At 65.7% G+C, this 57,671-nt stretch carries 45 protein-coding genes (1 of these 45 running past the window's edge); 28 read left to right on the forward strand and 17 right to left on the reverse strand.

The genetic code is table 11. From position 1 onward, the window contains the following. Positions 1 to 550 precede the first annotated feature (550 nt). From E3O22_RS09370 to E3O22_RS09400, 7 genes are all read left to right on the forward strand, one after another. Entirely contained in the window at positions 551 to 2,347 is a 1,797-nt protein-coding gene (locus E3O22_RS09370; protein ID WP_134397094.1) for a cell wall-binding repeat-containing protein, read from the forward strand. A gap of 136 nt (positions 2,348 to 2,483) precedes the next feature. Further along, on the forward strand, positions 2,484 to 3,986 hold the full coding sequence (locus E3O22_RS09375; RefSeq protein ID WP_241976596.1) for an IS1182 family transposase: 1,503 nt from the start codon (positions 2,484 to 2,486) through the stop codon (positions 3,984 to 3,986). Positions 3,987 to 4,204: 218 nt separating this feature from the next. After that, positions 4,205 to 4,813 carry a dTDP-4-dehydrorhamnose 3,5-epimerase family protein gene (locus E3O22_RS09380; protein WP_134394095.1) on the forward strand — a complete coding sequence of 203 codons (609 nt, stop codon included), beginning with the start codon at positions 4,205 to 4,207 and terminating at the stop codon, positions 4,811 to 4,813. Between the two features lie 3 nt (positions 4,814 to 4,816). Beyond that, the gene (gene rfbA, locus E3O22_RS09385) at positions 4,817 to 5,692 is read left to right on the forward strand and encodes a glucose-1-phosphate thymidylyltransferase RfbA (protein ID WP_134394094.1); all 876 of its coding nucleotides are present in this window, start codon (positions 4,817 to 4,819) and stop codon (positions 5,690 to 5,692) included. A 32-nt stretch (positions 5,693 to 5,724) separates the two neighbouring features. Beyond that, positions 5,725 to 7,104 carry a polysaccharide biosynthesis protein gene (locus tag E3O22_RS09390; RefSeq protein WP_166784608.1) on the forward strand — a complete coding sequence of 460 codons (1,380 nt, stop codon included), beginning with the start codon at positions 5,725 to 5,727 and terminating at the stop codon, positions 7,102 to 7,104. Positions 7,105 to 7,106: 2 nt separating this feature from the next. Then, a complete protein-coding gene (locus E3O22_RS09395; protein ID WP_255570049.1) occupies positions 7,107 to 7,937 on the forward strand; it encodes an NAD(P)-dependent oxidoreductase in 831 nt (276 codons plus the stop codon). A gap of 38 nt (positions 7,938 to 7,975) precedes the next feature. Further along, the gene (locus E3O22_RS09400) at positions 7,976 to 8,728 is read left to right on the forward strand and encodes a glycosyltransferase family 2 protein (protein WP_134394091.1); all 753 of its coding nucleotides are present in this window, start codon (positions 7,976 to 7,978) and stop codon (positions 8,726 to 8,728) included. A gap of 12 nt (positions 8,729 to 8,740) precedes the next feature. Here E3O22_RS09400 and E3O22_RS09405 read toward each other — a convergent pair whose 3' ends face one another. From E3O22_RS09405 to E3O22_RS09435, 7 genes are all read right to left on the reverse strand, one after another. Next, positions 8,741 to 10,075 (reverse strand): glycosyltransferase family 4 protein, encoded by a 1,335-nt coding sequence (locus E3O22_RS09405; RefSeq protein WP_134394090.1) that lies wholly within the window; start codon positions 10,073 to 10,075, stop codon positions 8,741 to 8,743. A 26-nt stretch (positions 10,076 to 10,101) separates the two neighbouring features. Then, the gene (locus E3O22_RS09410) at positions 10,102 to 10,959 is read right to left on the reverse strand and encodes a glycosyltransferase family 2 protein (protein ID WP_134394089.1); all 858 of its coding nucleotides are present in this window, start codon (positions 10,957 to 10,959) and stop codon (positions 10,102 to 10,104) included. A 36-nt stretch (positions 10,960 to 10,995) separates the two neighbouring features. After that, positions 10,996 to 12,225: an ABC transporter ATP-binding protein gene (locus E3O22_RS09415; protein WP_134372249.1), complete on the reverse strand. Its 1,230-nt coding sequence runs from the start codon at positions 12,223 to 12,225 to the stop codon at positions 10,996 to 10,998. A 20-nt stretch (positions 12,226 to 12,245) separates the two neighbouring features. After that, positions 12,246 to 13,148 carry an ABC transporter permease gene (locus E3O22_RS09420; protein ID WP_134372247.1) on the reverse strand — a complete coding sequence of 301 codons (903 nt, stop codon included), beginning with the start codon at positions 13,146 to 13,148 and terminating at the stop codon, positions 12,246 to 12,248. A 102-nt stretch (positions 13,149 to 13,250) separates the two neighbouring features. Then, positions 13,251 to 14,381, reverse strand: coding sequence for a glycosyltransferase family 2 protein (locus E3O22_RS09425; RefSeq protein ID WP_241976598.1), 1,131 nt, complete (start codon positions 14,379 to 14,381; stop codon positions 13,251 to 13,253). Between the two features lie 79 nt (positions 14,382 to 14,460). Next, positions 14,461 to 16,497 (reverse strand): glycoside hydrolase family 99-like domain-containing protein, encoded by a 2,037-nt coding sequence (locus E3O22_RS09430; protein ID WP_134394088.1) that lies wholly within the window; start codon positions 16,495 to 16,497, stop codon positions 14,461 to 14,463. Positions 16,498 to 16,521: 24 nt separating this feature from the next. Beyond that, on the reverse strand, positions 16,522 to 17,199 hold the full coding sequence (locus E3O22_RS09435; protein ID WP_166784610.1) for a rhamnan synthesis F family protein: 678 nt from the start codon (positions 17,197 to 17,199) through the stop codon (positions 16,522 to 16,524). 807 nt (positions 17,200 to 18,006) lie between these two features. Between E3O22_RS09435 and E3O22_RS09445 the strand changes: the two genes are divergently transcribed. From E3O22_RS09445 to E3O22_RS09455, 3 genes are read left to right on the forward strand one after another with little or no spacing between them, the layout of a single operon-like run. Next, on the forward strand, positions 18,007 to 19,815 hold the full coding sequence (locus E3O22_RS09445; RefSeq protein WP_241976599.1) for a hypothetical protein: 1,809 nt from the start codon (positions 18,007 to 18,009) through the stop codon (positions 19,813 to 19,815). 51 nt (positions 19,816 to 19,866) lie between these two features. Next, on the forward strand, positions 19,867 to 22,350 hold the full coding sequence (locus E3O22_RS09450; protein ID WP_134394084.1) for a glycosyltransferase: 2,484 nt from the start codon (positions 19,867 to 19,869) through the stop codon (positions 22,348 to 22,350). Further along, complete coding sequence (locus E3O22_RS09455) at positions 22,347 to 23,747, forward strand: hypothetical protein (protein ID WP_134394083.1); 1,401 nt, start codon at positions 22,347 to 22,349, stop codon at positions 23,745 to 23,747. The genes E3O22_RS09450 and E3O22_RS09455 overlap by 4 nt, the downstream gene beginning before the upstream one ends. Here E3O22_RS09455 and E3O22_RS09460 read toward each other — a convergent pair. Beyond that, entirely contained in the window at positions 23,667 to 25,259 is a 1,593-nt protein-coding gene (locus E3O22_RS09460) for a DUF2142 domain-containing protein (protein ID WP_166784611.1), read from the reverse strand. The two genes, E3O22_RS09455 and E3O22_RS09460, sit on opposite strands and share 81 nt — an antisense overlap. Positions 25,260 to 25,543: 284 nt before the next feature. Between E3O22_RS09460 and E3O22_RS09465 the strand changes: the two genes are divergently transcribed. Beyond that, positions 25,544 to 27,250 (forward strand): hypothetical protein, encoded by a 1,707-nt coding sequence (locus E3O22_RS09465; RefSeq protein WP_134394081.1) that lies wholly within the window; start codon positions 25,544 to 25,546, stop codon positions 27,248 to 27,250. Here E3O22_RS09465 and E3O22_RS09470 read toward each other — a convergent pair. From E3O22_RS09470 to E3O22_RS09480, 3 genes are read right to left on the reverse strand one after another with little or no spacing between them, the layout of a single operon-like run. Beyond that, the gene (locus E3O22_RS09470) at positions 27,247 to 27,642 is read right to left on the reverse strand and encodes a DUF2304 domain-containing protein (protein WP_134394080.1); all 396 of its coding nucleotides are present in this window, start codon (positions 27,640 to 27,642) and stop codon (positions 27,247 to 27,249) included. The two genes, E3O22_RS09465 and E3O22_RS09470, sit on opposite strands and share 4 nt — an antisense overlap. Before the next feature lie 6 nt (positions 27,643 to 27,648). Next, complete coding sequence (locus E3O22_RS09475; protein ID WP_134372227.1) at positions 27,649 to 28,377, reverse strand: glycosyltransferase family 2 protein; 729 nt, start codon at positions 28,375 to 28,377, stop codon at positions 27,649 to 27,651. A 10-nt stretch (positions 28,378 to 28,387) separates the two neighbouring features. Then, positions 28,388 to 29,356 (reverse strand): glycosyltransferase, encoded by a 969-nt coding sequence (locus E3O22_RS09480; RefSeq protein ID WP_198410592.1) that lies wholly within the window; start codon positions 29,354 to 29,356, stop codon positions 28,388 to 28,390. Positions 29,357 to 29,552: 196 nt separating this feature from the next. Here E3O22_RS09480 and E3O22_RS09485 point away from each other — a divergent pair, with 196 nt between their 5' ends. The 3 genes from E3O22_RS09485 to E3O22_RS09495 all read left to right on the forward strand — a co-directional run bounded on the left by E3O22_RS09485 (position 29,553) and on the right by E3O22_RS09495 (position 34,029). Further along, positions 29,553 to 30,893 (forward strand): lipopolysaccharide biosynthesis protein, encoded by a 1,341-nt coding sequence (locus E3O22_RS09485; protein WP_174722055.1) that lies wholly within the window; start codon positions 29,553 to 29,555, stop codon positions 30,891 to 30,893. Further along, positions 30,890 to 31,897 (forward strand): glycosyltransferase family 2 protein, encoded by a 1,008-nt coding sequence (locus E3O22_RS09490; protein ID WP_241976600.1) that lies wholly within the window; start codon positions 30,890 to 30,892, stop codon positions 31,895 to 31,897. The genes E3O22_RS09485 and E3O22_RS09490 overlap by 4 nt, the downstream gene beginning before the upstream one ends. 98 nt (positions 31,898 to 31,995) lie before the next feature. Next, positions 31,996 to 34,029 carry a hypothetical protein gene (locus E3O22_RS09495; RefSeq protein ID WP_134394079.1) on the forward strand — a complete coding sequence of 678 codons (2,034 nt, stop codon included), beginning with the start codon at positions 31,996 to 31,998 and terminating at the stop codon, positions 34,027 to 34,029. On the opposite strand, the gene E3O22_RS09500 is transcribed toward E3O22_RS09495, so the two are convergent. Beyond that, entirely contained in the window at positions 34,026 to 34,934 is a 909-nt protein-coding gene (locus tag E3O22_RS09500; protein ID WP_134394078.1) for a glycosyltransferase, read from the reverse strand. The two genes, E3O22_RS09495 and E3O22_RS09500, sit on opposite strands and share 4 nt — an antisense overlap. 70 nt (positions 34,935 to 35,004) lie before the next feature. On the opposite strand from E3O22_RS09500, the gene E3O22_RS09505 reads away from it, so the two are divergent. Together E3O22_RS09505 and E3O22_RS09510 are read left to right on the forward strand one after the other, a co-directional pair. Then, positions 35,005 to 36,267 (forward strand): lipopolysaccharide biosynthesis protein, encoded by a 1,263-nt coding sequence (locus E3O22_RS09505; RefSeq protein ID WP_134394077.1) that lies wholly within the window; start codon positions 35,005 to 35,007, stop codon positions 36,265 to 36,267. Positions 36,268 to 36,327: 60 nt separating this feature from the next. Next, positions 36,328 to 37,530 carry a glycosyltransferase family 2 protein gene (locus E3O22_RS09510; RefSeq protein WP_198410593.1) on the forward strand — a complete coding sequence of 401 codons (1,203 nt, stop codon included), beginning with the start codon at positions 36,328 to 36,330 and terminating at the stop codon, positions 37,528 to 37,530. Between the two features lie 53 nt (positions 37,531 to 37,583). Here the strand turns inward: E3O22_RS09510 and E3O22_RS09515 are convergent, their stop codons facing one another. Both E3O22_RS09515 and E3O22_RS09520 read right to left on the reverse strand, forming a co-directional pair. Beyond that, on the reverse strand, positions 37,584 to 38,885 hold the full coding sequence (locus tag E3O22_RS09515) for an O-antigen ligase (protein ID WP_134394076.1): 1,302 nt from the start codon (positions 38,883 to 38,885) through the stop codon (positions 37,584 to 37,586). Positions 38,886 to 38,904: 19 nt separating this feature from the next. Next, complete coding sequence (locus E3O22_RS09520; protein ID WP_134394075.1) at positions 38,905 to 40,209, reverse strand: O-antigen ligase; 1,305 nt, start codon at positions 40,207 to 40,209, stop codon at positions 38,905 to 38,907. 80 nt (positions 40,210 to 40,289) lie between these two features. Here E3O22_RS09520 and E3O22_RS09525 point away from each other — a divergent pair, with 80 nt between their 5' ends. Both E3O22_RS09525 and E3O22_RS09530 read left to right on the forward strand, forming a co-directional pair. Next, positions 40,290 to 41,966: an FAD-dependent oxidoreductase gene (locus E3O22_RS09525; protein WP_134394074.1), complete on the forward strand. Its 1,677-nt coding sequence runs from the start codon at positions 40,290 to 40,292 to the stop codon at positions 41,964 to 41,966. Continuing rightward, positions 41,963 to 42,268: a metal-sensitive transcriptional regulator gene (locus E3O22_RS09530; RefSeq protein WP_104100304.1), complete on the forward strand. Its 306-nt coding sequence runs from the start codon at positions 41,963 to 41,965 to the stop codon at positions 42,266 to 42,268. The genes E3O22_RS09525 and E3O22_RS09530 overlap by 4 nt, the downstream gene beginning before the upstream one ends. Positions 42,269 to 42,277: 9 nt before the next feature. Here E3O22_RS09530 and E3O22_RS09535 read toward each other — a convergent pair whose 3' ends face one another. Beyond that, positions 42,278 to 43,456, reverse strand: coding sequence for an acyl-CoA dehydrogenase family protein (locus E3O22_RS09535; protein WP_134394073.1), 1,179 nt, complete (start codon positions 43,454 to 43,456; stop codon positions 42,278 to 42,280). Positions 43,457 to 43,590: 134 nt separating this feature from the next. Here E3O22_RS09535 and manA point away from each other — a divergent pair, with 134 nt between their 5' ends. The 8 genes from manA (at position 43,591) to E3O22_RS09575 (ending at position 54,727) form a co-directional block, all read left to right on the forward strand. Continuing rightward, positions 43,591 to 44,877: a mannose-6-phosphate isomerase, class I gene (gene manA, locus E3O22_RS09540; protein ID WP_134394072.1), complete on the forward strand. Its 1,287-nt coding sequence runs from the start codon at positions 43,591 to 43,593 to the stop codon at positions 44,875 to 44,877. Between the two features lie 257 nt (positions 44,878 to 45,134). Then, positions 45,135 to 46,091: a hypothetical protein gene (locus tag E3O22_RS09545; protein ID WP_134394071.1), complete on the forward strand. Its 957-nt coding sequence runs from the start codon at positions 45,135 to 45,137 to the stop codon at positions 46,089 to 46,091. 407 nt (positions 46,092 to 46,498) lie between these two features. Continuing rightward, entirely contained in the window at positions 46,499 to 47,473 is a 975-nt protein-coding gene (gene galE, locus E3O22_RS09550; RefSeq protein ID WP_134394070.1) for a UDP-glucose 4-epimerase GalE, read from the forward strand. 158 nt (positions 47,474 to 47,631) lie between these two features. Beyond that, positions 47,632 to 47,952 carry a WhiB family transcriptional regulator gene (locus tag E3O22_RS09555; RefSeq protein WP_104100299.1) on the forward strand — a complete coding sequence of 107 codons (321 nt, stop codon included), beginning with the start codon at positions 47,632 to 47,634 and terminating at the stop codon, positions 47,950 to 47,952. Between the two features lie 144 nt (positions 47,953 to 48,096). Further along, a complete protein-coding gene (locus tag E3O22_RS09560; protein WP_134394069.1) occupies positions 48,097 to 51,210 on the forward strand; it encodes a glycosyltransferase in 3,114 nt (1,037 codons plus the stop codon). After that, the gene (locus E3O22_RS09565; RefSeq protein WP_134394068.1) at positions 51,200 to 52,657 is read left to right on the forward strand and encodes a DUF5719 family protein; all 1,458 of its coding nucleotides are present in this window, start codon (positions 51,200 to 51,202) and stop codon (positions 52,655 to 52,657) included. Before E3O22_RS09560 ends, E3O22_RS09565 begins: the two co-directional genes overlap by 11 nt. A gap of 25 nt (positions 52,658 to 52,682) precedes the next feature. Next, positions 52,683 to 53,666 carry an MTAP family purine nucleoside phosphorylase gene (locus E3O22_RS09570; protein ID WP_241976601.1) on the forward strand — a complete coding sequence of 328 codons (984 nt, stop codon included), beginning with the start codon at positions 52,683 to 52,685 and terminating at the stop codon, positions 53,664 to 53,666. Continuing rightward, the gene (locus E3O22_RS09575) at positions 53,663 to 54,727 is read left to right on the forward strand and encodes an NAD(P)-dependent oxidoreductase (RefSeq protein ID WP_134394067.1); all 1,065 of its coding nucleotides are present in this window, start codon (positions 53,663 to 53,665) and stop codon (positions 54,725 to 54,727) included. The genes E3O22_RS09570 and E3O22_RS09575 overlap by 4 nt, the downstream gene beginning before the upstream one ends. A gap of 113 nt (positions 54,728 to 54,840) precedes the next feature. Here the strand turns inward: E3O22_RS09575 and E3O22_RS09580 are convergent, their stop codons facing one another. After that, complete coding sequence (locus tag E3O22_RS09580; RefSeq protein ID WP_134394066.1) at positions 54,841 to 56,007, reverse strand: cell wall metabolism sensor histidine kinase WalK; 1,167 nt, start codon at positions 56,005 to 56,007, stop codon at positions 54,841 to 54,843. Next, a complete protein-coding gene (locus tag E3O22_RS09585; RefSeq protein ID WP_241973349.1) occupies positions 56,004 to 56,756 on the reverse strand; it encodes a response regulator transcription factor in 753 nt (250 codons plus the stop codon). The genes E3O22_RS09580 and E3O22_RS09585 overlap by 4 nt, the downstream gene beginning before the upstream one ends. Positions 56,757 to 56,876: 120 nt before the next feature. Between E3O22_RS09585 and E3O22_RS09590 the strand changes: the two genes are divergently transcribed. Beyond that, entirely contained in the window at positions 56,877 to 57,545 is a 669-nt protein-coding gene (locus tag E3O22_RS09590) for a glycosyltransferase family 2 protein (RefSeq protein ID WP_134394065.1), read from the forward strand. Further along, on the forward strand, positions 57,542 to 57,671 hold the beginning of the coding sequence (locus tag E3O22_RS09595) for a DUF2064 domain-containing protein (protein ID WP_134394064.1). 512 nt of this gene lie beyond the right edge of the window; the window shows 130 of its 642 coding nt (coding positions 1-130); it begins with the start codon at positions 57,542 to 57,544; its stop codon lies off the right edge, out of view. Before E3O22_RS09590 ends, E3O22_RS09595 begins: the two co-directional genes overlap by 4 nt.

Raw genomic sequence — 57,671 nt, forward strand, 5'->3', positions numbered from 1 at the left:
TTTGTGAGTTCTTTGATCGGTACTCACTGACCATCCCACGGTGGCTCTTCACGTTGACGAAGCAACACTCAAGAGCGGGAAACCACACCACTCACAGGGACGTAACCCGGCGCCCCGCCACCGGCGGCGCCCCGCCACCGGCGGCGCCCCGCCACCGGCGGCGCCCCGCCCCCTCGTCGTAGCGCGGGCAGCGCTTCTGGCAGCTCCCGCACCGGTTCCGCATCGATTTGGTCAGCCGCACCGACGCAACAAAAACGCCCGCTACGAGGTCGAGATCAACGTCCTCGACCACTGTCTTGTCGACACCGAGCAAAGTCCGCCATATTGTTAGAGACCGCACGCCGTTTTCCCGCCTATAAAGTTTCTTTCCTTTGACAGTCAGAAACCTAGACAGGAAGCGGCGTGCGGCCGTTAAGGCGCTCCGAAACACCCACGGATAGAGCAGGGGAGCTAAAATCTCCGTCGAATTCGTTCGACGCTAGACGGCCTCCCGGGGGTCGCAACGGGAGTAGGGTCAGGTGACATTGGTCGTCTAACCGGGGGAACATCCATGAGCTGTTGTGTGCGGAGGCGCCGGAGCGGCGCAGGCGGGCTCGGCGGACGCCTGGTCGGCATGGTGCTGGCAGTCGTGATCATTGCGTCCGGGCTCGCGTCACTCCAGCCGGCGGCCCCCGCGCAGGCTGCGCCGGATGCCGATCAGCCTTATATGAGCAACCTGCTGGCCGCCGAGACGCTCGCCATCTCCCGTGCCGATTTCAGGGCAGGCAATCTGATCAGCGACGGGAACTTTTACAACGGATCGGCGCTATCCGAGTCCGAGGTCCAGAAATTCCTGAGCACTCAGGTGCCCGCCTGCCGTGCCGGGTACACCTGCCTTAAATTGTTCCGGCAGACCACGTCGAACAAGGCTGCGGACGCCGTGTGCGGGGCATACGCGGGAGCCGACGGGGAGTCCGCGGCGCGCATCATCACCAAGGTCGGGCTCGCCTGCGGGATCAGCCAGCAGGTACTTCTCGTTTTACTGCAGAAGGAGCAGGGGCTCGTCACCGACACGTGGCCGCTGCAGAATCAGTACGACCGCGCGGTCGGCTACAACTGTCCCGGCACCACGTCGTGCGATCCGGAATACCTCGGCTTCTTCAAGCAGCTCTTCAGTGCAGCCCGTCAGTTCAAGTTCTACAGCAGTCCGGCCAACACCACCCTCACCTACTTCCCGGTCGGGGCAGCCAGCAAAATCAAGTACTCGTCCCACCCCGAGCGGGAGTGTGCCAGCCCGGCCGTGACGATCCAGAACAAGGCGACCGCCGCGCTGTACTACTACACGCCCTTTCAACCCAACGCCGCCGCCCTGACGAACTTCTTCGGGGACGGGGACGAGTGCTCGGAGTACGGCAACCGCAACTTCTGGGGCATCTACAACGGTTGGTTCGGATCCTCCATGATCGACCGCCGCTCCGGGCCCGACCGGTTCGACGCGTCGGCGGCCATCTCACGCGCCAGCTTCGGCCGGGATGTGGCCACGGTCTACGTGGCCAACGGGTTCAACTTCCCCGACGCCCTGTCGGGAGCACCGGTCGCGGCGAAGGACGGTTCCCCGATCCTGCTCGTGACGCCCGGCGGCATCCCAACGTCGATCGCGGCCGAGCTGGGCCGTCTGGATCCACAGCGGATCGTGGTTCTGGGAGGCCCGGCGTCGGTGAGTGCGGCCGTGGAGACGGCATTGCGCCCCTTCACCACCGGCACCGTGGAGCGGTGGGACGGAGCCGACCGCTTCGAGGCGTCGGCGGCGATCTCCCGGACGAGCTTCGGCCCGAACGTTCCGGTGGTCTACGTGGCCAACGGGTTTAACTTCCCCGATGCCCTGTCGGGAGCACCGGTCGCGGCGAAGGACGGTTCCCCGATCCTGCTCGTGACGCCCGGCGGCATCCCTACGTCGATCGCGGCCGAGCTGGGCCGTCTGCATCCACAGCGGATCGTGGTTCTGGGAGGCCCGGCGTCGGTGAGTGCGGCCGTGGAGACGGCATTGCGCCCCTTCACCACCGGCACCGTGGAGCGGTGGGACGGAGCCGACCGCTTCGAGGCGTCGGCGGCGATCTCCCGGACGAGCTTCGGCCCGAACGTTCCGGTAGTGTATCTCGCGAACGGACTGACGTTCCCGGACGCCCTGTCGGGTGCGCCCGTCGCCGGCAAGGACCGCAGCCCGGTGTTGCTGGTCACGGCTGACAGCATCCCCACGTCGATTGCCACCGAACTGAAGCGGCTGCAGCCGGCGAAGATCGTGGTCCTGGGCGGCACCTCGTCCGTGTCAGCCGAGCTGACCGGCAAACTGAACGCCTACCTTCGTTAGCCGCACGTGATTCGCCGGCCCCGGGCAGACCGGAGGCCACTGCGGAGGGGTTGCTAGGAGCGTGGGTCAGTAACGGCAAAGTTTAAAACGCCGCCGGATTTCCCGTCTTTGGCCGTGGGGTCTGGGAAAATTGCTTATGAGCGATTCTGATGGCCTGTTCCCCGCGACGGAACTTGAGCACGTTGACTTGGTCGTGGATGACGGGGTCGAAGCTGGCGCGGGCGTGAACAAGCGATTCCGGGCGTTCGAGCCGGCGGCGGTGATGTTGGTACCGCCGTCGTTGGATGAGTGGCTGCCGCAGAATCACCTCTCCCGTTTCATCGCGGACATCGTCGAAACCCAGCTGGATCTGAAGAAGTTCTACGCGTCCTACGCGAAGACGAAGGGCCAGCCGCCTTACGACCCTCGGCTGATGGTCCGTGTCCTGCTTTACGGGTACTGCGTGGGTGTTCGGTCGTCACGGGAGTTGGAACGTGTCTGCGTGGATGTGGTCGCGTTCCGCTGGCTGGCCGCGCAGCAGGCACCGGATTTTCGCTCCATCGCCCGGTTCCGCAAACGGCACCTTTCCAGCTTGGGGAACGTGTTCTTGCAGGCTTTGGAGCTCTGCCGCGCCGCCGGAATGGTGTCATTAGGGCAGGTCGTGTTGGACGGCACCAAAGTGCGCGCGAACGCGTCCCGGCGCAAGGCCATGAGTTACGCCCGCCTGACGGAGAAACAGAAGGTCCTCGCCGACGAGGTCTCCGCTCTGCTGGCTGACGCCGACGCGATTGATGACGCTGAGGATGCCCGTTTCGGGAAAGACAAACGCGGCGATGAGTTGCCGTCGGAGCTCGCGCGGCGGGAGTCACGCCTGGTGAAACTGGCTGAGGCGCGCGCCGCGTTGGAGGCAGACGCGGCCGCGCGGGCTCGAAAAGACGCGGAGAAGAAGGCCCGGGACAAGGGCGATGATGACGACGTGGTCTCGAAGAAGGGTGATGACGCGGCAAAGAACGCGGTCGTCGCTCCGAAGGCTCAGCGCAACTTCACCGACCCGGACGCTCGGATCATGAAGACCGCCGACGGGTCCTTCCACTACACCTACAACGCGCAGGCCATCGTTGATGCGGACCATCAAGTGATCGTCGCGACGACGCTGACGAATATTGCCGTGGACGTTGAACAGGTCGTGCCGATGATCGAGAAACTCCACGCCACGATGGGTACTCTCCCCGCCGAAGTGCTGGTGGATGCCGGGTATTGTTCAGCAGCAAACTTGGACTTCGCTAAGACCGTGGAAGCCGCGAGCGACGGGCGGAGTGAGTTCTTCATCGCGACCGGCCGGGTGAAGCACGGTGAACGTGTTCCGGATGTTCCTCGGGGCCGGATCCCCGCTGACGCGACGTTGCGCGAACGCATGGCACGGAAGCTGACGACGAAGAAGGGCCGCGCGGCCTATGCGCGGCGGAAGGCAATCGTGGAGCTCGTGTTCGGTCAGATCCACACCCGACAAGGAAAATTCGTTCTGCTACGCGGGTTGGAGCAAGCAGCCCACGAGTGGGACCTGATCGCTGCCTGCCACAACCTGATGAAGCTGCACACCGTGCACACCAAGGCTCTCCTCGCCACGCAAGCCGCACTGACAGCCCGCCCGGCAACCTAAGGACCAGGGCAGAACCGCCCTGCCGGGCGCCAGCGGCCTCGACCTACTGCCGCCAACGCGGCACTGGCCCTATTTTCAGTCGGCACGAGAACAAGGCAGACCCCGAAGTCCACGACGACCGCCACAGCAACGCCAAGCCCGCTGCGGCCAAATTGGCCCGAATCTCGTCGCATCAACTGCGAATAGGCGTTACTGACACACGCTCCTAGACTGCACATGTGCAAATTCGTGAGCTTTCGATCCCCGATTCCTATGAGATTACGCCGAAACAGCACGGTGATGATCGCGGTGTTTTCTTCGAGTGGTACCGTTTTGACCGGCTGGAGGAGACGATCGGCCATTCGCTGAACCTCCGCCAGGCCAACACTTCGGTGTCGAAGCGGGGCGTCGTGCGCGGTATCCACTTCGCTGACATTCCGCCGGGGCAGGCCAAATACGTCACGGCACCATCTGGTGCCGTTCTCGACTACGTCATCGACATCCGCGTCGGTTCGCCGACCTTCGGTCAGTGGGACTCCGTGCTGCTCGACGACGTCGACCGCAAGGCAATCTACCTCTCCGAGGGGCTCGGCCACTGCTTCGTGGCCCTAACTGAGAACGCCACCGTCAGCTACCTGGTGACGGATGTCTTCAACGCCTCCCGTGAACACGGAATCAATCCCCTCGACAGTGACGTCGGACTTGTCTTCCCTCCCGAAGCCGGTGAGCTTCTCCTCTCGCCGAAGGACACCGGGGCACCGGGCCTCGCCGAAGCGGCCGCGAGCGGACTGCTCCCGGCCTGGGCCGACATGCGTGCGTTCTACGCGTCTCTGAACGAGGGGAGATAACCGATGCGCGGCATCATCCTGGCCGGCGGCTCGGGTTCACGCCTCTGGCCGATCACCAGGGGCATCTCCAAGCAGCTCATGCCCATCTACGACAAGCCGATGATTTACTATCCCTTGTCGACCCTGTTGATGGCCGACATCAACGAGATTCTCATCATCACGACGCCGGAGTACAACGACCAGTTCCGGGCGCTACTCGGAGATGGCTCTGAGCTCGGCATCCGGATCGAATATGCGGTGCAGGAGTCGCCCGACGGTCTGGCGCAGGCGTTCATCATCGGCGAGGAGTTCATCGGCGACGAGAGCGTGGCTCTGGTGCTCGGCGACAACATCTTCCACGGTGCAGGCCTGGGCGCCTCGCTTCGCGGCAATGCCGATCTCGAGGGCGCACGCATCTTCGCTTACCACGTCAGCAACCCCACGGCGTACGGCGTCGTCGAATTCGACGACAGCATGACGGCGCTCTCGATCGAAGAGAAGCCCGCCAAGCCCAAGAGCAACTACGCCGTGCCCGGTCTCTACTTCTATGACAACTCCGTCGTCGCGATCGCGAAGACCATCGAGCCCAGTGCCCGTGGCGAACTCGAGATCAGCACGATCAACGAGCGCTACCTCGAGCAGGGCACCCTGCACGTGCAGGTACTGGACCGCGGCACAGCCTGGCTGGATACCGGCACTTTTGAGTCAATGATGCAGGCATCCGAATACGTGCGCGTGATCGAAGACCGCCAGGGCTTCAAAATCGGCTGCATCGAGGAAGTGGCTTGGCGTGCCGGCTGGATTTCTGACGAGCGGCTCGCAGCGATCGCGGCCCCCCTTGTCAAGAGTGGCTATGGTTTGTATCTCGAGAACCTCCTTCTCTCCGCTCGGGCTGAGTAGTTAGCACGCGTCGGGTCACCTGAGTGAATGCTGTGGAACGGATCGACAAGCCCATCCTCATCGTCGGGCATGGCACCGCGGGGAAGGCCTTGGCGCGAAACATCGCCAAACGCGGAGGCAGCGTTGCGGGGTACCTCGACGACGCTTCCAGCGCGCCCGAGGTGCTCGGGCGGCTGAGTGACATCAATTCCGTGATCGCCGAGCGGCAGATTGCGATCGTCTACTTCGCCATACCGTCGGTCGGTTCCAAGACCGTCCGAGACTTCGTCAACAGCATCGAGACCGACGACGTCGAGATCGCGATCGTCCCACGGACGTACAGCATCCTGACGCGAGAGACGGTCGACATCGAGGACCTCACCGACATCGACGTGCTCGACCTGGTGGGGCGCGAACCGGTGAAGCAGGACCTCGTATCGTCCGCCCGATTCCTGGAGGGCAAGCGCGTGCTCATCACGGGCGCGGCCGGGTCGATCGGATCGCAGCTGGTGCGGCAGATTGCAGGGATGAACTCCGAAGCGATCGCGTGTGTCGACTGGTGGGAAAACGGCATCTTCTTCCTGGGGCAGGGCCTGCAGGGAAACGAGAAGGTCAGCTACCACATCGCCGATATCAAGAATGAACGTCTTCTCGAGCGGATCATCCGGGAATTTCGACCCGACATCATCTTTCACGCGGCGGCGTATAAGCACGTTCCTCTTATGCAAGCGAACCCGCTCGAGGCTATCAACAACAACGTAGGGGGCACTCTCACCCTCATGCGTCTCGCCATCGAACACGCTGTGCCCAATTTCGTCTACGTGTCCACTGACAAGGCGGTCAACCCCGTCAACGTGATGGGGGCGACGAAACGGCTGGGCGAAATGATCATGGAGACCCTCGCCGGCGGATCACACTCGACCACCTTCAACGCCGTCCGCTTCGGAAATGTGATTCAGAGCAACGGCTCGGTGATGCAGACGTTCCGGAGCCAGATATCGAAGAAGGCTCCCCTGACGGTCACCCATCCCGATGTGACGCGGTTCTTCATGACCATCGACGAAGCCAGCCAGCTCATCATCCAGTCAGCGATGATCGGCAGGGACAGCGATATCTTCGTTCTCGACATGGGGGAGCCGGTCAAGATTCTTGATTTGGCACAGAGCCTGGTCAAGGCCGTCGATCCCACCCTCACCATTGAGATCACCGGGCTCCGTCCTGGCGAGAAGATGTTCGAGGAACTCAGTTACGAGCCGTCCAATGTCGGCACGACTCGGAACCCCAAGATCTTCGTCGTCCGGGACGCGCGGGACTTCGACGAATCCGCCTTCATGGAGTCCGTCGAGGCGCTCCTGGAGCAAACCAGCGCGTACTCGGTGACGCCACCGCAGGCTGTGGCCATGCTGAAACAGCTTGGATTCGCGCTCCAGTGAAAGTGCTCCTGTCAGGCGCGCAAGGTGTCATCGGGCGCAGGGTCGCCCAGTCGTTGCAAAACCGGTCTGACCTCGACCTGATCTCTCTGGTTTCGGTCCGCACCGAGCCGACCGGGGGAGGTCTGGCCGTGGATATCGGCGACAGTGAAGCCTTTCGGGCTTCCCTCGAAATGATCCGGCCGGATGTGGTTGTGCACCTGGCGGCGCTGACCGGTCAGGCGTGCGATCTGGATCGGCAGCGGACCCAGCACATCAATGTGGACTCCGTCGACGCCCTGACCTCTGTGGCACGCGAGCTCGGTATCAGCCGAATCGTGTTCGCGTCGACGTCAGCACTGTACGGGGATCAATACGACGAACCGGTCACGGAGTCGGCACCCATTGTGCTGGGGTCTCAGTACGCTCGCACCAAGTATGCCGCGGAGCGCATTCTCGGTGACGCAGATGGCATCGAAACCGTCAGCCTGCGCATTTTCAACGTGTTCGGCCCCGGAATGCTAAATTCGCTGGTCACCCAGCTCGCCGAGTCGGGCCCGGATCGGCCGGTGGGCCTCCGAGGCCTCGACACCTTCGTGAGGGACTACGTCCACGTCGACGACGTCTCGGATGCCATCGGCACGGGTCTGACCGCGCCGCTCCCACACCACCACGCCACCTTCAACATCGGGTCGGGCGTCCCGACGAGTAATCGCCGGCTGTTAGCGGATTTGGACATCGACCTGTCTCGGTACACCGTGTTCAGCGCACCGTCCAGCTACAGCTGTGCACAAATCGACTCCGCGCGACGCTGGTTGGACTTCCAGCCCTCTCGTGGGTTTGGAGACCTCGGATGATCTTCCTCAACAAGATCAAGTTGCGGGTGATGCCCCGCGTGAAGCGGGCCGTCAAACGCCGTCTCCTGGGCGGGAAGTTCCGCTCGAAGGCTTTCCGATTCGGCGTGGTGTCAGGCCGGGAGATTCCCGTGCTGATGTGCCTGTGGAACCGGCCGGAGCGGATCAACGATGTCCTGCGGCTGCTCGACGAACAGGATTTTGCGGACGGTATCGAACTGTTCCTGTGGAACAACAACCGCACTGACCACGCCACGTATCTCGAGGCCCTGGCGTCGTTCACGGCCACGCATTCGCTTAAACGGGTCACCATCGCCAAGACACCGTTCAACCTGGGATCGATCGGGCGTTTCTATTGGGCACGCAAGCTCGCCCTCGCCGGCCAGACCGGCCCGCTCGTGGTCATCGATGATGATGAGAACTTCACCGCCGACTTCATTTCAACCTGCGTGGCAAGCTACCATCCCCGGGTCGCCAGCGGTTGGTGGGCCTTCGCCGTCGGTGAGTCCTACTACGATCGAGCGCCATCAGAAATCGGCGGGCGAGTGGATCATGTTGGCCCAGGTGGAATGGTGTGCAACGCGGAATTCTTCCGTGACCCGAAATTCTTCACGACCCTGCCCGAGCAGTTCTGGATGCTGGACGACCTGTGGTTCAGCTATTTCGTGAAGCAGCGTGGATACAGTCTCGCCAAGCTGCCTGTGGAGATCGAATTCGTTCTTGCAGAGTCCAACCAGCACCACACTCAGGCTGACCTCAAACGCGAGTTCTTCGACTTCCTCTATCCGCGCTAGCTACCAGGCAGATCACTGCTTCGTGCGCCGGGCCGTGAGCCGTCTGAGAGGTGCGGTGATCCTCCAGGACGAACTGGCTTCGATGCCGCTGATGCGCTTCCGCAGGTCAGCCACGATTTGATTGCGCTGGGAGATAACGCCGCGCTCGCGGTCGGCCGCCTGGTAGGGATTCCGGCAGAACTCGATGAGTGGCTGCAGCATCAACGTCCAGGTCATGCTCACGGCGTGAGCTCTCACGTTCGCTTTCGTCGTGGCGAGGACGGCATCGTCGAAGAGCAGGGTCTCGATGGCCTCGACCAGCGCATCGACGTCCTCGGCAGGTACGACAGTGCCGAGCGCATTGCCGCGGATTATCGGGGCAAACGTGTCACCGTCGGTGGCAATAATCGGCAGGGACGCCCACAGGTAGTCCAGGATGCGGGTTCGGAAGCTGTAGGCGGTCTCCACATGATCCAGGTGGGTGCTGATACCGAGATCCGCGTCCAAAAGAAAATTGGCGCGCTCTCGGTAGGGCACCCAGGTTTCGTTGAAGAAGACGACTCGGTTGGTGAGCTGCAGGCTTTCGGCGAGTTCTCGCGCCCGGCGTTCCATCTCCATTTCCGGAACGTCCGGATTGGGATGTTTGACCCCCAGGAAAAAGAGCCGCACGTTCGGATGAGTCGTGGAGACTCGGGCGACAGCCTTGATGAGGGTAATGGGGTCAAACCAGTTGTAGATCCCACCGCCCCAGATAATGACCTTGTCGTCCGGGCCGATGCCCTCGACGATTCCACGGATGCCGTGAGCAGTCTGTACAGGGGGCAGATCCTCCACGCCGAAGGGAGCCACATCCAGCAGCGCGCGCAAGCTGGGATCCTGATCGTAGGTCGCCGGGTTGATTCGGGCGAGTCCGGCGAGTTGCCCGAGCCAGAAGTCTCGCTGTTTCTCGGACGCGCACAGCATGTAGTCGGCGCGTTCCATCTGGTCGTTCATGACTTCCACCGAATCGAGGGCAACCGCGTATCGGTCTGCCTCGCACAGGTCTTTGCCCTGCTCGAGCTGTTCGAGGTGAAGCGGGTCGTAGATATCGGCCACGATGATGGTCGGGAGGGACTTGAGCCATGGATGGCTGCGCAGAATATGACCCTGGATGATGATGATGTCTGCCCAGGCCGCGTGGGGCTTCAAATGATCCTGGGCGGCGAACGCGACCGTGAAGTCCGAGTGTGTCACGGTGGCGCCGATCGTGGAAACGAGGCGCACCTCGGCCAGAGACGACAGTGCCTTGGCGATTTCCCAGGCACGGATGGCCGGGCCAGCCATGCGTTCACCGACAGTGTCGGGGGTGATAATCAGGATCGACGGCATGCGTCCGTTACCGTTGGCGACAGATATCACCGGACCACCCACCACTGTCGTGCCGCTAGGGCGACTCTGAGGATGCCGCGCACGGGGAGGAGATACCAGGCCGAGTACTTGCGGGACAGGTACAGGTAAGCGCTGTCGTGGTGCACGCGTTCCATTCGGTGTGCGCTGCGCGAGGTTGAGTGGGCACCGGTATGCGTGACGACCGCGGCGGGAACATACACGTTCTCCCACCCGGCCTCGGACAATCGTGCGCCGAAGTCGACATCTTCGAAATACATAAAGTAGCTGGGGTCGAAGCCGCCAACCGCTTCATACGCGCTGCGTCGAACGAGCAGACAAGCGCCCGACAGCCAACCGGCCGCGCGGCGCTCGGGACCATAGCTCCGATCTGATCGGTAACTACGCGACCATGGATTGTTCGGCCAGGCCCTGCCGAGCACGGCATGACCGATGCCCGTGCGCAGTGAAGGCAGATCGCGTGCCGATGGATAGACGGCGCCGGTTGCGTCGAGGATGCGAGGACCAAGGGAGCCGGCGTTCGGCAGGTCCGACGCGGCGGCGACGAGGGCGTCCAAGGCACCTACGGTGAAGACAACATCGGGATTGGTGATCAGTAGATAGTCGTAGCCAGCTCCTGCTTGCTGCACGCCGGCGGCTATTCCCGCGCCGTAGCCCACATTGTCAGGCAGTTCGATCAGGCGGGCGCCGTGGGCGCGCACCGCTTCGCGCTCAACGGCGAGGTCCGTCGACGCATTGTCGACGACGATCACGTCGGGTGGCAAATCAGTGGAAGCCGCGAGGGAGTCCAGGAAAGAACCCAGTACGTCACCGGTGTTGTAGACCACGGTGATGACGAGTACGGACTGAGACATGATGCCTTTCACGGATCATTCGGCGAGAGCGCCAGACCGCGTTAAGATTTAGGAGTTGATGAGTGCGAAAGTAGGCTCCGCGTATGTCATCCCCACGGCCAGGGGGTTGTCCTTCACGTCGAAGGAACATGCCTGGGCGAGATCGGCGAAGTGTCGGCCAGCCGAGTCGATCAGGGAAATATTGATGAAGAATTTGCCGTTGCCGAAGCGTGTGTCGCGGAGAGTGAACGCGACGGTGTGCGTGCCTGAGAGCCGGTCGAGTTTGATGCCCATCCGTTTGGTGGTGGTTCCGTAAGCGACTTGGCCGAGTGTGTTGTCGATCTGGATGGCGCAGGACCAGTCCTCCGGCGCATCCAAAAACTCGAGATCCATGCTGATCACGAGGTCGTCCCCGAGTCGGATGGCCTCGCCGGCGGCACCATGCGCCGGCCCAGCTGTGGCGGAGACGATCTTCGCCTCCCGGGAGGGCGCGGGGTTGGTCGCGGTGGTGTCCTCGGCGATCCTGCGGTCTTCGAGGATATCGCGCATCTGAACGACGGCCTCTCGCGGGTCCCCGTCGAAGACGACTTCGCCCTTGTTGAGAAGGATGGCACGGTCGCACAACTCGGTGACCTGGCCGAGCGAGTGCGTGACGAGCACGATCGTGCGGCCTTCCTCCTGGAAGGAACGAATCTTATCGAGACACTTACGCTGGAACGCCTCGTCGCCGACGGCCAACACTTCGTCGACAAGGAGCAGATCGGGGTTGGTGTGAACGGCCACAGCGAATGCCAGCCGTACGTACATCCCGGAGGAGTAGAACTTCACCTGCGTGTCGATGAACTCTCCGATACCGGAAAACGCCAGGATGTCGTCAAACTGGGCTTCGGTTTCGGCCCGGCTGAGTCCCATGATGGAAGCGTTGAGGAACACGTTCTCGCGTCCGGTGAGGTCAGGGTGGAACCCTGCGCCCAACTCTAGGAGGGCCGCGATGCGGCCGCGCCGTGAGACCTGACCCGATGACGGATCAAGGATCCCGCCGATGACCTTCAGCAGGGTGCTCTTGCCAGAGCCGTTGTGCCCGATGAGAGCAACGGTGTGGCCGGCCTGGATAGTGGTACTCACGTCGCGCAGCGCCCAGAATTCTTCCCGGTGGCGGCGACCACGTCGACCGAAAGTGACCAGACGCTCCTTCAGCGAGTTGTCCTTGCGCAAGACGAACCGCTTGGAAACGTTCTCGATGACGACGATGTCAGGGGACGCGTCAAGGCTGGGTGCCCCGTCGACTGCAAACGTCATGATGTTCTCCGAATTGCTGGTCATAGTGCTTGGGCGAAGTTGCCTTGGAGTCTGGCGAACACTCGGTGGAAGATGCCGAGCAACACGACCCCGATCACGAACGCGACGCCCAACCGCATCATCAAGTCCGGCGGGTACTCTGCGACGCCCTGCCCGGCGAGCCACAGGGCACGCTGGAAGCCGAGAACGCCCAGCGTGATCGGGTTATTCGTGTAGATGTCCAAAGCGAGCCCCTCGCCCAGAATGTTCTTGACCATCGACCAGGAGTAGACGACGGGCGAGGCCCAGAGTGCGAGCATCAGAAGCACTTCCACCAGGTACTGCACGTCGCGCAGGTACACGTTGACTGCAGCGAGCAGGAGGCCGAAGGCGGTCGCGTACACGGCCAGAACCATGAACGCGGGAAACAGGTACACGATGTCGGTGGTGGCGGGGAATGCGCCGAGCGCGAGCGTCGCCAGAACGATGATTGCCATCTGGATGGCGAAGTTGAACAGTGCAGAACCGACGCTGGCGAGCGGGAAGACCTCGCGCGGGAGGTAGATCTTCTTGATCAGGCCGCTATTGCCAACGATGGAGGCCGTGCCACCGCCGATGATTTCGCTCAGTAGTCCATAGGCGGTGAGACCCGTGAAGACATAGATCGCGAAGTCGGGGATACCCCGCTCTGCGGCCAAGAACTTGCCGATGACGATGTAGTAGATGAAGAGTTGCGTGAGAGGTCGAACGAGCGTCCAGACGAATCCCAGCGTGCTGTCCTTGTACCGGGATTTCAGGTCGCGGCGGATCAGGAGTGCCAGCATCTCGCGTTGCGTGAAGATCTCGCGCACGGAGTCCCAGGTTCCGAGCCCCTTCCGTGAACCTGATCCGACAATCACCAGCTTTTGCTGGGCGAGTGCGGTGAATCGCTCTTGAGCAGACATAGATTTCACTTCATTTCGAGGAGAGGACTGGCCAAGTATACGCGCTGACTTCTTCGTCCAGCCTGCTGGCAGTCTCAGGGAGAGACCGCGCGGTGAGGGTAGTCAGCGATGGCGCAAACTATGAACGGCGTGCACGATTCGATCGGCGGCCCGCACGACGCGCCGATTGAGCATGGTCTCAAGGGTCGTTTGCGCACGAATTCGAGCCACCTTTTCCTCACCCAGCCGCTCTTCGAGTTCGTGGATACCGACGGCCAGTTCGGCGTTGCGGTCACCCGCCGCGGCGACTTCAGTTTCGAGCGTTCGCACGCGGTACTCCAGACCACCGATGACCTTGCCGAACGCCCATTCTCTCGCGCTTTTCTCCTGGTCGACCGGGACGTCGGGAGCAGGAGACGTCGTCGTGTCGGCGATCCGCCGCTCTTCTACGTAGGAACCGGAGGCGATGCCCTCGGCGAGGTCCTCCGACGTCGGGTGTCGGAACAGGTAGGACGCGAACAGTGTCCCGTCCTGAAGACGATGGAAATCGCGCATGCCGTGATGGTTCGGGCTGGGAGTCAGTCCGCTGGCATTGAGGTACGCGCGCCCAGAGTTGTCGACCTTGCGGCTGAACTGCGCCCATGACCGCCAAGGGAAGTGGAGCACTTCGATGGCGAGTTCCGGCGGTGGCGTGCCGAGGCTCGCGAGGCTCACCAGATGATTCCCCTGCACGACAGTGACGCTGGGATCACCGACGTGGACGGCATTAGGAGTCGAATGAGAGTGAAGGCCGACCGCGTTCAACTCCTTGGTGCTGCGAAGGTCCCGGTAGAGGAGGCGCTGCAGACCGGTTCCGGCCAGCGCGGGTGGTCCGGTCATATCTACGACTTCAACTAGGAATGACTGGATGCCCTTATTTAGATTGACGAACACATCGCGCAGTGTAAGGGCTGGGTCCTTCGGCATCCAGAACTCATCAGCATCCGCATTCAAGACCCAGTCTGCGCCGTAAATGGACGCTGCGTCCCGCGCCATCTGCGTTACGACAACACCTTGCTGCTTGCGGTGAACCGGATCGTGGCGCAGAACAACGTGCCCTCTGGCGGCGTATATTTCGAGGATCTCGGTCGTCCCATCCACCGATCCGTTGTCGGTGGCAATGATGACGTCCACGCCCTGGCGAAGATGGTGTTCGATCATGGGAGCGATGATGTCAACTTCGTCACGAACCATCATGGTCATCGCGATCTTCATAAACAACTTTCATTTGGTGCCGCGGGCGACAGACGTCACCCGTCGTAATTGTGTCAGAAACCCCTCGAAGGGGAGGTCCCTAGCGGAACAGAACGTCTCGGACGGCGAGCAGGTAGGTGCGCCCAAAACGCTGGGAAGGCTCCAGCACGGTGCCTTCAGCCCACTCGTTCCAGGCGTTGATGAACACGAGTCGATGATCACGATCGCGATCCGCGATGGCAGAGACCGCAGAATTCAGCCAACGTCGGAACGTGAAGGGATTGGAGCCGTACCACAGGTCGGGCTGCCATTGGCGCCGGGCGGTGTTGTCAAAGTTGACCATAACTCCTGGGAACCGTTGGTCGCTTACGGGGCCCCGTAGCTGCAATTCGGAGTCGCTGGCCATTGCGGCGTAGCTCAGGATATTTCCCCCGAATCGGGGGTCCACTGTCAGGTGCTCGCGGGATTGTGGTGTCCAACGTCGGTTGTGCGGTGCGAATTCAAGGAAGGCATCGAGACCATGCGCATCCAGGTCGCCTTCGATTCCGTCCATGCTATGTCCGACGTCCACTGTGATGATCGTAAGCCCGTCGAGTCCGGCCCCCATTGCGACGGTCCGCCAGTAGTCGAGCACGTTCGCGTAGTCGGGAATCTGCGTGATTCGATAAACCGAGATGAGGGGCTTGTTGTCGACGCGGATGTAGCGGGGGTCCGTGATCAAGTGCAGCACGTCGTGAATGAACTGGGTCGCCGGGACCTCGGCGTAGTCTTGGGCGATCAGCACGTTCTGAGCGCTGCCGTCCCAGCGCCGGGTCCAGTTCTCGTTGGCCCACATGAGACAAAACGGCGCATCATCGTCGGTAGCCAAAAGGTTCTCGATGGGCATGTCCATGAGTTTTTTTCCGGCGAACCAGTAGTAGTAATACATGAAGCCCTCGATCCCTGCCATCTGGGCGAGGGCGTACTGCCGGGATCGAACGGTGTCGGACGAGAGGTCGTAGAAGCCCAGGTCCGCGGGGAGGAACGGCTGGTTGTGGCCGCGGAAGACGGGAGTGGCAGCGGCAACGTTTGACCACTCCGTGAAGCCCGCTCCCCACCACGACTCGTTCTCGGGGAAAGCATGGAACTGAGGCAAATAGAAGGGAATGACGCGGGCACGCGGAAGTCGCTCCTGCGACTCCTCGAAGTGGCACCATCCCTCGGAAGCGCCGGCGAGCAGTTCACCCGTTTCACGCAATTCATAGCCGGCCTCGAGGGCGAGGACGCCGATCAGGCGTTCCACCGCGTGTGCGGTCGTTCCATCTACTTGAGCGGTTTCTTTGTCGAAATCGTCAGCTTCGAGGCTGAGGGACCGCAGCCCCTGAAGAATAAAGCCGCGTACCCAATAAATGGAACCGGCCGCGAAGCGGAGGCTCTCTTCATCCAGCTCGAGCTGGAGCCGGAGTAGCAACTCGCGGGCGAGACGTCGATCGCCTCCCCAGAAGGCCGGCCCGAGCACGTTGCCATCGGTGGTGAGAAGGCCCAGACGCGGGTCCTCGGCGAACTCGGACAGGATCCTCTCCACGTTGGGTCGAGAGCCGAGCAAGCCAGTGATGAAGCCATCACGCCAGGCATCGCCGTCGCCGCCGAGCTCGGCGTGATCCCGCCGCCATTCGCTCTTCTTGGTGTGGATTTTCAGAACGAGCTCGTAGGGCTCGAGTAGGTCGGCGTTGATGACGGAGACCATGGGCAGGATGTCCCGGCCCCGGTTCTCGACGTCCAGCATCGTCAGGTGGGAGAGGTTGTCCAGCTCAGTTGTCTGGAGGCTGAGCGGCTTGCCGGTCGCGTTCGTCACGATCAGATCGAAGGCGACGGGGATGTGTTGCAGTTCTGCAAGGACCTGGTCGATGAGGTCCGTGTAATACACGTGGAGCAGAACTGCGATCCGCGCCGGAGACTCCGGCGAGTGGGGCATGCCGACCCACGGCTGGGGGATGCTCGGGCGAAGTCGGCCCGAACGCCGTTCGACCCACCGGGCGAAGTCCGCCTGATGGGATGGAATGGATACGTGTGCCGTCGGCACAGCCAGAGTGCGGGCCAGGAACCCGAAGCTTCGGCTCAGCTCGCGGCGGACGCGCGGAAGTTTGCGTGATTTCATATGTCAGTCCTCAGGCGCCTCGGCCTACAGCCAATCTCGGGGGTCGGTTCCGTAGCGTGATTCGACTTCGGAGGGAACGTCTCCGCCATCGGCGACAACGGCCGGGTTGGTCAGGAGTTCTCGCTTGATGAAGGGGAAGCCCAGCTGGAGCAGGTCTCGCCACCCCTGCATGGTCGGATTCTCAGTGGGGAAGACCAGCCGTTCCGACTCGAAACAGACGGAAGTGGTGAGCCCCTCTGCGAAGAGCATTCGGCTCAATCCGAGTTCATACCGGTCGATGATGAGGCTCTTGTCTGTCTCCACGGTCAAGGACGACCAGAACTGCCTCAGCGCAGGGTTGTTGAGGATGCCCGCGCGATATCCGACGAAGAAGCTCTGAACGTGGTCGAACAGTTGGGACGTGTTCGTGGCGGCCCACACATCAGTGGAGCTGGTTTCGAAATCGTGGATCACAGGATCCAGGCTGGCGAACGGGCCGACGAGGCTGTCGTTTGCAAGAATGACGAAGGGTTTCTTGCGTACGGTCGGGAAGAGATCAAGTCCCACTGACCAGGAGCCGAAGTCGTATCCGACATTCGACCGGCGCACGATGATGGGATTCGATGCTGCGTCGGCGGGCCAGGCGAGCGGCGTGTCATCAGCCGATGCCCGCACGATGATGACCGTGTAACCGTTTCGCTCGAGTTCTGCGGTCAGAGTCACCACTGACAGCGATACGGATGCGGTTGGGCCGTAGCTCGCCACTATGGCCACGCGATCCGTGACCGGGAGCCGAGGGCTGCCGCGATCAAACCGAATGGAGGATTTGGTGGCCTCGAGGACCCGTTGCGCGGACATCCGCGCTGGCTTAGCGGTTGGCATTCGCTCCTCGCCGCCGAAGCACGCGCAGGGGCTGGGTGACCCGCCAGGACAGCGAGAGTCGCAGAATCTCGACCTGGCGTCGGTACCGTTCGCCCTGCGCCTTAGCGGCGACAACCTGCCGCTTCAGGTCTGCAATGACTGGTGCAACCTGTGCCAGTTCAGACCGAAGGGCACGGATTTCCAGTCGGGCTTCATGCAATTCAGCGGAAAGTGAGGCATCACTTTCGCGCTCAGGCCGTGAACTTGAATCTTTTGACATTGGAACCGATCTGTCGCGTCAGTTTCGATAGGCATACACGACTAAGAATACTATCGCTGCCGATCGGCTGGTCTTCGGGCCCTTGACAAGCGCCCAGAACGGGGGGTCGGAGGCGTGCCGGATGCTGACGTAGGGTCAAGTGGGATCTTTTTCAGGGTCGAACTCCGACGCACCCGGTAAATGCACACCGATTAGATGAGTATTCACACGAGCGAGACGAGTTGTGCATGAAAAGGATTTTTGGGCTGTCAGTGGCGTTGGTATTTCTCGTCGCACTGTTTGTTCCTCTTTCACTCAGTACTGGATCCGAGCCCGCGACCGCAGCGAACGGAAGTGATTTCGACCCGGGTTACATCATCAGCGATGAGAATTTCTATGCGGGTTCTTCAATGTCGCAGTCCGAGATCCAGAGTTTCCTGAACAACAAGAGCTCGGTTTGTGCCGCCGGCTATACCTGCATCAAGGATTATCGTCAGTCCACCTGGTCTCGACCCGCTGACGCCATGTGTGCCTCATACCAGGGCGGCAGCAATGAGACTTCGGCGGCGATCATCGCCAAAGTCGCCCAGGCCTGCAAAATCAGCCCGAAGGTGCTTCTGGTAACCCTGCAGAAGGAACAGTCGTTGATCTCGGCGAGTGCGCCGTCGGCGGCCCGGTACGACCGGGCCATGGGTTACGCCTGCCCGGACACGGCCCCCTGTGATGCTCAGTATTTTGGCTTCTACAACCAGGTCTATAACTCGGCCTGGCAATTCAAGCGCTACGCGAACCCGCCTGGAACGACTCAGCGCTTCACGTGGTTCCCGGTCGGGGCTGCCTCGAACGTGCTCTTCCACCCCAACAGCGCCTGTGGGTCGACGCCCGTTCGGATTCGAAATGCCGCCACCGCCGCGCTGTATTACTACACGCCCTACCAGCCGAACGGCGCGGCCATGGGGAATCTCTACGGCTCCGGCGATGCGTGCTCAGCTTACGGAAACCGCAACTTCTGGCGGATGTACACGGACTGGTTCGGGTCCACGTCCGCGAACGGCTACGGGAGTTTCGATAGTGCGATCGGTGTCTACAAAGGCATCGCCATCTCGGGCTGGTCCATCGACCCGAACAACGCCGCCTCGGCATATGCCTGGGTCAACGTCGACGGGCAGGGTGGCCCCGTGAAGGCCGACAAGTCGCTGTCTTGGTTCGACAGCGTTTTTCCCGGCTTCGGCCCGAACCACGGATTCGCGGAGACGATAGCTGCCACAGCTGGTGACCATGAGGTGTGTGTCTACGGAACATACAGTCTGATCTCCTGCAAGTGGGTCACTGTCCCTGCTGGCCAGGGCTCGTTGGACACCGTTGTCGGCACCTGGGGCGGGGCCGATATATCCGGGTGGGCCGTGGACTTCGGCACCGTACAGCCGTCATATATTTGGGTCAATGTCGACGGGGTGGGCAGTGCCTACAAGGCGGATGTCAACCTGCCGTGGATCAACTCCCTCTTTGCGGGCGCCGGGGCCGATCACGGTTTCAAGGTGAAGGTTCCCGCCGCCCCGGGAGCCAGAAAAATCTGTGCGTACGGCATCTACGGCGGGGTGAGCGAACTCATCTCATGCCGGACGGTCACCGTCCCGCGGGGAACCGGGGCGCTTGACTCCGCGACGAGTGTGCCCGGTGGTCTCGTCGTGTCCGGTTGGTCGGCGGACTACACCCGGCCGGATTCCTCGTTTGTCTGGGTCGATGTAGACGGCAACGGGTCGGCCTATCGCACCAACAAGGCCCTGTCCTGGTTGCCCGGTTACCTGCCCGGGATCGGCCAGAACAACGGCTTTGAAATTCGGGTTCCTGCCCGTAAGGGAAGCCACCGAGTCTGTGTCAGTGGAGCTGTCGCGCAGCTAGGCTGTCGCACCGTGACCGTGGAGAAATCGGCGGATGGACACCTGGATTCCGTGGAAGCCGTTGCCGGCGGGGTGCGCATCCGTGGCTGGTCGGTGGACCTGACCACTTCCCAGACCTCGTATATCTGGGTGAACGTGAACGGCGAAGGCGGCCCGTTTAAGGCAGACGCCCCCCTGAGCTGGTTCGAGTCGTACTATCCCGGAAGCGGACCGAATCACGGGTTCGACGTCACGGTCCCGAAGCCTGCCGGCACCCACACCGTGTGTGTGAACGGCACCGAGGAACTGCTCGGCTGCCAGACCGTGACGGTCCCGTGATCGGCACGGATTGGTAGAGTCGCTCCTGCCGCACTCAACAGGAAGGCTTGCATGTCAAACCCGCAACAGGGAGTTGTCTCCGTCGTTCTAGTCAATTTTCGGGGTACAGACGACACGATCGAGGCGATCCGCCAACTGGGCGGTCTGGACTGGCCGTCAGAGCGGCTCGAGATCATCGTTGTCGAGAACGCATCCGGGGACGACAGCGTGACGCGCCTGCGCGCTGCTGTTCCCCAGGTGAAATTGATTGAGTCGAAGAAGAACCTCGGGTTCGCGGGCGGATGCAATTTGGGGGTGAAAGCCTCCTCAGGAGAGTTCCTCGCCTTCCTCAACAACGATGCGAAGCCGGATGCGGGATGGATCCGTTCGGCCGTCGCGCGTTTCGAGGAGAGCCCGGCAATCGGTGCCGTGGCTAGCCGGGTGCTCGACTGGGACGGCAAGCTCGTCGACTACATCGGCTCCGCGATGACGTGGTTCGGCCAGGGCTATAAGCCGCTCACCGCTCAGGAAGTGCCGTCCCAGCCCGACCAGGTGCACGACGTGCTCTTCGGGACGGGCTCCGCGATGTTTGTCCGGAGAAGCGTGTACGACGCGCTCGGGGGATTCGACGAGCGCTTCTTCATGTTCTTCGAGGATGTCGACCTAGGTTGGCGACTCAACTTGCGAGGGTGGCGGTTCGTGTATGAACCTGCCTCCCTGGCATTCCACAAACACCACGCATCGATGTCTTCCTTCGGCTCTTTCAAGGAGACCTACCTGCTCGAGCGCAATGCACTCTTCGCGCAATACAAGAATCTGGGGGACGAAGCCCTGGCCCGGCTCCTGCCCGCCACCCTGGCATTGGCAGTACGGCGGGCTGTGTCGCGCGGCGACCTCGACTCGACCTCATTCGATTTGCGGAAGGGGGGTGACAACGAGCCGGACATGCAGATTTCCCGCGAGACCGTGGCGGGCGTCTACGCCATCGACCAGTTCGTCGAGAACCTTCCGTCCCTCAAGCAGGCCCGAGACAAGGTCCAGTCCTCGCGGGTCGTCGCCGATAACCGGATCTGGGAGTTGTTCGGCGAGGTTGACGCTCCGTCATACCAATCCGAGCACTACCTCGAGGGCTACGACAAGATCGTCACGACGTTCGGTGTCACCGCCTCTCCGGTGGTCACCCGCGTGCTCATCATCACGGGTGACCCCATTGGCGCAAAGATGGCCGGTCCGGCCATCCGTGCCTGGAACATGGCCGAGGCGCTGTCACGCAACAACGTCGTCACCCTCGTCACCCTCGCCGGTGCCGAACCGGTGTCCGCGCCCTTCGACATCGTTCATGTGCGCCCCGGGGACGATCGAGCCATGCGCCGCCTGGAACAGTCGGCCGACGTGATCGTTTTCCAGGGGCTTGCGATGGCCCTCTTCGATTCGCTTCGAAACTCGACCAAGATCATCGTCGCCGACATCTACGATCCCATGCACCTCGAGCAGCTTGAGCAGGGCAGAGAGCAGGGAACAGTTCAGTGGAACAAGCAGGTGGTCGATGCGACGGACGTGCTCAATGAGCAGCTCAGCCGCGGCGATTTCTTCCTGTGTGCGTCGGAGCGTCAGCGGCACTTCTACCTGGGTCAGCTTGCGGCACTCGGCCGTGTCAATCCCGCCAACTACGCCAACGATCCTGATCTGACCGGCTTGATCAGCGTGGTTCCCTTCGGCCTCAATGAGATTTTCCCTCCAGCGACCAAGCCCGTACTCAAGGGCGTTCTCCCCGGTATTGGAGCCAAGGACAAGGTATTGCTGTGGAGCGGGGGCCTCTACAACTGGTTTGATCCCAAGACGCTCATTCGTGCGGTTGCTGACGTGGCGGAGCGGCACGACAACGTCCGTCTGTTCTTCCAAGGCACCAAGCACCCGCACCCTGGGGTACCCGAGATGGGGATCGTTGCGGAGTCCCGCGCGCTTGCGAGCGAGCTGGGCTCGCTGGACCGATTCGTCTTCTTCAACCCCTCCTGGGTTGACTATGCTGACCGGCACAACTTCCTCGGTGAGGCTGATGCGGGTGTCAGCACGCATTTCGCCCATGTGGAGACTACCTTCTCATTCCGCACCAGGATCCTCGACTATCTGTGGGCCGGCCTGCCCATGGTTGTCACCGAGGGCGACCACTTCGCGGAACTCGTCGCAAGGGAGCAACTGGGAATCGTCGTGCCGCCGGCCGACGTTGCCGCGCTTGTCTCGGCACTTGAGACGGTCCTCTTCGACGAGGCCTTCATTGAGGCAGCCCGGAAGAACATCGCCCGTGTGCGAGCTGACTATGAATGGGACACGGTGCTCGCTCCCCTCGTCGATTTCGTGGGGAAGCCAGCTCATGCGGCGGATCTTGTGGCCAGCGGCGTGGTCGGTGCGGGGGATCTTTCCTCGCGTCGCCCCGCCGTGCGGCGGAAGAAGCACGGACTTCGCCATGACGCAGGCCTGTTCGTTCACTACCTCCGCAACGGGGGGCTAGGCGTCGTGCTCAAGAAGGTCAAGAGCCGCATCCGCCCCACGCGGTGAGCCCGCTCGCGCGCCAGCGAACCAGGTACAGAGAATCCGGCACGTCGGCTACGGTAGGACCAGTGAGAGCCACGCTAATGAAGATCGTACGTTCCGCCGTTTTCCCGATCATTGTTCTGATCCTCGCCAGCGTCGGATTCGTCTCGTCACATGTGGCCGAACAGACTGCCTTTTCTCCCTTCGATGAGTTCGTTTATCTGGACTATCTGGCCAAGGTACCCACTCAGGGAATCGTCTACACCGGTGATGAGACCGGCGCGGAAGCACGAAACGCCATCAGTTGCCGCGGTGTTCAGTATTACGGGGCATACGGCGAAGGCTGTGACACCGGTTTTCACAACAACGACGGCAAGTATCCTTACGACGGTGGAACAGGCGCCAGCATCTACGCGCCATTGTATTTTGCGATTACCTGGGCCGCAGCCCAGCCGCTGACGCTCCTGGGCGTCGGGTTATTGGATGCGGGTCGGTTCATCGGAGGCCTCTGGCTGTCGTTGGGAACCGTCGGCGTGTACGTTCTTCTCCGGCTTCTGCGCATCCACCGTCTGAGTGCTCTCGGTCTGTCGCTGGTCGTCTTGTCGACCCCGGCGGTCCTCTGGGCGAGCGTGTACATCAGCACGGACGCTCCTACCCTCGGAATCGCTGCGGCGGTGGGGTGCGTTGCAGTGCTCGTTGCCAAGCGGCGAATCAATCTGTTCTGGCTTCCCGCCATAAGTATTGTCGCCGTGCTATTCAAAGTGCAGAATCTGGCCGCAGTGATCGTCGCGGGGATAGCCCTGCTCGTGCTCGGACTCCTTGAGGCTCTTGGGCCTCAGAGCCGCGCCTCCGGGCGCGGGTTTCTGACCCGACTGGTCACGGACAAGCGCGTCCTGGGTGCCATCCTGGCCGTTGTGTCCGGAGCCGCGGCGCAAGTCGGCTGGCTCCTGGTTCGATCAGCAAACGCCGTTCCGGGGGTACCGGCCGCAGTCGTTGACTCGGTTCGGTTGCCGCTGTCGCTGCAGGGACTTCTGGACGAGGTCTTCAGGTTCCTGCGCACGGTCGGGCAGACAGACGCCGTGCCGACCACTTTCGGGATCGTACTCACGAACACCTTGACGCTCGTGGTGATCGCCTCGGTCATCGGGCTGATCGTCGAGTGGCAGTCTCGGCCCGCGACGACGACCAGCCTCGCTGTGGCCACGCTGGTTGCTGCGCTTCTGTTGGGGCCAGCGCTGGCCATGGCCGTCTATCTGAGCGCCGGGTTCTATTTCCCTTTGCCGGCCAGATACGGGATGGCGCTCCTGCCTGCTTTTATGGCGTGCATCGCCCTGTACTTTTCACGCTTTTCCAGGACCGGACCCTGGGTCACTCTCGCGATCGGCGGCACTGTCTTCGCCGGCGCGGTCCTCTTCGCCTAGTTGGGCTGATGAGGCTACAGCCGCGATCAGCAGGAACGTACCGGCAGTGATCAGAGCGGAATAGGCCACTCCGAGGGGTATCCAACCACCGGGGGGCAGCCACGTCGGGTTGGTCAGCATATCGATCCAGGTAAGGTCCCAGGACAAGCTGACCACGTAGCGCTTGAGCGCCCAGACGAACGCTGCAATGTGACCGAGTCCGAGTGCGACCGCACCGGCAACGATCAGTCGACAAGTGGGTGATCCGGCAGTCGGAAAGACCACGGAGTCGCCCAAACCGATTCCAGCCGCAACGAGGGCCACCATGAACAACGCGATGGTGTAGCGGCCCTGCCAGACGTAGCCGACGTCCTGAACGAGAGCGGCCTGAAGCAAAGCCGGCAGCAGAATCATCACCAGGGCGATGAGAATCAGACCCGTGCGTACGCGCCATGAGCCGAGGACCAGCCCAGCCAGAATGATCATTCCGGCGGTCAGGGTCCAGATGAGGAGCGTGAACATGGGAGCCGGTGTGTCCAGCCAGCCGAAATGGCCGATCCAGCCAAGGCCGTATTCGAAGGTGCGGTCGAGGGTGGTGAAGAATCCCGACTCCCAGCTGCCTCCGGCGCCAATGGGACTGTACGTCAGAGTGAGATCCTGGGGACGGAGATAGAACCGGAGCGCCCAGACGGCCGTCGCCCCGATGAGTGCGGAACCCAGCCAGGTCGCGGGGGCCCGGAGCACGCTGCGGAGGACATCCGGCTTGGCCAGTAGCAGCGAGACCACGGCGATGATCAACAACCAGACGAGGGAGAGGCTGCGGGTATTGATCAGGAGGATCGAGCTCATCGTGATCAGAGCAACGCGCTGAATCAAGATCCATCCGGTCGATTCGGTGCGCAGTGTGGTCGTGAGAAGGGCGAAAGCCGCCACCGCCGCGCATGCTTCCATCCCGTTCGGATTGACTGTGCCAGATAGGAAGAGGACCATCGGTGTCGTTGCCACGGCCATGGCCAGGACGGACCAGCTGGAGCGACGCAGGGCTGTGAAAGCGACGGCGAGCAGAGCCGCGCAGACCAGCGCGCTCAGTGCCCTCATCGCGTACAGGGCCTTCGCGCCGTCCAGGAACGTAGCGGGCCACCCGACGGTGACGTAGAACAGGGGAGGGTTGAGAGCCGCCGCAGTCGTGTGGCCGATGACGAGTGCCGTCGGGTCACCGACGGGTGTTACGCAGGAGGGAGTGACGAGGATCTGGCGTCGGTAGCAGTTGAGGTGTTCCTCTGCCTCGGCGAAGTAGCGTGGCACCGTGACGTCTGCCGATCCCGGAACCGTCGTCGAGGGTGTGCCTTCGAGCTGTCCGAGCGCGGCGGCCGCGGCACGCATTGCGTGCGCGGGTTCGTCGGGACTCGCCATGGGCGGTGTCGCCACGGCCCAGATGAGCGTCAGCGCGAAGATCATGGCGAAGCTGAGCAGAAACGTCAGAAGGCGCGAGCGGCGAATGTGCGATGCACGGGTCGAATAGGTTCTAGGCATGGCTCCGGGGCGTGCGATCCAGGGCTCTCCGAACGGAAGCCGCGCCCTCATATTGTAGAGTCGAGACCGGTTGATGGTCGATTCCGTCGACGATTCAGACCAATCGAAAGGCACATCTCGTGGCCATCCGTCGGGCAGGCCGATTTCCAGGCCTAGCAGGGGTTTGCGTGGCCCTGATCGCGGCCGGTGCGGCGCTTTCACTGAGCGGGCTGACCGTGTGGGTGCTCGTCGCGTCAGTTGGCATCGCGCTCTGTCTGTGGGCCGGACAATACACTCGCTGGATCGTGGCAATCGCCTTTTCCCTGGTCATTCCGCTCCTGCTCCTGATTTGCGCAGTCCGTGTGTACCCGATACTGGGTATCGGGTTCGCCGAGGGAAACACGGTGGTGCTCGCCGCGCTGGGGCTCACAGCCGTCGTTGGTTTGCTCGCCCAGGGAGCGCCACTGTGCAGGCCGTCCCGTGCGGGGCTCCGGACCGCCGGTCTGGCGGCGATCGTTCCAGCGGCCGGGGGGCTGGCCGCAGTGCTGCTCAGCGTCGGCACGAGCGGCCGCATGCTGTCGTGGGCGATGAACAGCGATGCGATCTGGAACACGGTGACGGCCCGGAACCTGTTCATCGACGGGGGACTGCTCCCGGGGGTGCACCCGAACTCCTCCCCTTTGACGGGGGTTCTCATGGCCGCATCGTTCGCTCCTGGGCGGAACGCAACCGCTGCGACAGAGCTGCTCAATCACGATGTGACGAGAGCGGCCCAGCTCTGGGTCCTCGCCATCCTCGTGGCCAGTTTTCTTGCCGGCCTTGTCGTGGCCCGATCCGTGAGTGGGCAACATCCGTGGTTGCGCCTTCTTGCGACGATGCTTGCCGGTGGGTTCGTCACCTCCTGGTATGTGGCTGGATTCTCGTTTCAGTACGGTTTTTACAACGTCTCGCCGAGTATCGCCCTCCTCCTCCTTTGCTGGCTGCTTTGGACCGAACTCCCTCAGGCGAGATTGTGGGCGGCTGCCCTCCTCTTTCTGCTCACAACCGTTCTGCTGGCGTCCTGGGCGCCCCTGGCAGTCGCCCCCCTTTTTCTGGGGATCGTCGGTTTTCTCCGGTATTCCTGGGCGGAACTTAGGCACGCATCGTTGCCCACCCGAGCGATTTGCGCGGCCTCGGTTCTTCAGGTCCCCGCCTATGTCGGCTTCGTGACGCTGGAAGACCTCCGCCGCGACGGTGGCGCTCTCTCTGGCGGTGGCGCGATGGCGCCGGTCATCCCCGCGATCCTGTTCATTCTGATCGGCGCGGTCGTCTTCGCCGGTGCGATCGGCACCGGGGACGCCACGTCGCGGCACGAACTCGTCGGGGTCATCCTGATCTCCCTGGCCGGCCTGCTCACCTACGGCTACCTCGGTTGGCAACTTCGGGATGCGGCCACGAAGTGGTGGGGCTATTACCCAGCCAAGTTCGTGTGGTTCCTGAGTATTCTACTTGTCGTGGTGCTACTCGCCATAGTCCTGGGCCGGCTCAGTCATAGCTCCACGCTGGGGCTCAATGCGGCCGCGGGTGTTGTCGGTATCCTCGTGCTCGTGGGAGCAGTGCTGGGGAGTGTGCCTCCCTCACTGAATCGGATCGGGGCACTGGTTCCTCTTGCCGACATTGTCCGAGGGCTCGGGGCCAGCGCGCGCGATGCGGCCATCCCTACCCTGTTCACACTGAGTACACCTGGGGAGAAGAATGTTGTCGCCCGGTATGCCCAGGATCCTTCAGACGACTACTTCGTCAACGGATGGTTGCTGCAACTCTCGGCATCCTCAGCCGAGGACCCGATCCGGTACCACTCTTACTACTTGAACGCGACGGAGCCGATCCAGCTCTGCGCCATGATCGATACCTGGGGCGGTGGCGTCAATGTCCATACCAGGGACGGGAAACTGCAAGCTGAGCTCGAGGAGGCCTGTCCGACGTCGAAGTACACCGTCGTTCTGGGAGATCTGCCCGCCCCGATGAACTAGATTTCACCTCGGCCGTCGGGCCGGCTGGACGACTCTGACTCGAGCCGGGCTTCGAGCTCGCGGATCCGGAGATCCTGCAGTGCGGACATCTCGACTAGGGTGCGGGTCTGGCTCTCGATGCCGGTCAGTTCCGCGCTGGTCTGGATGCAGACCAGGAAGAGCACGGTGATGCTCACGAAGAAGACCAGGTTCGTGGGAACGTCGACCCCGACCAGAGCCGCGGCCCAGTCGAGGATGCTCGGGAAGATGCCGACCATCAGGGCCAGCAGGCCCGCGATCACCCACCAGACGGCATGTCGTTCCCGGAGGCGCCGGCGGCGCAGCATCTCGATCACCACGACGAGCGTGAAGAGGGCGGCAAGGATGCCGAAGACGTAACTGACGATATTCATGTCCGACTAAACCTTGGGTTGGAGTGCGGCTGAAGGGCGAACCAACGCGAAACCCAGGGCGATGAACGCTCTCCCGAGATACGCGGCGGCCCGAAAGGGATTGTGGGAGGGGACGCCGCCGGCGCGCGGGCGCATGGCGACCGGAACCTGCACGACCACACAGCCGGCCCGGGCCGCGATCACCAGGGCTTCGATTGTGTCGCCGAGGTACTCAGCGGGATAGTGGCTGGCGAACAGCCGTACCGCGCGCGGCCCGCTGGCCTTGAAACCCGAGGTCGTGTCGGTGAGCTTCGTGCGCGCGACACGGCTCAGGATCGCGGCCAGGAAACGCATGGCCCAACGCCGGGGCCCGCGTGCGTCGTAGTCGCCCTCCCCGGCGAATCTCGCTCCGATCACGAGATCGGCCGAGTACAGTCGATCCAGGAGAGCCAGCACATTCGCGGGATCGTGCTGGCCGTCGGAATCGATCTGGACCACGTTGTCCAGGCCGTGGGCGAGCGCATATTTGAAGCCCAGGCGCATGGCCCCGCCGACACCCAGATTGACCGGTAGCTCGGCGACCGTGGCACCGGCCGCCCGCGCGACCTCGGTGGTGTTGTCGGTGGAACCGTCATTGACGACCAGGCAGCGCACGCCGGGCAGGGCGGCGAGCACCTCCCGCACGACATCGCCGACGGCTTCTTCCTCGTTAAACGCGGGCATCACAATCAGCGTTTGGTCCAGGCGAGACGACATGGGACCGAGTTTACTCACCGGGGGTCACAGCCCTCGGAGCAGCGGAACGGATCCCGGAACGGAAATAGGGCCTGCCGAATGCGTGATTCACAAGGATCCGGAGACCATGAACGTCTCCGGCCTTGACGGACGCCGGCACGCGCGTCAGCGCGTTCAGGCGGGAAGACACGTGGCGCACCGCGACTCGGGCTGCGTGATTCCAGCCGAGCGCCGTCATCTGCTCGGCACATTCCAGGAAGTATCGGCGCTCCTCGACGAACCGGGAGCCGTCATGAGCGGTCCAGGAGGACACGCTTCCGGAGTGCCGTCGGTAGCGGAAGCTGGGCGTGTCGTCCAACACCAGCCGACCGCCGCTCACGATGATGTCGATCTCGAGTGCGAGGTCGAGTGCCACGTCTAGGTCTTCCCGGAAACCGTGCCTCTTCAGCAGGCTCGTGCGCCAGGCGATGGACGGGAAATAGGTCCATGTGCCACGCATCAGGCTCGCGGCCAGGACTTCCCCTGACAGTTCCACCGGACCGTCGGCGTGTGGGCGGCAGAGGCGCTTGACTTGGTCGGCCAGCGGGAAAGAATCGGCGCCGGCGGCGTCCATCACGCGCACGCCCGGCTGCACGAAGTCCGCGTGGGGGAAGGTGGCCAGCAACTGACGAAGGCGGGTCACATAGTTGGGCAGCAACAGGTCGTCGCAGCCGACGATGGTGGTGAAGTCGGCGGTGGCCAGGGCGGCGCACTTCCTGAAGTTGCCGCTCACACCCAGGTTGGTCTCGTTGCGGAGATAGCTGATGCGTGGGTCGGCCAGCCCTTCGAGCCACCGTCCCGGTTCGTCGTCCGGGTACTGGTCGTCGATGACGACGAGGCGCCAGAGGGGATCGGTTTGGCCGAGGATGCTCTCCACCGCCAGGCGGAAGAGCGCCGGGTCGCCGTAGAAAGGCATCATCAGGTCGATCGAGGGCGGAGCCGTCGGGAGCGGTGGTGGCATTCTGACTAGACTCTCTAACGGATTCGATGGAAGCGACGCGATCATCGGCAGAGCATGAGTGCGTGCCTGTCGACAATTCTTACGACAGTCTACGTTTCCCCCGGGAGACGCCCGCGAATCGGGCGGCCGCTCCGGTGCACAGGCGCGTGGCAACTGCCACGAACACCATTCCGGCCCTGCGGGAGGGAGGAACCCCATGACGGATGAGTCGGCTACCCGATCACGCGTTCCGTCGTCGCCCTCCGTGATGTGGGTGCTGGTCGCCACCCTCGTCTCCGGTGTCTCCGGTTATCTGGTGATGTGGCTGGTTGCCCGGGCGCTCGGCGCCGCGGACTACTCGGTTTTCGGTGTGTTCTGGTCGGCACTGTTCCTGATCGTGGGCGTGCTGTTCGGGATCCAGCAGGAGACGACCCGTGCCACGGCGAGCGCGCTGATGCGACCCGAGGGTGCGGTGCGCCGGAGCTCCCTGTGGATGTTCGCCGGTGGCGTGGCACTCGTCGTGGGCGTCGTCGTTGTGCTCACCGGGCTGTGGTGGGCGCCGCGCACACTGGGAACGGGCAATGCCGCTCTCGTCGTGCAGGTCGCCCTGGGCTCGGCGGCCAACGCCGTCGTGGCCACCCTCAGCGGAGTGCTGGCCGGGGCCAGACTCTGGCGTCACCTGGCCGCGATCATCGCCCTCGATGGTGTCGTGCGACTTCTCGCCGTTGTCGTCGCGCTCGGTCTGGGTGGAGATCCGGCTGCGCTCGCCTGGGCCGTGATCATCCCTTTCCCCGTCGCGCTGGGGCTGGTCTTCCTCGTCTCGCCGCGACCGCTGATCCGTTTCTCGGCGTCACCGCTGACGTACCGACGCCTCATTTCGAACTCCGCCCAGACGATGCTCGCTGCCTCGGCGACGGCGCTGATCGTCAACGGCTTCCCCCTGGTGCTGGCCTTCTTCGCCGCCCCGGACGAGAAAGCGGAACTGGGCGCGCTGATCCTGGCCATCACGATCACCCGGGCACCGGTGCTGGTGCCGCTGATGGCGTTGCAGAGCTATCTGGTCACCCGCTTCACCGGGTCCCCTGCCAGGCCCTGGCCCCTAATCGGCAGAGCGTGCGGCCTGATCGTGCTCACCATGGCGGTTCTCGCCGTGGCGACGTTCCTCTGGGGCACAGCGGCCTTCGCCACGATCATCGGGTCGGATTTTGCACTCCCGACCGCGGCGCTCGTGCCCCTCGTCGTGTCGTCGGGCTTCATCGGGGCGCTCTGCGTGACCGGGCCGGCCCTGCTCGCCGGGGGGAGACACCGCAGCTACGCAGCAGGGTGGGTACTCGCATCCGTCGTCTCGATCGGGATGTTGTTCGTGCCGGTCGGACTCGACGCGAAGGCGGCGCTCGCGCTCTCGGTCGGGCCCGTCGTCGGTTTGGCGTTCCACCTGGGAGCCCTGTGGCGATTCTCGCTCGAGGTTCGCCCGCCGGAGGACGCCGGCGGGAGAACCTCCGCTTCCCCGACCACTGCTTCTCCGAACACTGATTCCCCGAAGACGATCCACCAGTGACCGGAACCGAATTGAGCCTCACCGTGTCCGTCGCGCTGTGCACCCACAACGGCGCGCCCTATCTGCGGGAGCAATTGCTCAGCATCCTGAACCAGTCCAGGCAGCCCCACGAAGTAGTCCTGTCCGATGACGCCTCCACCGATGACACCCTCGAGGTGGCCGATCGAGCGTTCGCCGAATGGCGCTCCGTCCGGCCGGATTCGACCGCCACCCTGCGGGTCATCCGCAATCAGGTTCCCCTCGGGGTGGCGGCGAATTTCGAGCAGGCCCTGGCCGCCTGCTCCGGCGAGTTGTGTGCTCTGAGCGACCAGGACGACGTCTGGTACCCCCGCCGGCTCGAGGTCATGGCGGCAGAATTCGCCGGGCGCCCCGAACTGCAACTGCTCCACTCTGACGCACGCCTGGTCGACGGCCGGGGGATGCCGCTGGGCAGCACGCTCCTGCAGACCCTCGGCGTGACGGCCGACGAGAAGAGGGACGTGCATCAGGGGCGCGCATTCGACGTGCTCTTACGCCGCAACATCGTCACCGGCGCCACCGTAATGCTGCGCCGCGGGCTGGTGCAGCGGGCACGACCATTCCCGGCAGCGTGGGTGCACGACGAATGGCTGGCGATCGTCGCCGCGGCGACAGGGACCATGGATTTCCTGGACGACGCCCTGGTCGACTACCGGCAACACGGCGGCAACCAGATCGGCGTAACCAGTCTGGATGCCGCCGGCCGACTGTCCAGGCTGCGGACGCCGCGCACGCTACGCAACTCGCGTCTGCTGGCCCGGGCCGAGGCGCTGGATGAACGCGCACGGGGCCTGATGCCGGTTCCGCCCGACTCGTACCTTCGACTGATCACGGCGAAGGCCGCGCACGAGCGCGCCCGCAGCGCCCTGCCGAGCGCCCGGCTCCGCCGTGTGCTCCCGGTTCTGCGTCAGTGGCGCACCGGTGGATACGCGCGGTTCGGTCTGGGGCCCCAAGACGTTCTGCGGGACCTGGTTCAGCCGCTCTAGCGTCTGTGATCCTTTACTCTGAGAAGGCAAGTCCGCGCCGTGGCAGGGGTAGGGCTTCGACGTGGGGGAGTCCCGCACAGGGATTTGAAAGGTTCGTGGTGAACAACACTCGAATGCGTGCCGTCGGTTGGGGCTCCAGATACCGTGCAGGTCGGGACGGTTGTCGTCGCGCAATCGACCCAGGTCCCTACGGCCTGCCGCGACTACGAATCCTGCTCGCATTCCCCGCACTGCTGCTGATCCTCGGCATCGTGCTCGTCACGCTCGGAATCAACGGTTCGTCATCCGGCGTGTTCTTCAGCCAGGTGTCGTACGGCGCCGACCCGGACCTGATCGCCGGCCACCCGCAGGTCACGCGCTCCGACGAATGGAACGTGCAGACGGTGTGGGCCATCGCGCAGGTCGAGCAGGGTCTTCCGCTCACCAACGAGACCTTCCCGGGCGGCATGGACGCGACCCTGCCGCAGGACCTCCCCCGGGTGGACTGGTCCGTCGCCTTCAGGCCTCACCTCTGGGGCTTCATGCTGATGGACGTCGACCGCGCCATAGCCTTCAAGTGGTGGCTGCCCGGGCTTGCTCTCGCAGCCGCGGCGTACGCATTCCTGCTCACCGTCATCCCGCGCCGACCCGGGGTGTCGGCCATGCTTGCGGTCGGATTCTTCTTCAGCCCGTTGTTCCAATGGTGGTATCTCTCGACTACACTCTGGCCGGCCGCTTGGGCGCTTGTCACCATGACGGCTCTGGTCTGGGCATTCCGGAGCCCATCGCGACGGTCGCGCTGGACCTTCTCCGCACTCGTGGCCTACCTGACCGTCGTGATGGCGATGGGAATCTACGTTCCGTTCATCGTGCCGGCCGCCGTCGTGGTCTTATTCTTCGGGATTTCCCTGATGATCGAGCAATTGCGCCGGGGTGCCGGGTGGCCGGTGACGCTGGCACGCGTTGTCCCGGTCCTCGTCGGCGGCGTGGCGGCATCCGTCGTGGCGGTGGTGTGGCTGGCCACCAAACTGTCAACGGTTCAGGCTTTTCTGGGCACCGCGTATCCGGGGAACCGGTCAACCCCCACGGGTGGGAACGGGCCGATGAGTTTCGCCTCCGCCGTTGGATCCTCGTTCACCCAGGCCTTGAATGAGCAGCGGGCTGGTTTTCTCGGTGGCAATTCGTCCGAGGCCGCGACGTTCTTCTATCTGGGCATCTTCCTGATTCCTGTCGTCGTCTGGATCATCGCCAGGGAGGCGAGGATGCACAAAACCCTTCCGTGGGCGATGATCGGCCTCGCCACTGCCGTGGCGGTGCTGCTGGCGTATCTCTACCTGCCCGGCTGGGATGCGATCGCTCGGTTGCTGCTGCTCGACAAGACCACGCCGAATCGGGTCCGACTCGGGATGGGGCTGGCCTCCATCGCCCTGGTCGCCTACGTCATCGCCTACCTCGACCAGAACCGGGCGCGGGCCGGTAAGTGGCTCGCCGGAGCCGCTGCGGCCGCCTTCCTGCTGTCCCAGCTTGCCATCGGCGCCCTGGCCTGGCGACGGCTGCCGGGCATGCTGGAGCCGGTGCAGCTGTGGTGGCTCTGGGCGCTGCTATCGGCCGCGGCTATCTACTTCGTCGCTCGGCGCCGGCCACAACTCGCCGCGACCGCGTTTCTGATCGTGACCGTTGCCGGCTCCGGCCTAACCAATCCGATCTACCGCGGCGTTTTCGACCTGCGGGAAACTGACGTGTCCCAGGCTGTCGCCGCCCTGGACGAGGCGGCTCCGAAAACCTGGGTTGGCGTCGGCGGCGGGCTGACCACGGCCATGCTGCTCGAGTCCGGGGTGCGGGCCTACAACGGTTTTCAGGGCGCGCCCTCTGCCGGAATGTGGGGCGCGATCGATCCAGCCGGTGTGTACACGCTGCAATGGAACCGGCTGGCGGGCGTGAGCTGGGTGGCCGGGCCGGGCGAACCGGTCGTTGCCAATCCCGCCGCCGATCAGATCAGCGTGAGCTTCGATGCCTGTTCCACCTTCGCCCAGGCAGAGGTCGGCTACGTGCTCGCCGACGACAAGCGCCTCGATCTGGACTGCCTGTCCTCGGTTCGCACCTTTGACCTGCCGAAGTCCAGCCTCTCGATCTACCGGGTGGTTACGCCCTAGCCTCTGGGCGTCGCGGCGACGGTGAGCCCGAGGGCGTGACGCAGCAGAATCCGGATGCCGTCGCTGCGCCGGGCCCTCATGGCGTCCGGGATTCGGGTCAGTGCGTTCACCCGCGACGATAGGTGCAGGCGTGCGGCTCGCGCCGCATGGGGCCAGCCGTGGCCGTTGAACTCGACCGCGAGGCCACGGAAGAAGCCCTGTTCCTCGGCGAAGCGGCTTCCGTCGGCCGCCCGCCAGGACGAGACGCTGGACGCGTGGCGACGGTACTCGAAGATGACCTGGTCGTCGAGCAGCAGGCTCCCGCCACGCACGGCGAGGTCGAGGGCCAGCCCGAGATCCTGCACGATGCTGAAATCCGGCCGGAAGCCGACCGCCGTGACCGCGGAGCGGTTCCAGGCGATCGCCGGGAAGTTCATCCAGTTCCCTCGGGTGATGCTCACCGCGAGCGGCTCCCCGGAGAGTTCGAGTGAACCGTGGAACCGGGGCCGGTACAGGGACTTGACCCGGTCGACGAGGGGTGTGCTGACCTGCCCGTTCTCGTCGATGACGCGTGTGCCGGGGTGGATGAAGGCCACCGTCGGATGCTCGCGGATCAGCTGGGTGATCCGGCCGACATAGTCGGGGAGCATCACGTCGTCGCAGCCGAAGATTGTCAGCCACTCGTTCTCGGCCAGGTCGATCGATGCCTGGAAGTTCGCGTTGATGCCCAGATTGACCGGATTACGACGGTAGATGATTCTGGGGTCCGCCAGCCCCCGCAGCCACCGGCCGGCCGTTTCGTCGGGGTCGTGGTCGTCGATCACCACAAGCCGCCAGTCCGGGTCGACCTGCGCGAGCACGCTGCGCACCGCGGCCTGAAAATGGTCGACACGACCGTAGAACGGCATCATGATGTCGAGTGTCACCGGGATCTCCTTCGTGGCCGACGAGGGTCGGAGTGGGCGGATCACCGTGATGGCCGGATAGCATTCACGAGTGAAACCATCCTCGCTCATGTCCCAGGCGGCTCTCTCCACAGTAGGCGTCCTGGCTCAGGGGCTGTCCCGTTTCGCGTACACGGTGCTCATCGGTCGGTTCATGGGGCCGAGCGAGCTTGCAGAGGTGTCAGCGTGGATCGCGCTGTCGCTCATCCTCTCCCTGCTCTGGCCGACCGGGGCAGGCAACGCGGCCTCCCATTTCCTTTCCCATGCCCGGGCGCTCGGATACTCCCCGGTGCACGCCCTGCGCCTGATTCAACGCTCTTTTTGGATTTCCTGCCTGGTCATTCTCGCCATCGGCATCCCGGTCAGCATCGTCGTGCTGGGGGCGGACCCGGCGGATGCGGCCGCGATCGCCGCCCTGATCGTCGCGTATTCCGGCTACATTCTCGCGCGTGGCATCGAGGTCGGTCTGGGGCGAATCACCTCGGCAGCCGTGTGGGATGTCATCTCCTCCGCACTGACCATGGTTCTGCTGATCGTGGTCCTGGCCGCGCAACTGCCGTGGGCCCTGCTCTGGCCGCTCGCCATCGGGTACGCCCTGTTCGGCTTGCATTCCCTGCGCGGCGCGCACCGAGGGCACGAAAGCCTGCAGCAGGAGAGCGTCACCGCACCGGCCAGCATCTGGAAGCTCATCTCCTGGAACTCGCTCGGGCTCCTGGCCTCGAACGGCTTGATTCAGTTTGCGATGGTCTATGTCTTCATCGTCGAGTCCCCGGCGCGGGCCGGGCTGTTCGCGGCGGCGATGGCGCTCGCCACACCGGCGTCGATGCTGAGCCAGGCGGTGACCCAGGTTCTGATTCCGCGGTTCTCAGAGTGGGCGGCCGTCGACCCGGCGGCAGCACGGAAAAATTATCTGGGCGTCTTCGGGGTGATGTTCGTCGGTCTGGGGATCGTGTTCGGGGCCGTCGCGCTGGCCAGCCCCCTCATCGTGAGCATCGTCTTCGGAGCCGGCTACCGGTCCGCGGGGCCGATCATGGCGCTCCTCCTGATCGGCGTGTTCGCGTTCTCGATCGGCCTCGTCGCCACCGCCTTCCTGCTCACGACGGATCGAACCATGGTGGCGACGGCCGCCTCCATCGCCGGGCTGGTGACAGGACTCGTCGTCATGCTCGTCGGCACTCCCGCCTGGAGCGGGTCGGGCGCCGCCGCGGCCGGCGTGATCGCGGGATATTCGGTGACCACCTGCTGCGTGGTTATCGCCTCGTTCCGACGGTCCCGGTCTCGGTCGCCGCAGTCGGTGGCGGTCACGCTCCGTTAGGCTGCAATCGCTTCACCCGTTTCACACCATCTCCACAGTTCTCCCTCGCAAAAGGACATCATGACCGACTCCACCGCTGTCGAATCCGCTGTCGAATCCGCAGTCGTCGCTATCGAACTCTCGATCGTCATGCCTTGCCTTAATGAGGCGGAGACCCTTGCCATCTGCATTGACAAGGCCCAGGCCTACCTCTCCGGCGCGGGGATTGTGGGCGAGGTCGTCATCGCCGACAATGGCAGCACCGACGGGTCCCAGCAGATTGCCCTCGACCACGGCGCCCGGGTCGTACCCGTTGCGGCGAAGGGTTACGGCAACGCACTGATGGGGGGGATCGTCGGCGCGCGGGGTGCCTATGTCATCATGGGCGACGCGGATGACAGCTATGACTTCAGCGCCCTGGACCCCTTTGTGGCACGGCTCCGGGCCGGCGATGAACTTGTGATGGGCAACCGGTTCCGCGGCGGGATCGAACCCGGGGCCATGCCGCCCCTGCACAAATACCTCGGAAACCCGGTTCTGTCGACGATCGGGCGGATGTTGTTCCGCTCCGAGATCCGCGACTTTCACTGCGGCCTGCGCGGCTTCAACCGCGAATCGATCCTCGGCCTCGGGCTGATCACCACCGGCATGGAGTTCGCCAGTGAGATCGTCGTGAAATCCACCCTCGACGGGTTACGCGTCAGCGAAGTACCGACCACCCTGTCCAGAGACGGCCGGAGCCGTCCGCCGCATTTGCGGAGCTGGCACGACGGATGGCGTCACCTGCGGTTCCTGCTGTTGTTCAACCCCCGCTGGTTATTCCTGATCCCGGGGTCGGTGGCGTTCGCAGTCGGTCTGCTCGCTACCGTCGCCCTGGTGTTCGGGCCACTGGAGATCGGCCGGGTCGGACTGGACGTATCCAGCCAGGTGTATCTAGCCGCGCTGACGGTCGTCGGGTACCAGGCGGTGTTGTTCGCCCTGTTGACCAAGCTCTACGCCCGGCACGAGGGGTTCCATCTCCCGCGGAGCCAGGCGTTCGAGCGGTTCGCCGAGCGAGCGAGCCTGGAAAGCGGAGCGGTCGTCGGGCTCACTCTCTTCATGGCCGGCCTGGGTGTCGCGATCGTTCAGTTGGCCACGTGGGGCGCATCGGGCTTCGGCCCTCAGGACCCGGTTGACACGATGCGCCTGGCGGTGCCGGCGGCACTGTTCATGATGCTGGGCTTCCAGACGGCGATGTCGGGAATGTTCCTCGGCATCCTCTCGGTCGACATCCGCCGGACCTAGATTTCGTTGTCGGCGCGGGCTCGGCCCTTGCTCGGGTCGGCTCCCGGCGACCGCTACTCCGGCTGCCGGTGCGGCGTGGGCTGCAACAGGCTGCGCCAGCTCTTGCCCTGCGCGGCTTTCACGGCGCAGATCAGCAGCAGCAGCCAGCCGAAGTCGACCAGCACGGTGCTTTCGGCCGCCGAGGTGACCAGCAGGGTCACCAGCACCAGCGGCGACCAGACGTAGACCATCGAGCGCTTGTCCGAGGCGAGCAGCCACGACCGCCAGAAGGCGAGCATCACGAGCGCGAGGAACGAGAGGAGGCCGACCAGGCCGACCTGGAAGTAGACGTCGAGGAACGCGTTCAGCGCGGAGGCCTGCGGGCGCCCGGTGACGAAGCTGAGCCAGCCGTAGGGCGTGACGTCGACGGGCCAGAGACCGGCCCAGCCCCAGCCCTCGAGCGGGTTCAGCATGGCCAGACGCCAGATTTCGCTCCAGAGTGTGGTGCGGGCCTCGAACTCGCTGCCCGCGTTCAGCTGGTCGGTGATGCGCGCGCGGGCCGCAACCGCGATGATGCCGGCCACGACGGTGCCGCCGAGCAGCCCGATCTGCAGCAGCCACCGGTTCGCGACGGGCGTGGCGCGCAGCCAGATCAAGGCCAGCGCGGCGAGGCCCACGAACAGGGCCACCACGAGGATGACGGGGGAGCGGGTGAGTAGCAGGCCGAACACGGCCAGGGCGATGGAGCCGATGCCGAGCCCGCGCCGCACCGACCGGGACCGCAGCTCGACCGCGAAAGTGACCGCCGCGATCAGCGAGACCAACCCGAACACGTTGCGAGAGCCGAAGAGGCCCTGCACGGGCCCGAAAGAGTCGATGTTGCCCTGGATGCCGAGGAAGACGAAGGGCGTGTCGAGCAGCAGGCCGGAGAGCACTTCCAGAGCCAGGGACACTCCGAGCAGCACCCGCAGCACGTCGCCAGTGGCGCGCACGACCTGGATGGTGTCGCGGGCCAGGGCGATGTAGATGGCCAAAAAGGTGAAGGCGAGCTGGTAAAGCGAGGCGCTGAGGGTGTGCAGCGGGTAGCTGGACCACAGCACCGACAGGGCACACCAGCCCACGAAGACCATGATCGAGATCGGCAGGAGCCCGTGCCAGTCGACGCCGGCCCAGCGGGCGGTGAGCGAGAACGCGGCCAGCACGACGAGGCCCACGAGAATGCCGACGACGCCGGGCGGGCCGATCACGGCGCGCAGGGCAGTGGTCGAAAAGGCGAAGCCGATGATGACCAACGCCAGCGAGGAGGCGAACTTGGGGGAGGCGAACAGCCGTGTGAACTGGTCCGGCACGCCGGGGGGATACGCGCGGTAGGTCATGACGTTCCCACGCTACCGCCTACGGCATCCGTTGATTGGTTGCCTGCTGTCGCTTCGTGATCACGGCGAGCACGACCAGCAACAGCCAGCCGGACTCGATCAGGATGCGGCTTTCGGCCAGGCTCTGGGCGATCAGGGCTACCAGGAGCAGCAGCGGGAGCAGGGCGGAGGCCGCGTAGGGTTCCGTGTCGGCGAGGGCGCGCCTGGGTCGGTCGACCGCGAGGAACCAGCAGCGCCACAGCGTGGAGAAAACGGCGGCGGCGAAGACGATCAGCCCGAGGACGCCCAGCTGAAGCCAGACGTCGAGCCAGGCGTTGTGCGCCTGAAGGTAGACGACGCCGCGGCGCACGGCGAGACCCTCGAAGGGTTCGACCCAGGGGGCCCAGTAGCTCACCCAGCCCCAGCCGAACACCGGGCGCTCGGCGGCCAGCCCGGCCACGCTGCGCCAGATGTCGAGGCGGCCGGTGAGGTCGGCGGATTTGCCGAGCAGGGCGAGGAGCTGCGGCGTGAGGGCCACCAGGCCGACACCGCCGACGACCACGGATGCCGCGGCCACCAGGTACACCGGCCGGCGCCCCTCGGGGGGCCGGCGGCGGGCCCAGAGGGCGAAAAGCAGTGCCAGGGCGACGGCGGCGGCGGCAAGCGTCACGGTCGCGGACCGGGTCAGCAGCAGCATGAGCACCGCGAGGCCCAGCCACGCCAGGCCCCAGTTGCGGCTCACGGTGCCGGCGGCGAGCTGCACGGCGAAGACGATCACGGCGATCAGCGCCACGAATCCGAGCAGGTTGCGGTTGGCGACGATGCCCTCGATCGGGCCGCCCTGGAACAGGATGCCGCGGGTCCAGTAGTACGACTCCGGCACGTTGCGGGTGCCGTAGTCGACCCAGAAAGGGAGCAGGGCCTGCCGCACGAACAGGGCGACGATGAGCTCGAAGGCGAGGGACAGGGCGAGGATCCAGCGCAGTGCGGCGGCGAGCGTGCGCAGCAGCTCGGCCCAACTCAGGCACAGGGCGAGGAACAGCGCGGCCAGCGTGGTTGCCCACTGCAGGGTGACCCCGATCAGGGAGGCGCCGAGGTAGAACGACCAGGCCAGCGACAGGGTGGCCAGACCGAGGAAGGCGATGAGCGATTTCGGGAACCGCGACCACATCCAGTCCGGGTTCAACTTCACGAGGGCGACGACGCTGCTCACGACGACGATCAGCGCGATCGCGCCGTAGCCCCACCAGCCGAACACACTGCGCCAGAACTGGCCGGCCAGGACGGAGAAAAAGACGAGCGTCGCGAAGGTTCGAACGACGAATCGGCTCTGGACGGCGGGCATGTGTCTAAGGCTAGAGTGTGCCGGGGCGGTCACCGATCATTTTCTATACCCCCTGGGGTATACTTATCCCGGAGGTTCGAATGAAAACGATCATTGTTGGTGGAGTTGCGGGCGGAATGTCGGCGGCGACGCGGTTGCGTCGGCTGGACGAGACGGCAGACATCATCATATTTGAACGCGGCCACTATGTCTCGTTCGCAAACTGCGGACTTCCCTATTACGTGGGCGGCGTGATCACGGACCGCAGCAACCTCCTGCTCCAGACCCCGGCATCCCTCGGGGCCCGCTTCCGCCTCGACGTGCGCGTCGACCACGAGGTCACGGCGATCGACCGGGAAGCGAAGACGGTCTCCGTGCGCCAAACACAGACCGGCGCCGAGACCACCGAGACGTACGACCGCCTCATCCTGGCTGCCGGGGCGACGCCCCGAACCGGGATCACCCCGGCCGGCCTCGCCACTCGCACCCTGCGCACGGTCGACGACGTCGACCACATCACCGCTCTGCTGGCCGGTATCACGGGTCAGGCCTCCGCCGTCGTCATCGGCGCCGGGTTCATCGGCCTGGAGGCCGTCGAAAACCTCGTTCGCCGCGGTGTGCACGTGACCCTGGTCGAGTTCGGCTCCCAGGTCTTCGGGCCCTTCGACGCCGAGATGGCCGCGCCGATCTTCGACGAGCTGCTGCTGCGGGGCGTTGACGTACGCCTGAACACGACCGTCGCCGCCGCCGTCGACGCGGGAGTCAAGCTCAGCGACGGATCCGTCGTTCCGGCCGACCTCGTCATCGACTCCGTCGGGGTGCTCCCCGACACCTCGCTCGCCGCCCGAGCGGGCATCACGATCGGCGCGAGCGGCGGCATCGCCGTCGATGGCAGTCAGCAGACCAACGACCCGTCGATCTACGCGGTCGGCGACGGCGTCGAGAAGATCGACGCCGTCGACAACAGCGGCATCCTGATCACCATGGCCGGCCTCGCCAACCGGCACGGCCGGGCGGCCGCCGACAGCATTGCCGGCGAGCCCGCGTCGGCCTCCCCGGTGCTCGGAACCGCCATCCTCGGCATCTTCGGCCTGACGGTGGCCATGGTCGGCTGGAGCGAGAAGCGTCTCGTGCAGCGCGGCCGCGCGCACCGCGTCGTGCACACCCACCCGGCGTCGCACGCCACTTACTACCCCGGCGCCGAGGGCATGTCGATAAAGCTCCTGATCGACCCGGCGACGGATGCCATCCTCGGCGCCCAGATCGTCGGCGGCAGCGGCGTCGACAAGCGCATCGACATCCTGGCGACGGCGATGACCGGCGGACTGACGGCATCCGCTCTCACCCGCCTCGAGCTGGCATACGCGCCGCAGTACGCGTCGGCGAAGGACCCGATCAACCAGCTCGGCTATGTCGCCGACAACCTTGCCGCGGGAACGACGCGTGCGCTGCAGTGGCACGAGCTGGCCGCCGCCCGGGCCGCGGGCGCGGTGCTCGTGGATGTGCGCTCGGTGGCGGAGTTCGCCGCCGGGAACATTCCCGGCGCGATCAACGTTCCGGTGGACGAACTGCGGGACCGCCTGGCCGAGCTGCCCGACGCACCTGTGATCGTGCACTGCCAGGTGGGCCAGCGCGGGCACACGGCCGCACGCATCCTGAGCCAGAACGGGTTGGACGTGCAGAACCTCGACGGCGGCTACCGCACCTGGATCGCCGGCGAAACCGCTCTCGGCCTGATGCCCGTCATCGCCGCCAAGTCTGAAAGGATTCCGGCATGACCGAAATCACCGCTACCGCTGCCGACGTCGCTGCTGCCGACGTCGCTGGGGAACAGAACCAGAAGAAGATCCTCAACCGGTTGCGCCGGGCCCAGGGCCAGCTCGCGGCGGTCATCACCGCCGTCGAGGCCGGCGGCAGCTGCAAGGATGTCGTCACTCAGCTTGCCGCCGTATCCAGCGCCCTCGACAAGGCCGGTTTCGTCATCGTCTCCACGGCGATGCGCGAGTGCCTCGACAACCCGCAGGGGGAGAACTCCCTCACCGTCGAGGAGTTGGAGAAGCTCTTCCTGACGCTGGCGTAGCCGCCCCGGCTAGACGAAGGCCGCCTGGCCGGTGATGCTGCGCCCCACGATCAGGGTGTTCATCTCCCGGGTGCCCTCGTAGGAGTAGACGGCCTCGGCGTCGGCGAAGAAGCGGGCCACGTCGTAATCGAGCACGATGCCGTTGCCGCCGAAGAGTTCGCGGCACCAGGCTACCGTTTCGCGCATCCGTGCCGTCGTGTACAGCTTGGCCAGGGCGGCGTGCTCGTCGCGCTGGCTGCCCTCGTCGAGCATCTGCGAGACCCGCACGACCATGCCCAGGCTGGCGGTGATGTTGCCGAGCGACTTCACCAGCAGGTCCTGCACCAGCTGATGGCCGCCGATCTCCTTGCCGAACTGCGTGCGCTCCTTCGCGTACGCGACGGCCGCCTCGTAGGCGCCGATCGACGTTCCCACGGCCGCCCAGGCCACCTCGGCGCGGGTCAGGCGCAGAACCTTCGCGGTGTCCTTGAACGAGTTCGCGTTCTGCAGCCGGTTCTTTTCGGGCACGACCACGTTCTCGAGCACGATGTCGGCGTTCTGCACCGAGCGCAGGCTGATCTTGCCCTCGATCCGGGTGGCACTGTAGCCGGGGGTGTCGGTGGTCACGATGAAACCCTTGACCATGCCGTCGGCGGTGTCTTTCGCCCAGATGATGGTGATGTCGGAGAAGGTGGCGTTGCCGATCCAGCGTTTGGCGCCGTTCAGAAGCCACATGTCGCCGGTGCGGGTGGCCGTCGTGCGCAGTCCCTGCGCCGCGTCCGAGCCGGAGAGCGGCTCGGTCAGCCCGAATGCCCCCACGAGCTCCCCGCTCGCCAGGCGCGGCAGCCACTCGTCGCGTTGCTCCGGCGAGCCGGTCGCCGAGATGGTTCCGCAGGCGAGGCCGTTCTGCACCCCGACGAACGTGGCGACGGATGCGTCCACGCGCGCCGTCTCCAGGGCCACGAAGCCGCGGAACACCGCGGAGTTCGGGAAGGGCCGGGTCTCGGGCCAGCCGAAGGAGTAGGCCCCGAGCGCCGCCAACGGCCGGATGACCTCGGCCGGGAACTCGGCGCGCTCCCAGCATCCGTTCACGATGGGCCGAACGTCCGACTCGAGGTAGGCGCGCAGATTGGCGAGCGCGGTCTTCTCTTGATCGGTCAGCAGATTCTCGTAGCCGTAGAAGTCGCTGGACAGTAGCTCGAAGGTCATCAGGTGCTCCATTGCAGGGGGTGGCGACGGCCGGCGTGCGGCGGTCGGCGGATGTTCGCAGCCTACGGTCGCGGAACCGGCACGCCGCAGGCGGTTGGTAGTTTGGTCTAAACCGAAGAGTGCAGGAGAGCGCCATGTTTGTGGGCATCACCAATTCGCCGCGGCACTATGCCTGGGGTTCGACCACCGCCATCGCGGGTCTGCTCGGTTACGATCCGTCGGGCACTGCCGAGGCCGAACTCTGGCTGGGCGCACACCCGGGATCGCCGAGCGTCATCATTGACCCCGAGCAGGTCGGCGGCCACCACACCCTCCTGGACTGGATCCACGCAGCCCCGGAGGAGGCCCTCGGCGCCGCGCTCGCCGCGCCCGCTGCTCCGCGGTTGCCGTATCTCCTGAAGATCCTCGCCGCCGCGGGGCCGCTCTCGCTGCAGGCGCACCCGACCGCGGATCGGGCACGGATCGGCTTCGGCCTGGAGAACGCGGCCGGTATTCCGCAGGATGCGGCGGACCGCAACTACCGCGACCCGTTCCATAAGCCCGAGGTGATCTTCGCCCTGAGCGACACCTTCGAGGCCCTCTGCGGGTTCCGCGAGCCGGCCGAGATCCGCGGCATCCTGGGCGAGCTGCGCGCCCTCGACGTGGCCTCGGACGACCCGCAGCCCGGCGCGCTCGATGCGCTCGAGCGGCACCTGCTCGGCGACGACGCCCTGCGCGACTGCGTCGACTGGCTGTTGCGCGACGGCCGCGGCGGCGATTCCGGCGAGGTGGCCTGGCTGGTCGAGCGGGTGGTTGCCCTCGCCGTCAGCGCGGCCGACTTGGCCGAGAGCGGCGCGATACTCGACTACCCGCTCGAACTCGCCACCGTGCGGGACCTGGCCCGCGCCTACCCGGGGGATCCCGGCATCGTGATCTCGCTGCTGACGAACCGGGTGTCGCTGCGCCGAGGCGAGGTGCTCTACCTGCCTGCCGGGAACATCCACGCGTACCTGTCCGGCCTCGGTGTGGAGCTGATGGCCGCCTCGGACAACGTGCTGCGCGGCGGGCTGAGCCCCAAGCACATTGACGTCGACGAACTGCTCGAGGTGCTCGATTTCACACCGCTGCCCGTGCCGTACCTTCCGCCCGTGCTGTCGTCTCCGGGCGTCTCGGAGTACCGACCCGACGTCGACGACTTCGTGCTCGTGCACATCGCGGCGGAAGCCGCGGATGCGGGTGCGGGTTCTCGCACGGGAGTGCCGATGCGGCAGTTCACGCTGACGGGGCCCGCGATCGCCATCTGCACGGCCGGGGGATTTCTGGTGGCCGGCGCGGGGGCATCCGTCGCCCTCAAGCGCGGCGAGTCCGTCTACATCACGCCCGATGAAGGCACGCTCACGTTTGCCGGCGTCGGCGAGGTTTTTCTGGCCACGACCCCCTAGCCCTGGCTCCCCACCAATTCGACGGAGATTTTGCGCTCGAACCCGCTATTTGCAGGTTTGTGCGCTGTTCGGAGCAAAATCTCCGTCGAATTCGTTCGCGGTCGCCCTTCCGCGCAGCAGCGCGGAGGTGCTGGGGCGGTCTGATCGGGAGCGTCCGGGCGGGAAACGGTGCCCCCCCACCCGGTGGGGGCGGCGCGTTATCCCCAAGGTGACGGATGCCGCGGCGCGTGTTCGACTCCGCTGCAAGGCTGCGGGCCATGCGCTCACTAACCAGGGACATCCTCGACCACGGACTCTTCGTCAAGCGCGCCGCACTCCGCGCCCGAGGCTGGAGCGATGGGCACCTCCGCGGCGAGGTCAACCGGGGAACGGTCATGCGAGTGCGCAAGGGCTGGTACTCGGTTCCGTCGGCGCCGCCGTCGGCCGTCGAGGCGTTCCGGATCGGAGGCCGGCTGGCCGGATTGAGCTGCCTGAAGTCCTACGGGATCTGGACCCCAACCACCGGCAGGCTCCACGTCAGCGTCCCCAGCGCCGCGCGCGGGTTGCGGCGCCCGACGGACATGCGCGCACGGCTGGATGTGCTCGACGGTGTGCGGTGTCGCGTGACGTGGAGCGACGACGCGATCGGCGGACGGGGCGACTGCGTGTGGCGTACCAGCGTGCACGAGGCCCTGGTGCACATTCTGAACAACCACGACCGGGTCACCGCAATCGTGTGTCTGGATGCCGCGTTGCACAGCGCCCAGGAAAACGGCGTCGGGATTATTCTCGACGACCTGGGCTGGATCTTCGCCCGCGCGCCGCTGCGGGTTCAGTCCTGGCGCGACGAGGTCGACGGACGCGCCGCCGCGGGTGGGGAAACGGAATTCCGGCTCAAGGCCCTGGCCGCGGGCATCCCCTTCGTTCCGCAACCGTTCGTCAGCGGGGTCGGGCATCTCGATGGCCAGATCGGGCCGTCGACCTTCGTCGAGATCGATGGGAAGGACTGGCATGACGATCCGATCGCCTTCGAGGTCGACCGGGAACGTGATCTGCTTGTTGCAAGCCAGAACGGGCGCACCCTGAGGTTCAGCTACGCGCTCCTTCGCAAACAGTGGGGGTTGTGTGTGCGGGCGATGGTCACGGCGCTGGAGTACGACTACCTCCGCGAGCCGTCGGCTGCGTTTCCGCCGTTCCACGAGCGGATGATGCGGGCTCGCCGCCGTCTCGGTTAGGGCCCGGGTCGGTTCCCGGCCCCCGCATCAGTTGTCGCCCCTGCGCCGCGGCGCGCACCCGCCCAGCTCGCGGTCGAGCCGCCTGGCGCACCCGCGCGCGTCGCAATCACGGCCCCATCCGTTGCCCGACCCTGCCCGCCCCCCGCGTCCGCCACCCTGCGGGCCGAACGAATTCGACGGAGATTTTGCGAATTTAGGCTTGAAAACTCCAGTTATGGGGGTGGTGAGGCAAAATCTCCGTCGAATTCGTCCGGGAACTCGCGCCGGGCAGCGGCGAGCCGCGCCGGGCACCCGGGCGACCCGCCCCGACGAGCTGCCGCGCTGATCGACCAGCAGCAGCCTCCGCCACCGAGGCTAGGCTTGCAGAGCGGCAGTGCTCGATTGCCGTCAGATCTTGCGAGGTTCAGATGGCGTGGCTTGTCACCGGAGGTGCCGGATACATCGGTTCCCACATCGTTCGTGCGTTCCTGAAGGAGGGCATCGAGGTGGTCGTCATCGACGACCTCTCCAGCGGGCACGCTGAATTCGTGCCTGCCGACGTGCCGTTTGTGCGCGGCACCCTCCTCGACCGAGAGCTGCTGATGCGCACCTTCGCCGAGCACGCCGTGACCGGCGTCGTGCACGTCGCGGGCTACAAGTATGCCGGGGTCTCGGTGCAGCGCCCGCTGCACACCTACGAGCAGAATGTCACGGCCATGGCCACCCTGCTGTCGGTCATGCAGGCGTGCGAGGTCGAACGGATGGTGTTCTCCTCGAGCGCGGCCGTCTACGGCACCCCGCACACCGACCTGGTCACCGAGGACACCCCGAAGAACCCCGAATCTCCCTACGGTGAGTCCAAACTGATCGGCGAATGGTTGCTGCGCGATCAGGCCGTCGCTGCCGGGCTGCGCTACACGGCGCTGCGCTACTTCAACGTGGTCGGGTCCGGAGCGCTCGACCTGCGCGATACCAGCCCGCACAACCTCTTCCCCCTCGTCTTCGACGCGCTGATGGAGGGCCGCATCCCGAGCATCAACGGCGACGACTACGCCACCGCCGACGGAACGTGCGTGCGGGACTACATCCACGTGGCAGACCTGGCCCTCTCGCACGTGGCTGCGGCCCGCCACCTGGACGCCGGCGAGCCGGTGCTTCCCGTCTACAACCTCGGCAGCGGCGACGGAGTGTCGGTGGGGCAGATCATGTCCACCGTGGCGGCCGTCACCGGCATCGACTTCACGCCCGTGATCGGTCCGCGCCGTGCGGGGGACCCCGACCGGATCGTCGCCTCCGGCGAACTCGCGGCGCGCGATCTGGACTGGGCCATGCGCCACAGCCTGGAGCAAATGGTGCAGAGCGCCTGGGAATCGCGGCAGGCGGCATCCGTCTCAGCGTTGTGACCAATCAAATCCCACCGATTTTCGCTCTTGGGCGAGTCGAAACCCTCCAGCAAATATCGAGGGTTTAGTATCAGCGACTTGACGGCGAGGAATTACACGGCTGTAATTAGTCCTGACGCGTAATTTTGGGCACATTTTGCAGTGGGGTGGATGACGATATGGCGCTATCAGAGTCTCGTGCCGGGGTACCGGAGGACTGGTTCATTGACCCGGTCCGTCTGGGTGTTCCCGGTGTTCGCAAGGAAGCGGGCGACGGCGATCTTCTGTCGTGGCAATCGGACTCGCTCTGCGCGCAGACCGATCCGGAGGCGTTCTTCCCCGAAAAGGGTGGGTCGACCCGCGATGCCAAGAAGATCTGCTCCTCGTGCGAGGTGAAAACCCAGTGCCTCCAATACGCGCTCGCCAACGACGAGCGGTTCGGAATCTGGGGCGGCCTGTCCGAGCGGGAACGGCGCAAACTGCGCAAGCGGGCCAGCTAGGCCTCAGACGGGCCGTAAAACGACCCACGGCATGCGGATCCGGACCCGACGCCGGCTGCGACACCGGAGGCGAGACAGTGTTTTTCAGGCTCGCCCCTCCCATTGCTCCTCATCGGGCCCGATCCGACCTAGGCTGATCTCCATATGCATGCCAGAGTCACCGCCATCCTCGTTGCCCGTAACGGCGCCAAGCACCTCGAACGCACTCTCGAGGCGCTGAGTCGCCAGACACGTCAACCCGACGTTGTGATCACGGTCGACTGCGGATCGACCGACACGACGGCGGCGCTTCTGGCTGCCTACGCACCGACTCACTTCATCTCAGCGGATGCCGGACTCAGCTTCGGCGAGGCCATCGCCACGGCCGAGAGGGTCATCGCCCCCGCCGAGTCCGACAGCGAAATGCTGTGGCTCCTCGCCCAGGACAGTGCTCCGGAACCCGGCGCGCTGGCGGCCCTGCTCGGCGAACTGGAGATTGCGCCATCCGTTGCCGTGGCCGGTCCCAAGGTCATGGACTGGGACGCCGGCGACTACATTCACGAATTCGGGCAGTCCCTGACGCCCGGCGGTGCGACCGTCACCCTGGTGGAGAGCGAACTCGACCAGGGCCAGCACGACGGCATGGGGGACGTGCTCGGTGTGAGCGCCGGCGGCATGCTGGTGCGCCACCTTGTCTGGCAGCAGCTCGGCGGCTTCGACCCGGCCCTGCCGTCCGCGGACGACTCCCTCGATTTCTGTGTGCGCGTGCGGATGGCCGGCTACCGTGTCTCCGGCGTCGCCGCGGCTCAGGTGGCCTCAGCCGGAGACGGCGTTGCCGGCACCAGCGGCTCCTCCCGCGGCCGCGCGCGCCGCAAGCGCCTCCGTGCCATGCGCGCCGCGCAGCTGCATCGCCGGCTTGTCTACTCCCCGCGCTGGATGATCCCTCTGCACTGGCTGGCCCTGGTTCCCCTCGCGGTGCTGCGCTCGTTCGGGCAGCTGCTGCAGAAGGAACCCGGGGCGATTCTGGGTGAGTACTCTGCCGCGTTTGCCGCGGCTTTCAGCGGTCTGCGGGTAAGTGCTGCCCGGCGCCGCTTCGGCGCCACCCGCGCCCTGGGCTGGGCATCGATCGCCTCGCTGCGTGTGCCCACCGTCGAGGTGCGTCGCCGCCAGGCGCTCCGCCGTGAGGCCAGCCTCACCAGTGTGAACGGCGAGGTGCCCGAAATCCGCTTCATCTCCGGCGGCGGCGCGTGGACCGTGTTGGCCGCCCTGGTGGCCGGCCTCATCGTCCTGGGCCCGCTGATCGGCGCCCGCACCCTCATCGGCGGCGGGCTGCTGCCACTGGCGGACACCCCCGCCGAACTCTGGGGGAGCATCGGCTACGGCTGGCGTGACATCGGCCTGGGCTTTGTCGGCGGCGCCGACCCATTCGCCACGGTGTTAGCGGTGCTGGGCTCGCTCACCTTCTGGGCGCCGTCCTTCTCGCTCGTCCTGCTCCACTTCCTCGCCCTGCCGCTGGCCGCCCTCGGCGCCTGGCTTGCCGCAACCCGCCTCTCCGAGCGCGCGTCCATTCGCGCCATCGCCGCCGTGCTCTGGATGCTGTCGCCCACCTTCCTCAGCGCCCTCGCTGCCGGGCGTCCGGCTGCGATCCTCGTGCACCTGCTGCTGCCGTGGCTGTTCTTCGCCGGGTTCATGGCCGCCCGCTCGTGGTCGGCGTCCGGCTCCGCGGCCCTGCTGTTCGCCGCCATCGTGGCTGCGGCTCCGTCGCTCGCGCCCGCGCTCCTGGTGGTCTGGCTGATCGCCATGCTGCTCAGTGGGCGCAGCGGTATGCGGTTCATCGGCATCCCTCTGGCGGCGCTCGCCCTCGCGGCACCTCTGATCTGGAATCAGGGACTGCGCGGCAACTGGCTGGCCCTGCTGGCGGACCCGGGCCTGCCTCTGCCCGCCACCGACGTCTCGGTGTGGCAGCTGTTGCTCGGCTTCCCGTCCGGTGAGCTCGGCGGGTGGACCCCGCTGCTCGAGACGCTCGGGCTGCCCGGTGTCGACGCGTTCGTGCTCGTGCCGGTGCTCCTGGTCCCGCTGGCCGCACTCGGCGCCCTTGCCCTCTTCCTGCCTGGGGCCCGCGGCGCGAGCTTCGCGCTGCTGACCGCCCTGCTCGGCGCGGGCACGGCCGTCGCCGCCAGCCAGCTCTCCCTCTCCTCGGTCGGCGGCCAGTCGGTCGGTATCTGGGCCGGCGCCGGGCTCAGCCTGTACTGGCTCGGACTGGTCGGCGCGGTCGTCTTCGCCCTGCGCGGCATGCGCCGCTTCGCCATCGCACCGGCGGTCACCGTGGTCGCCCTGCTCGTGATCGTGGTGGCGCCGCTGGTCGCGGCCCTGCCCCTCGGCACCAGTGTCGTGGCCGAGGGCATCGACCGCACCCAACCCGCGTTCGTCAGCGCCGAGGCGCAGACGGATGCCCGGGTCGGCACCCTGCAGATCGTGCCGCAACCCGACGGCGGCATCCTCGCGACCATCGTGCGCGGTCCCGGCGCCACCCTGAACACCCAGTCCACCCTCAGCAGCACCGACGTGACTCTCAGTCCGCGGGAGGAGGAGCTGGCCACTTTGGCCGGAAACCTCGCCTCCCGCAGCGGGCTCGATGCCGCGGCCGGCCTGGCCGACTTCGGCATCCGTTTTGTGCTGCTTCGACCGGCCGCCGTCGCACCGACCGGTCCCGGAAACACGGCGCCGGTCACCCCCGCGGCGGAAGAGACCGCCGGCCGCACCACGACCGCCCTCGACGGCAACGCCGCCCTGGCGCCGGTGGGAGACACGGTCTTCGGCCGGCTCTGGCAGCACGAGGTGACGGATGCCCCGGTCCCCACCGCGGCCAACGGCGCCATCCCGGCCAACGCCGGCGGCACCCTCGGTCTGGTGTTCCTCGTCATCGCCGCGCTCGTGGTCGGCGCCACCGTGCTTTTGTCCATCCCCACCGGCGCGGGGCCGGAGGCGGTGCGCCAGGCCAGCCGGGACGCCATCCGCAACACGGCGAAGGCCCGCACCAGGGAAAACAAGCGCATCGCCAAGGCGGCGGCCCGCAGGAAGCCCGCGCCCGGCTTCCGGCCCTCCGCCGAGCGCGCCGTCACGCCCGCGGCGGCGGGCGCCCCCGCCACAGCCGCACCGGTCACGTCGACTGAAGCCGTCCCAGGAACGTCACCGGACGTCGATTCCGGTACCGGACCCGATTCCGGACCTGACACGGAAATCGGCGCCCGTTCGGAGGAACACGACCATGCCCAGTAAACGCGGAATCGTCCTGTTCGGGGCGCGGGCGGTGGCCGGATTGGTCGGTCTCGGCGTCGTCGTCGCATCCGTCGGCGCGGCAACCCTCGTCACCTGGCCCACGTTTGAGAAGGGGCCGTCGTCCATCATCGTGTCGCCGAATCCGAGCGAGCAGCAACGAGTCTGCCCGGGGCCTCTCCTCGTGCTGGCCGAGGATTCCAGCCAGGCACAGGCCACCAGTTCCGTCGGAAGCGCTGCAGCCGTCTTCGGCGCCCATGCGGCGTCGGGCGAGCCGGGGTGGATCGAACCGGAGGTTACAGCCATCGCGGCCCCGGACAACGCGAACACCGAATCGTTCGGCGCACCGCAGTTGCTGCGCGTTCCGACCCCGCCCGGGTCGGGGGCGGCACCGCTGGTCACGGGCAGCCAGTCCCAGATCGCGGGCGGCGAATCACTCGGTGGCCTGGCCGTCGCGGGCTGCGGGGAGGCGGCCGGTGATAGCTGGCTCGTCGGCGGTTCCACCGACATCGGCCGCACCAGCCTCGTGCTGCTCAGCAACCCCACCACGGTCGTCGCCACCGTCGACCTGGCCGTGTTCGGCGAGACCGGGCAGGTGGATGCCCCCGGCTCCACCGGAATCCTCGTGCAGCCGGGCACCCAGCGGGTCGTTTCCCTCGCCGGACTGGCCCCCAACCTCCGCTCACCCGTGCTGCACGTGCAATCCAAGGGCGGCCAGGTGGCGGCCACGCTGCAGCAGAGCATCGTGCGCGGGCTGGAACCCGGCGGCGTCGACCTCCTCGGTCCCTCCAACGGCCCTGCCGAGGCCGTGGCCATCGCCGGCGTGATCGTCTCCAACGCGGCCGGATCGGATGCCCCCGACGAGGTCGGCGGCCTCAGTGACGACGTCACCTCGGTGCGGGTGCTTGTGCCCGGAACGGAGGCGGCGACGGTCCAGGTCGGTGTGACCGGTGCGACCGGCCAGGCGGCCGGGGCCTCAGTCCAGGTCGACATCCAGCCGGGGGTTGCCACCGAGGTGCCCCTGACCGGGCTCGTTCCCGGAACCTACTCGCTGGAACTGACCGCCAGCGAGCCGATTGTGGCCGCGGCGCAGAGTTCCGCGGCGGGTTCCGCAGGCCGCGACTTCGCCTGGTTCGCATCGTCCGACGCCCTCGCCGACGAGTTCCTGGTGGCCGTCGCCGACGGCCCGTCCCCGCAACTCAACCTGGTCAACACGGGCACCGTCGACGCCACCTACACGGCCACCCCCGACAATGGCGCATCCAGCACAGTGACGGTGCCGGCCGGCGGCTCGGCCACGATGCCGTTGGAGCAGTCGCAGCGCTACCTCGTGTCCGGCGGCACCTCGAGCGTGGCTTCGGTGGCCTACGCGGGCGACGGGCTGCTCGCGGCATTCCCACTGAGCCAGGCCGGGCCACTGGCGGCCCCGATCCGGGTCTACCCCCGCTAGCCGTCTTCCAACCTCTGGAGATCCCGTGATCGAGACCACCAGCACCACCACCAGCACCACCGACGAGGGCGTTGCCGTGAGCGTCGCCGTCATCGGCGGGTCCGGACTGTACCGGCTCTTCGACGCCGGCACCGAGACATCCGTCGACATCATCACGCCCTATGGTCCTCCCTCGGCGTCGATCACCATCGGACTGCGGGCCGGCCGGCGGGTCGCCTTCCTGACCCGGCACGGCGGCGACCATTCGGTGGCGCCGCACCTGATCAACTATCGGGCCAACATCTGGGCGCTCGCGTCGCTGGGCGTGAAGGCCATCATCTCTTCCTCGGCCGTCGGCGGCGTCAGCCCCGCATACCCGCCGGGGATGCTGGTGGTGACCGACCAGTTCATCGACCGCACCTCGGGCCGTGCCGACACCTTCTACGACCAGGGCACGGTCGCGCACCTGGCCGCAGCCGACCCGTTCGATCCGGAGTTGCGCCGCCTCGCGATCGGCGCGCTCGCGGCGCTGGAGGAGAACTTCGCACCCACCGGCACCTGCGTCGTGATTCAGGGCCCGCGGTTCTCCACCCGGGCGGAATCGCTCTGGTTCCGCGCCGCGGGAGCGCACACCGTCAACATGACGCAGTACCCGGAGGTCGTCCTGGCCGCCGAACTCAACATGGGCACGGTCAATCTCTCCTTCGTCACCGATGCCGACGCAGGCCTGGCCCCGGTGCCCACCGTTCAGACCGACACCGCTCAGATCGACACACCTCGGGCCGAGGCCGACCCGGATACCGTTTCCGCCAGCCTGGTCTTCACGCGTCTCCGGGCCGCCCAGCCGCGGATCCTGGCCGCGATCGACGGTATCCTGCGTGCCCTGCCCGAGAATTTCGCCCCGCGCGAGCTGATCGCCCCCGGGCAGGTCGGCGTGGTGCTCGATCGTCGACCTGCACCTGCCCGTGCCCCAGCCCCAGCCCCAGCCCCAGCCCCAGCCCCAGCCGCGCCGGCCGGAGCCGACGCGTGACCCGGCGCCTGCTCGTCACGGGTGGTGCCGGTTTCATCGGCGGCGCGATCGTCCGGGACGCGCTCGCCCGCGGCTGGCAGGTACGGGTGCTCGACTCCCTTCGCAGTGACGTGCACGGTGGACTCCCGGTGCTTCCGGACGGTGTTGACGTGCTCGTCGGCGACGTGACCGACGCATCCGTCGTCGCGCTCGCTCTCCGCGACACGGATGCCGTCTGTCACCAGGCCGCGAAGGTCGGCCTCGGCGTGGACTTCGCCGACGCCCCCGACTATGTGCACAGCAACGAGGTCGGCACGGCCGTTCTGCTCGCGGCGATGACCGAGGCCGGGATCAACCGGTTCGTGCTGGCCTCCTCAATGGTGGTCTACGGGGAGGGAAGCTACCGCGGCCCGGAGGGTTTCACGCGTCCGGGACCGCGCCGCGAGGCCGATCTGCTGCGAGGCGTGTTCGACCCCGTCGATGAGGCAACCGGTGAGGCCCTCGAGCCGCAGCTCATCTCCGAGGACGACCCGCTCGACCCGCGCAACGTCTACGCGAGCACCAAGCTGGGACAGGAATACCTCGCGTCGGCGTGGGCGCGCGCCACCGGCGGCCGGGCCGCGGCGCTCCGCTACCACAACGTCTACGGGCCGGGGATGCCGCAGAACACGCCCTACGCGGGTGTCGCGTCGCTGTTCCGCTCGGCGCTGGAACGCGGCGAGGCCCCACGGGTCTACGAAGACGGCGGCCAGCGTCGCGATTTCGTGCACGTCGCCGACGTCGCTTCGGCCAACCTCGCCGCGCTCGACTGGACCGCCGGCATCGAGCCGTCCACTTTCCGCCCCTTCAACGTGGGCAGCGGCGTCGTGCACACCATCGGCGAGATGGCCGCGGCCCTCAGCGTGGCCACCGACGGACCGACCCCCGTCGTCACCGGGCAATTCCGGCTCGGCGATGTGCGCCACATCACGGCCTCCTCGGGGCGACTCCGCCGCGAACTGGACTGGGCACCCAGCATTTCATTCGAGGAGGGCATGCGCGCTTTCGCGAACGCGCCCCTGCGCGCCGCCGTCACCCGGTAGCCCCGGTATGAACCAATTCGACGGAGATTTTGCCAAAAAGAGTCGGTTTGAGGCCGAAAACAGGGTTTATGGGCAAAATCTCCGTCGAATTCGTTCGGGGCGTCCGGCGCGGATCAGCCCGTAGCGATCGGATGCCGCGGCAACAGCACCTCGAACCGGCACCCGCCGGGCACGTTCCGCACCCGCACTTCGCCGTGGTGCGCCCGCACGATCCCCTGCACGATGGCCAGGCCGAGGCCAGCGCCGCCGGTGCCCAACGGTTCGGCCGCCGGGGTGCGCGGACCGCTCGCCCGCCAGCCGGCTTCGAAGACCCGGCTGAGGTCCTGCTCGGGGATGCCGCCAGCGGCATCCGTCACCGAGATCTCGGCATGGTCGGTGGCACCGGCACCCGATCCGGTGCTGGCCGTGACCGAGACCACGATCGAGCTGCCGGCCGGCGAATGCTGGATGGCGTTCATGACGAGGTTGCCGACCACCCGGGACAGTTCGCGCGGGTCCGCGAGAATGGTCAGCCCCGTCTCTCCGGCGAATCGCAGGTCGATCGACTTGCCCTGGGCGATCGGCCAGAGTCCGGCGACGGTGTCGCTGATCAGGTCGTAGAGCGAGACCGGCTGCAGCCTCAGGCGCAGGGTGCCGGAGTGGATCTTCGACAGCTCGAAGAGGTCGTCGACCATACCCGTGAGCCGGTCCACCTGCCCGCGCATCTGCGTGTAGTACCGTTCCGGGTCCTCGACCATGCCGTCTTCGAGGGCTTCGGCCATGGCACGGATGCCCGCGAGCGGCGTGCGCAGGTCATGGGAGATCCAGGCGATCAGCTCGCGCCGTGACTCCTCGATCTGATTCTCGCGGACGCGGGATTCGGCGAGGCGTTCCCCGGTCGCAGCCAGCTCCCCGGCCAGCGTCGTGAACTCGTTGTTGCTATGCCGGTCGGTCGCCGCGACCCGTTCGCCGCGCCCGATGCTGGCCGCGGCCGAGCGCAGGGAGCGGCTGTCCCGGGCGAGCTGACGGCCGAGCACCGCGGCCATGGCCAGCGACACCAGGCCGGCGACACTGGCCACGGAGTAGAAGACCGAGAGGTCGTGCCGGGAGACGTACATCTGCGAGGCGACCGCCGCCATCCCGCCGACGACCGACACCACCGTGGCGAGGGCGATCACCATCAGCTGCAGTACGAGGGAGGTGCGGGAGAGCAGGCGCAGGGTGAGCAGGCCGGCGCCGCCGACGACCACCGCGCAGGCCAGCGTGAATACGGAGACGGTGAGCAGCACCTCCGGTGTCATGATTGCCGCCCCGTGAGAGCCAGCGGGACCGGGTCGAACCGGTAACCGACCCCCCAGACCGTGTTCAGCAGCCGGGGCTGCGCCGGGTCAGCCTCGATCTTCTCCCGCAGCCGGCGTACGTGCACCGTCACCGTGGACAGGTCGCCGAACTCCCAGCCCCAGACCGAACGAAGCAGGTCCTCCCGGCTGAGCACGGTGTGCGGACGCCCGATCAGGTAGGCCAGCAGGTCGAATTCCCGCGCGGTGAGCACCAGCGGCTCGCCGCGCAGCCGCACCTCGTGCGCCTGCGCGTCCAAGGCGAAGTCGCCGGCCGAGACCAGCCCGGCCGGCACGGCGGGCGCCGTGCTCCGGCGCAGCACCGACTGCACCCGCAGCACGAGCTCGCGCGGGGAGAACGGTTTGGTCAGGTAGTCGTCGGCGCCGGCCTCGAGGCCGTCGATGCGGTCCTCCTCCTGGTTGAGGGCGGTCAACATGATCACCGGGATCTCCCAGTCCCCGCGGATGCGCCGGCACACCTCGATTCCGTCCAGGAGTGGCAGCATCCGGTCGAGCACGACCAGGTCCGGCCGCAGCTGTTCGGCTTTCGTGAGCCCGTCCAGCCCGTCCGCGGCCTCGTCGACCACGAACCCGGACGCCCGCAGGTACCGGCAGACGATCTCGGACACCGTCGGGTCGTCGTCGACGACGAGGATGCGGCGCTCGAGGGGCGGTAGCGGGCGCAAATCGCCCGGGGGCAGGGAAAGTGGCACGAGTTCAGGATAGAGCGGCGGGCACCGGGTGTGCCGGGCCGGCGCAGGCGACACCGTTTCTTCCTCACTCCGTAATCTCTTTGGCCGTTTCGGCGGGGCCGGCCCCCTTAGTGTCGACCCATGACTGTGATCCAGGTGGACCTCGTGCTGCCATGCCTGAACGAAGCCGGCGCCCTGTCCTGGGTGCTGTCGCGCCTCCCGGAGGGGTATCGGGCCATCGTCGTCGACAACGGCTCGACCGACGGATCGGCCGAGATCGCCGCCACGGCAGGCGCCCTGGTGGTGCACGAGGCCCGCCGCGGCTTCGGCGCCGCCGCTCACGCGGGCCTCCTGGCGGCCACCGCGCCGATCGTCGCCTTCTGCGATGCCGACGCGTCGATGGACCCGGCCGAACTGCCGCTTTTGGTGGACCCCGTGCGGGCCGGATCCGCCGACCTGGTGCTCGGCCGCCGCCGGCCCGCGACCGCTAAATCCTGGCCGCTGCACGCGCGCCTCGCCAATTCCAGTCTGTCCTGGCGTCTGCGCCGAATAACAGGGGTGAACATCCATGACCTCGGCCCCATGCGCGCCGCGCGCCGCGAATCCGTGCTGAACCTCAATCTCCAGGATCGCCGCAGCGGGTATCCGCTGGAGATGTTCCTGAAAGCGGCGTCGGCGAACTGGCGCATCCTCGAGGTCGACACGACGTATTCGCCCCGGGTCGGCCGCAGCAAGGTGACCGGAACCGTGCGCGGCACCCTGACCGCGGTCAACGACATGTCCGCCCTCCTCCGGGAGACGCGCCGATGACGACCATCGTCGTGATCGCCAAGGAATGCCTACCCGGTCGGGTGAAAACCCGGCTGCACCCGCCGCTGAGCCTCGAGCAGGCCGCCGAGCTGGCGGCGGCCAGCCTCGACGACACCCTCGCCGCGG

Origin of the sequence: Cryobacterium sp. TMT2-18-2 (genome assembly GCF_004402245.1) — a bacterium.
Taxonomy (GTDB): domain Bacteria; phylum Actinomycetota; class Actinomycetes; order Actinomycetales; family Microbacteriaceae; genus Cryobacterium; species Cryobacterium sandaracinum.

Bases quoted from the DNA above. Each gene is read 5' to 3' on its own strand.
- E3O22_RS09430 (WP_134394088.1), bottom strand. From the start codon at position 16,497: ATGAAATCACGCAAACTTCCGCGCGTCCGCCGCGAGCTGAGCCGAAGC.
- E3O22_RS09450 (WP_134394084.1), top strand. From the start codon at position 19,867: ATGTCAAACCCGCAACAGGGAGTTGTCTCCGTCGTTCTAGTCAATTTT.
- E3O22_RS09445 (WP_241976599.1), top strand. From the start codon at position 18,007: ATGTCGCAGTCCGAGATCCAGAGTTTCCTGAACAACAAGAGCTCGGTT.
- E3O22_RS09535 (WP_134394073.1), bottom strand. From the start codon at position 43,456: ATGACCTTCGAGCTACTGTCCAGCGACTTCTACGGCTACGAGAATCTG.
- E3O22_RS09415 (WP_134372249.1), bottom strand. From the start codon at position 12,225: ATGACGTTTGCAGTCGACGGGGCACCCAGCCTTGACGCGTCCCCTGAC.
- E3O22_RS09480 (WP_198410592.1), bottom strand. From the start codon at position 29,356: ATGCCACCACCGCTCCCGACGGCTCCGCCCTCGATCGACCTGATGATG.
- E3O22_RS09485 (WP_174722055.1), top strand. From the start codon at position 29,553: ATGACGGATGAGTCGGCTACCCGATCACGCGTTCCGTCGTCGCCCTCC.
- E3O22_RS09375 (WP_241976596.1), top strand. From the start codon at position 2,484: ATGAGCGATTCTGATGGCCTGTTCCCCGCGACGGAACTTGAGCACGTT.
- E3O22_RS09590 (WP_134394065.1), top strand. From the start codon at position 56,877: ATGACTGTGATCCAGGTGGACCTCGTGCTGCCATGCCTGAACGAAGCC.
- E3O22_RS09525 (WP_134394074.1), top strand. From the start codon at position 40,290: ATGAAAACGATCATTGTTGGTGGAGTTGCGGGCGGAATGTCGGCGGCG.
- galE (WP_134394070.1), top strand. From the start codon at position 46,499: ATGGCGTGGCTTGTCACCGGAGGTGCCGGATACATCGGTTCCCACATC.
- E3O22_RS09510 (WP_198410593.1), top strand. From the start codon at position 36,328: ATGACCGACTCCACCGCTGTCGAATCCGCTGTCGAATCCGCAGTCGTC.
- E3O22_RS09560 (WP_134394069.1), top strand. From the start codon at position 48,097: ATGCATGCCAGAGTCACCGCCATCCTCGTTGCCCGTAACGGCGCCAAG.
- E3O22_RS09425 (WP_241976598.1), bottom strand. From the start codon at position 14,381: ATGAAGATCGCGATGACCATGATGGTTCGTGACGAAGTTGACATCATC.
- E3O22_RS09370 (WP_134397094.1), top strand. From the start codon at position 551: ATGAGCTGTTGTGTGCGGAGGCGCCGGAGCGGCGCAGGCGGGCTCGGC.
- E3O22_RS09520 (WP_134394075.1), bottom strand. From the start codon at position 40,209: ATGCCCGCCGTCCAGAGCCGATTCGTCGTTCGAACCTTCGCGACGCTC.
- E3O22_RS09405 (WP_134394090.1), bottom strand. From the start codon at position 10,075: ATGCCGTCGATCCTGATTATCACCCCCGACACTGTCGGTGAACGCATG.
- E3O22_RS09515 (WP_134394076.1), bottom strand. From the start codon at position 38,885: ATGACCTACCGCGCGTATCCCCCCGGCGTGCCGGACCAGTTCACACGG.
- E3O22_RS09475 (WP_134372227.1), bottom strand. From the start codon at position 28,377: ATGTCGTCTCGCCTGGACCAAACGCTGATTGTGATGCCCGCGTTTAAC.
- E3O22_RS09530 (WP_104100304.1), top strand. From the start codon at position 41,963: ATGACCGAAATCACCGCTACCGCTGCCGACGTCGCTGCTGCCGACGTC.
- E3O22_RS09460 (WP_166784611.1), bottom strand. From the start codon at position 25,259: ATGCCTAGAACCTATTCGACCCGTGCATCGCACATTCGCCGCTCGCGC.
- rfbA (WP_134394094.1), top strand. From the start codon at position 4,817: ATGCGCGGCATCATCCTGGCCGGCGGCTCGGGTTCACGCCTCTGGCCG.
- E3O22_RS09420 (WP_134372247.1), bottom strand. From the start codon at position 13,148: ATGTCTGCTCAAGAGCGATTCACCGCACTCGCCCAGCAAAAGCTGGTG.
- manA (WP_134394072.1), top strand. From the start codon at position 43,591: ATGTTTGTGGGCATCACCAATTCGCCGCGGCACTATGCCTGGGGTTCG.
- E3O22_RS09545 (WP_134394071.1), top strand. From the start codon at position 45,135: ATGCGCTCACTAACCAGGGACATCCTCGACCACGGACTCTTCGTCAAG.
- E3O22_RS09470 (WP_134394080.1), bottom strand. From the start codon at position 27,642: ATGAATATCGTCAGTTACGTCTTCGGCATCCTTGCCGCCCTCTTCACG.
- E3O22_RS09555 (WP_104100299.1), top strand. From the start codon at position 47,632: ATGGCGCTATCAGAGTCTCGTGCCGGGGTACCGGAGGACTGGTTCATT.
- E3O22_RS09565 (WP_134394068.1), top strand. From the start codon at position 51,200: ATGCCCAGTAAACGCGGAATCGTCCTGTTCGGGGCGCGGGCGGTGGCC.
- E3O22_RS09580 (WP_134394066.1), bottom strand. From the start codon at position 56,007: ATGACACCGGAGGTGCTGCTCACCGTCTCCGTATTCACGCTGGCCTGC.